The sequence below is a fragment of the Methanorbis furvi genome (assembly GCF_032714615.1).
In the GTDB taxonomy this organism is placed as follows: domain Archaea; phylum Halobacteriota; class Methanomicrobia; order Methanomicrobiales; family Methanocorpusculaceae; genus Methanocorpusculum; species Methanocorpusculum furvi.
On the sequence record NZ_JAWDKA010000006.1, the window covers coordinates 54,795 to 112,465 of the forward strand.

The following is a 57,671-nucleotide window of genomic DNA, read 5'->3' on the forward strand; positions in this document are numbered from 1 at the left end:
ATGCTTCGGGCAGCACTTCGTGCAAACCCTGGCCGTGAGACGCGGTCCCGCCTTTTTGCCGAGCTTGGATGGCTGGAGCACGAGTCTGGTCTCTACGCCGACTCGGTTGATGCCTGCCGGTCTGCACTGAAGATCAATGATCAGTTCCCTGCGGTATGGGCATGCATGGCACGTTCCCTCGTCTGCATGGAAAAGTATGATGATGCACTTCTGGCTGCATCACGTGCGGTTGTGCAGAACCCTGCGAACGAGTCGTACCAGTACTTGCGTTCCGCTCTGCAGATCGTAGCTTCATCGCCGGTGAACCCGGCAGCCGACCGGCTGTTTATCCTGCCGGAACCCGGATTCCTTGAGGCTGCGGCTGCTGAGTACATGATCCAGAAAACATCCTCATGCCCGCCCGGGGTGTGGGATGCCGCAACCCTTGAGGACGTCGCCTCCATGAGGATTTAGTGTGATATGAAACAGGTAGTTGCCCTTCTTCTGATAGCTCTCACACTGGTGGTCGCATTTGCCGCCCTCACCGGAGGAGGTGCTGATGATCCGCTTCCTTCTCCTCCGGTGCCCGGTACAACCCAGCATCGCGAGACCATCGGCGTACTTTTGCCAAACGACTCTGTGGTCGGCGATCAGATCAGAAACGGTATTGATACCGCCTACCTTTTGCAGGACACCGCAACCCGTCCGTCGCTTGTGTATCTGAATGGCACACAAAATGTTCCTTCTGACATGGTGGCTGTCATTACCGCGACCGATGCTCTCAGCGAAGAGTGGGACGCGGCGTTTGAATCGCCTGATATTGTGCATCTGGCGGTTGCGTCCCCGGGTTACGCCGCATCCGCTCCGGAAGGTGTTGTCACGTTCAGTACTCCGCCGTCGTATGAGATTGCCTCACTGAAGTCGCTTCTCCGGCAGCATGATGCAATCGCGGTGCTTGGTCCTGACACTTTGTATACGGCTGCGTATATTCAGGCGCTTGAAGATGCTGTCAGCGGGCATGTTGTTTCCGGAACCTACTCATCACCGTCCGGCGAGCTTGCCAGTCTCCGCTCTCTTCTTGATCAAAAACCAGGTCTTTTGATCATCACCGGCGGATCGGATGTTCCGGCGGTTGTTGCAAAGGCCCGCGAGTTTGGTCTGACCGGTCCAGTTCTGGTTTCTTCGTGGGTAGGGGAGGATGCAGGCACAATGAATGATCCCAGAATGGAAGGGGTCTACACGGCAAAGAGGATCTCTGATATCTCGTCTCATCCGTTTTACAATGTCTACTCTGTCAGATTCGACACTTCTGCATCCGTGTATGCTGCAGAAGGCTATGATGCGATGATGACTTTGTCGCGTCTGGTGCCACAGAGCAACGGGAATACTGTCTACATTTCAGGATGGTACATGGACAAGACCTATGAGGGTGCTGCGGGTTCTTATGAGTTTGATATCAGCGGCTGCGGGAGAATTCTGATGCAGATTGCACAGTTCAGGTCAGGATCTGTGGTTCTGGTTGATACGTATGCGCCTCCGCCGTCAGAGGTGGTGATTGGTGTCTACGGCAATGCTGAGGTGGTCCGAGGGGCAACTGCGGCCGCCGAGTTTATCAATACGGCGAGCCAGATCTCTCTTCCCGGAGCGGCAACGAGCGGTATTTCAGGCATCTATGGTGCGAAGGTTCGCATTCTGCCGCTTGAGTCCGGTTCTCCGGTTCCAAGTGATGTTGTCGCTGTTGTCGGGGATATGGAGGGTGTTGTTACGAACCGGCCCGCGGTCCAGACGGTGTCGGGCGGTGAGTATCGTCCCGGTGACTGGTCGGTGTCCCTTGCACCGGATGAGGAGGAGGGTATTGTTCAGCTGATCGGTATTCTTGATTCAAGAAAGGTATATGGATCACATTCTTCGAACATCACGCTGCTGGCGCCCGAAGGTGTTGTTCTGTCTTCGTCTGCTGCATCCCTGCTGGAGGATCACGGCTACTCTGTTGAGACCGTCTCTTACTCGCTTCCTTTGACCAAGGCCGGGGCTGATGTTCTTTTCTCCGGTCAGAACCGTCCCGGAGAAGTTATTCTGAGTTTCCCTGCCGGTGCAGAGGATCTGACGCTCCTTTTGGATGCGGCCCGCATGTCAAACTCCCTGCCTTCGGTCTGGTATGTGTCAGGTGATGTGATACTTGGGGATCCGAAGGTTGTTCAGAGTGTTCAGGTCTATGATTATCTTGCAGCGTCTGATATCTGGTCCTCGGAGCTTGGCAAGTCAAAACCTCTGGTCAGGGATGTGTCCCTGTTTTACTCGAAGGTTTATCCTGGTCAGTCGATGACCGGTGTTTCGGCAAGATCGTTTGAGGCGGTGGTGATGCTTGCGGATGCGATGAGTGTGTCAGGTTCTACTACGCCGGCGGCGGTTGGTTCGGCGCTGAAGAATCTCCGGTACTCAGTCGATCAGAGTATTTTCTCAGGGTCCGGGATATCCTTTGATGAATCGGGGAATGTCGTTGGTCCTGAGACGATGCTTCTTCAGAGTCAGGGAGGGACGATGAGGGTTGTTCTTGGTGCGGGTGATCTGATCTCTGTGGCAGAGAGACAGATGTAGCCGTATTTTTTTAAAACGCCAATGGCGATTTTTCTTCGTATGTTTTCTGAAAAAAGTAAATGGGTGGTGGTGAACGTGGCCTCGTGTGAAAAAAGAACCGCAAATCCACGCAAATCTCGCTCGCTGACGCTCGCTCCGCAAATCGCGTTTGCTAATCGTCGCTCTCATCCCGCCGGATTCCGGCGGGCTCGTTGCTATCGCAACCGCGACGGCAAACGCTGGCGACGCGATTCGCGCGTCGCCTTGTAAATGGGAGTTGTTTTATCTTATATGTTGATGGCTGAAAAATAATACTCAAAACAACAAAATCTCCTAATTCATTCTGCATCAGTTTTTTTTTCAACAGTGTGGCGGCGCCCGAATGGCGCCGTCCAGCGTTTGCCGTCGCGGTTGCGATAGCAACGAGCCCGCCGGAATCCGGCGGGATGAGAGCGACGATTAGCAAACGCGATTTGCGGAGCGAGCGTCAGCGAGCGAGATTTGCGTGGATTTGCGGTTCTTTTTTCACACGAGGCCACGTTCACCACTTTTCCAATCAACATTTTTCATAATGCGATATAGTAGATCATCCGATTACTTTTTTCAGAAAAATAACCCCCCAAATTTTTTCATGGAGATGCACACAGCGCCACTATCCAAAACTTCGCCAACCCTGCGCTAACCTTTGCGCTAACCTTAACGCATTCATTTTCATCCAAATCGGAATTCAACGTTGTATATCGAAAGTTCGTATAGTGCGTATAGTGAAAACGAAAATTCTCTCTCTCTATCTGAATAGAAATTAGTAGCCCATAGAAATCCAGGCAAAACACACTCCAACTATACGCACTATACGAAATAACAACCAAACACAACAGAATCCAAAAATATGCAAAATACAATGATTTCAACTATACGTAAAACCTCACGCATGCATTGTCTGTAAGTTGTCGCTGACCGACACAGTTTTGCATTATCATTTTGCGCGAGTACAACCATTCATTTTCGTGATGTTCTCGTTTGCTCCGTGATGTTTTTTTTCTGTGAGACTCCGTGTGTTCCGTTTTTCCGTGGCCGACTCGGACGAGCACTGTTCCAAACACATTCTATATCCGGTTGGAGAGGTAAACTACCAGTATGGCAACCCGATACCTCCGTTTTTTGGTTGGCGGCATGCACTGCAGCGCATGCTCCGCCCACCTTGAATCCACCCTGAAGCTTCTTCCCGGTGTGTCTGAGGTAACGGTAAATCTCTCTGACGGAACGGCAAGTGTCAACATTGACACCAATTTCACCACGCCGGAAATGGTGAATGAAGCGGTAATCGGTGCCGGATTTTCCGTAACACCGGTTCCGATATCCTTCATCGTCACACCTCCGAGTGCAGAACTGCTGGAGAAAGGCTCTGTTGCGCTGCGCTCACTTCCGGGAGTTTTAGAGGTCTCAAGTGAGGATGACATCATCACGGTCAGGTATCATCCGCTGCTTGCCGACTCCTCCCAGTTTGTGCCGGTCCTGAAGAAGGCGGGTTTCTCTTCTGTCACCGTAAACAGCGGGTTTGATGATCTGTTCTATATCCCTGAGTCGGAGAAGGACGAACTGTCGGGAATCCGCAACAGAACAATCCTCGGTTTTGTCGGCTCAGCCGTTCTGATGGCGCTGATGTTCTTCGGACACTCACTGTTCGGCGACAACATGTTTGCGATGGACGTGACAATGCTCGTCATCGCAACCCCGATTCTGATTGTTTGTGCGTATCCGATCTTCCGGCAGGGGCTTGCGCAGCTCCGCGGCGGCATGCTCGGCATGGAGGTCATGTACATGCTGGGCATTGCGACATCCTACATCGCAGGTCTTGGAGCGGTCGCAGGAATTCTGCCTTCGCCGGATTTTTTGTTGTTTGAGACCGCGGTGATGCTTACTGCGTTCCTTGGTCTTGGCAGGTATCTTGAGACGCGTGCCAGAGGGCGGACGTCTGATGCTATCATGGCGCTTTTACACCTGCGCCCGCCGGTTGCAACTGTTATTCGCGGCGGAGTCGAACAGGAGGTCAGGGTCGGCGAGCTGGTTGCAGGCGACATGGTTATCGTGAAGACCGGCGGTCAGATTCCGTCCGACGGTATTGTTCTTGAAAATCCGGTCACGGTGAACGAGTCGGCGATCACCGGCGAGTCGGTGCCGGTGATCAAAACTCCCGGAACCGGCGTCATCGGCGGCACGGTTGTTTCGCAGGGTGTACTGACCATGGAAGTGGAAAAAGTCGGTACCGATACGGTTCTTGCAGGCATCATCAGAATGGTCCGCGAGGCGCAGGAAACCAAACCTTCGGTGCAGAGCGTGGCTGATACTGCGGTCCGATATTTTATTCCGTTTGTCCTTCTGGTTGCAGTTGTGGCGTTTGTCTACTGGTACTTCTTCGCCGCAGAGACTCTGCTTGTTGCCCTTTCCAGTTTTATTGCGGTTATTGTGGTTGCATGTCCCTGTGCTCTCGGGCTTGCGACGCCGACCGCGGTCACGGTCGGTATCGGACGTGCGGCAACTCTCGGCATTTTGATCAGAAACGGCGAGGTGCTGGAACGTGCAGGAAAACTGAAGGCAGTCGCTGTGGATAAGACCGGCACGCTGACGCTTGGAACTCCGGCGGTCTCGGGCATTGCGGTTGCCGAAGGAGTCTCTGAGGACGACCTTCTGACGACCGCGTCGGCTCTCGGCCGCAGGTCGCTGCATCCTCTTGACGGGGCTATTGTTTCTGCCGCAGATGCCCGCAGCCTTGCTGATCTTCTGGCGGCACGAATCGAGACCGTTCCGGGAAGAGGAATGACGGCACGGGTGAACCGTCAGGAGATTGTGATGGGATCTACTGAGTTCATGAGTGAGAAGAGCGTCTTGATGGATGAGAGCGTGGCTGCCGCTGCGGAAGTATTCCGTTCGACCGGTGCCTCGGTTGTTTTTGTTGCGGTCGCAGGAAAAATTGCCGGTGCGATCGGTGTGTCTGATACGCTCCGGTCTGATGCGAAGTCTGCGGTCACGGAGTTTGAACGGATGGGTCTTCCGGTGACGATGCTTACCGGCGACAACGCCCGTGCGGCAGATGTTGTGGCAGCGGCTGCCGGAATTTCGCATGTTGAGGCAGGTCTCATGCCTGATGATAAGCGTTCGTTCATTCAGAAGATGCAGGAGAAAGGGACTGCGGTGGTGTTTGTCGGCGACGGTATCAATGATACTCCTGCAATGACACAGGCAGATGTTGGTATTGCGGTCGGCAGCGGAACGGATGCTGCGGTTGCGTCCGGCGGCATTGTGCTGCTGAGAAATGATCTGATCGGTGCGGTTGCCGCGGTGCAGCTTGCGAAGAAAGTGTTCGGCAGAATCCGGATGAATCTGTTCTGGGCGTTTGCCTACAATGCGGTTTTAATCCCGCTTGCAGCAGGTGTTTTGTATCCGTTTACACAGGTGATGTTCCGGCCCGAGTATGCGGCAGCGGCAATGGTGCTGAGCTCGGTGACGGTGGTGAGCCTGTCGCTTCTCCTGCGGAGATACACGCCGCCGGCGTTGTCTCTCGCGGATAACTAAATTTTGTAAATTTTTTTTAATAGGGCTTAAGAAATCGCGAATGTTTGTATTATAAAAAATATTGTTTGGGAGAGTGGCAATTGGGCATGATGAGGTAAAAAAACCGCAAATCCACGCAAATCTCGCTCGCTAACGCTCGCTCCGCAAATCGCGTTTGCTGTTCGTCGCTCTCATCCCGCCGGATTCCGGCGGGCTCGTTGCTATCGCAACCGCGACGGCAAACGCTGGACGGCGCCAGTCGGGCGCCGTCATTGCTGAAAAGTATTGATGCAGATTAATTTGAGATTATCCAGTTCCTCAGGCGGCGCCCGAATGGCGCCGTCCAGCGTTTGCAGCTGTGGTCGCGATAGCGACTCCGTTACTGCCGGTTCCGGCAGACGGAGAGCAGCGGTTTGCAAACGCGATTTGCGGAGCGAGCGTTAGCGAGCGAGATTTGCGTGGATTTGCGGTTCTTTTTTTCATAGTGCCCACTCACCACTTTTCCAATCAACATTTTTCATAATACAAAACATTCACCGCCGCGTAACTCTTATTTGAAAAATCGCCATTGGCGATTTTTTATTCGCGCTATTCGCGTCATTCGCGTTTTTCACACAAGGCAGCACTCAACGGTACTCGGGATCCTGCTCGGCCGGACAGAAATTACACAACGCTGTTGGAAAATCCCTCTCCTTCTCACGAATCGGACAGAGAACTTTGTCGCCGTCACGTCTGATCACCGCCCCTCCCGGAAACGGCATCCCGATTGGATGGCCGTACCCGCCCTCGATCAGCATCACATACCCGTAGACCAGCCGGTAAAACAGCTTGGTCATCGGATGCTCAAGCTGCGGAAACGGATCGTTTGGTGATCTGCTTTTCACAAAGCACTGAACCGGCGTTATATCCCAGTATGTACGCCACAACTCAGGATCTTTAAACGGGTGAGCCGTAAAACAGTTCATCCGGTACTTTGTCATGAACGCATGGTACTGATTCAGCAGATCAGAACTGTAGGGCTGATAGCACCTCCGGTACGGATTTGGGAGTTTTCCCACCTCGCGCTGAATGCCGCCGCCGATGTACTGGAGATCAAAAATGGTGTAGCTGCCAAGAGCAGCACCGATTTTTTCCATTGCCTGCGCTGTTTCCTTTGCCGCGATAAGATCACGGACAGTTTTTTCAATAAAATATCTGGACTCGCTGTCCGAGAAGGACAGCACATTCATCTTCGCACGACTGCTGCTGCACCAAGCAGTGCGAGTACCGGCAGAAGGGCACAGACCGGCGCTTTGGTCGGAGCTGCTGGGACCGTTGATCCTGCCGCCGCCGTGGTAGTGGTTACTGCACCTGCTGTCGACTTGAGATCAGCAACAACATTTGCGGTTGCCAGATTTTTCGGCTTCACATCAACCATCATCGCATAATCGTCGTACCCGTCCTTCTTTACCTGTACATAATGCAGACCAAGCTTCGCGTTGTCGATGGACAAGGATCCGCCGGAGATTTTTCCATAGTAGCTGTTGTCCATGTACACCTCGGCATCCTCGGCATTTGAGCTGACCACGACAATACCGAAGTCCTTGGAGTGTTCTGTCTTCTTGCTGACCGGAACCGTCATGCTGACATCCTGTCCTGCGGGAACATATGCCGAGCCTCTCCATATATCATACGTGTTTCCTGGAATTTCGACGCGGAGATTGATCATTGCGTCACCCGGAACGATTACTGATACCGGAGCGTATCCGACAAACTTTCCTGATACCCAGACATCAGCTCCGTCTGGATCTGAGTTGATGGTCAGTCTTCCTTCATCGCTTTCCATTGCCGCAACCGCTGCCGCTCCAACGGATGCGAGGAGACATATGGATATAAGAATTATGCATATCTGTTTTTTCATACTAACACCTCATCTTCGGATCTATTAAACTCATCGCCCGATTTTTCGGACCGCTGCAAGGAGTCCGAGTACGGCAAATCCGATGAGGGGGCTTGGGGATTTGGTTGGTGCGGGGGGCACTGCTTCTGTTGTTGGGACCACTGTTGCGGCTGTTGCAAGCGGTGTGAGGTCTGCTTCAACGGTTGTTGTGGCAATATTTTTCGGCAGCACTTCAACGAGTTTGGTGTAGGTGGTGTAGCCGGGTTTTTGTACCAGTACCTGATGGAGTCCGAGCCGGATCTCATCTTTGGCGAGCCTTCCGTCCGTGATTACTCCGATGTATCCGTTGTCCAGATACACCTCAGCGCCTTCGGCGTTGGAGGTGACGACCAAGTAGCCGGTGGTGCGGATTTTGTCCTCGGTTTTGTAGAGTTTTGCGGTGTAGGTGATGTGTTCTCCTTTGGGAACATAGACCGATCCCCGCCAGATGTCATAGGATCCGCCGTGCCGCTGAATCATGACCGAGACGGTTGATCCTCCGGGGACTTCGACTGTTGTTGGTGTGTAGCCGACGAACTGATCTGATATTCTGAGATCGGCTCCTCCGGGTATTGAGTCTACTGTGAGTTTGCTGACGGTCTCGTCAGCCATTGCGGTTGGTACGGCAAGCAGGAGTACTAGGAGTGTCAGACTGATCAGATAGAGCTTCATGATGATTAGATCATATCCAGAAATGATAAAAGGATCGCACGTGACAAGGGGGTTGTGTCTTTATTTCTGAGCTGCTCACTGCTCCGCCCACGGAAAAACGGAACGCATGCCTCCGGCCTGCTTACTGCTTCGCAGGAACACACGGAAATTTCACGGAAAAAAACATCACGGAGCAGACGTGAACAGTACGGAAATATTTCTAATACTGATGTTCAAACCACCGAATGAAAATGGGATTGGAATTTGATTTTTCATATCAAATGAATTATTTTCTTGATTCCGTGATTTTTTTCCGTGCCTATTCCGTGTACTCAGTGTGTTCCGTGGGCGGAGCTATGACGAATAATGGGTAGTACAGTGCTGACCTGACCGGATGAGAGTATTAATTACATATCAGCCCAAACATGTCCCTATTTACCATGGAGATTGCATACGCCGTACTGGTGGTACTCGGTCTTGTCGCGTTTGAGACGGTGGCAAGTATCGATAATGCAATCATCAATGCCGATATTTTGTCCACGATGAAGGCATGGGCGCGCCGCTGGTTCCTGACCTGGGGTATTATCATCGCGGTTTTTGGTATCCGCGGTGTTCTGCCGTGGCTTATCATCTGGTTTTCGACACCGTCCCTTGGCCCGATCGGTGCTCTGACGGCAACGTTTTCGGATGATGCAACTGCGTCTGCGGCGATTGAGCAGAGTGCACCGTTTTTGCTTTTGGCCGGAGGAATTTTTATGATATTTTTGTTCCTCCACTGGCTGATGGCGGAGCAGAAAAACTGTATTGTTCCGGGGGAGCGTGCGATGTCAAGGCAGGGTCCGTGGTTTTATGCGGTTGCGGCGATCGTGCTGTTCATTGTGTGTTATACTGCGGCCCAGATCAATGCTCTTCTTGCGGTTGCTGCCGTGGGCGGGTCGGCGATCTTTTTCATTATGCAGGGTTTCCGGCTGTTTGCTGATAAGAAGTCGGCCGAGCTTGAGAGCGGTTCTTCCAATCAGTCTGATATCAGTAAGCTGATGCTTCTTGAGGTGATTGATGCGACGTTTTCGATCGATGGCGTTATCGGTGCGTTTGCGTTTACGATGTCGGTTCCTTTGATTCTGATCGGTAATGGTATTGGTGCTATTATTGTGCGTGAGCTTACGGTTCGCAACATCGATAACATTCGTAAATACGCATATCTGAAAAACGGTGCGATGTACTCGATCTTTACGCTTGGTCTTATCATGTGCAGCGAAGGGTTCGGTATTGAGATTCCGATCTGGATTGCACCGATACTGACGATCGGTATTGTGTCGCTGTTCTTCTGGCTGTCTCTGCAGAGAATCAAGAAGGGCGACTTCGGCGTCTGTGAGGTCCCGAGAGAGCAGTAGATATCTGAAACGCGGAATTGCTTGCCTTTGGTGTTATGTAGAGGAAACGCGAATAGCGCGAATCGCATGCCTGCGGCCTGCTCACCGCTTCGCGGAATGAAAAATCGCCAATGGCGATTTTTGAGAACTAACGTCACAGAATGTTTGACAGATTTTTCTCATTCGAGACACAAATGTAATTTTTTTTGAAAAATCGCCATTGGCGATTTTTTTCATTCGCGCTATTTGTGCTATTCGCGTTTTAAAAAATCAACATGTCCAGTCAAAACATAATTGTACCATACCAGACATACAGATATCCATGACCGGTGTTCTTCCGACCAGCACGCTGCTGCTTCACTTCATCAGCAGGCGTCCGGACGGCGAAGTGTTTGAGGATACCAGCAAGGGTGAACCGGTACTGGTCACGCTCGGCAAAAAACAGATCAATCCTGCATTTGAAGAGGCTTTGCTCGGCAGAGCTGAAGGCGAGACCGTCACCGTCATCCTGCCGCCGGAAAAGGCGTACGGACGATATCACCGGAAACTCGTCGTCACCATGAAGCGGAAAAAGCTCACGCTTGATCATGAGCCGGTCCCGGGTGAGATAATCAGGGTCGAGGTCATGAACAAGCCATGCCTTGTGATGGTTGTCAGCGTGACCGACAAAAGCGTCACGGTTGATGCGAACCATCCGCTTGCCGGCGAGACGATCACCTATGAGATAACCATCGTAAAAATTCTTGAGCCATGACTGAACCAGGGATCATCCATCTGTGCGACTGCATCACCGGCATGAACAGGCTCCCTGCCGGTTCGGTTGACGTTATCGTGACCTCACCCCCCTATAATATCGGCAAACCCTATACGACCTATGACGACACCGTTCCCCGTAATGGGTATCTTCTTTGGATGGAGGATGTTGCCAGGGCTTCTGCAAGAGTTCTCTCTGATGCCGGATCCTTTTACCTGAATGTCGGCGGCAGTCTGAAGGACCCCTGGATTCCGATGGATGTTGCGATGCAGTTTCGGAGAAACGGTTTTGTTCTGCAGAACATGATCCACTGGATCAAATCCATTGCTCTTCCGAAGGCTGACATGGGAAGGTTCTACACTTCAGGCATTCCTGAAAACGGCGTTGCGGTCGGTCACTACAAGCCGATCAACAGTCTCCGGTTTCACAACGACTGCCATGAGTTTATCTTCCACTTCACGAAAACCGGCGAGGTTCCAATCGACCGGCTGGCAACGGGCGTCCCCTATCAGGACAAAAGTAATGTGAAGCGGTGGGTGAAGAAGAAACAGGATCTCCGTGACCGCGGAAACACCTGGTTCATCCCTTACGAAACGATCCGCGAGGAACGTCCCCACCCGGCGGTGTTTCCCGTGCGGTTACCGGAGATGTGCATTCAGGATCATGGCGTTGACCGGTGCGGTCTGGTGATGGATCCGTTCATGGGAATCGGCAGCACAGCTGTTGCCGCGGTGCGGCTTGGTATTCCTTTCATCGGGTTTGAGATCGATGAGGGCTACAAAAAAATCGCCGAGGAACGGATCGCCGCAGAACTTTCGGCACGCTCTCTCTAATTTTTTTTGCGGTGTGATATCACAATAGATTTGGTTGTTTTTCTGGAAAATTGATGTATCGTTTGAGTGGTCTATGTGGCCGCATGAGAAAAGAAAACCGCAAATCCACGTTCACCACTGACCCGTTTACTTTTTTCCAGAACAAATCGGCTAAATATTTTCGTGGTATCACATATTTTTGAAAAAAATGAGGGAGGGGAAATATTGTATTGGTAATCTTTCCGTGCATTTCGGCGCCGCAGGCATTCTCTGTGCATTCAGTGAAGCTCAGTGAAATGTCCGTGTGATCCGTGGTTATTCCAAACGAGAGCCCAACATCCTCCACGAAAGACAAGCCTCAACGACCATCACTCACTCTCACTGAAGTTATCCCTGCAATAACCTCAGGAAGCCGGTAGTACTCATCAGCCGTCATCTCGGCAAACATATCCCGCGGCAGCATACTGCCGAACTTCCATGTTGTGTCCGGCAGCTCAGGCAGTTCGGCTGCGAGTGCAGACAAATCTGTCTCTGAAATTTCCAGCAAAATTCTTGCAACCCTTTCTGCCGCGTCCGCACTGTCCCAGTCAAAGATGCGGATCGCAAACTGATCATAGCGAAGGCTGTGGCGCCCGCCGCCGTCGAGCCGGTTCTTCAGCAGTCGTGCGAGAACCATGTTGGCCCGTGCGCCAAGGAACGTCGCGACCACTACCGACCATCCGGTGACCTCAGGCTCCGCACGCACGTGAACTGTGTCTGGCACGAAGTCATCAGGCAGCATGCGGATGAGGTCGTTGAGCATCTCCTTTTGATCATCCGGCAGCGGAAGAATGGTTGAGCCCCGCTCCAGAATGTGACAGACCGCTCTGCAGACCGTGGGCGAAGCATCCCCCCCGCGGTTAGTGCCGCTTCCGCTCCAGAACGGCCGCTTTGCATCCCCGGGATACGCCGCAGGCTCCACAAGCGCACGTTTGTGGACATCATCGCGGAACAGCAGACGCCAGCTTTTGCCGGTGAAGGAGAATGTTTTTCCCGGCTCACTGCCGACGAACCGCGGATCAAGCGTTCCAACAACCGTCCCGTCCGGAAGAACGGCAAGGTATCCTCCGGCATCATGAATCACCGAGATGAGTGCTATCCAGTTGGACTTGCCAAGCTCCCGCTCGGCACGGGGGCCCGGCGAGAAAAGATCTCCGTCCCTGCTCAGATATTCTCTGTCTGCGAGATACTCCAGAAGCTGAGATATTTTTTCCGAAGGCACCGCTGCAAACGGTGCAAGAGACCGCATCTCTGTCTGAACTGTTTTTCTGCCAATCCCGCCGCACCGGTTTTTCAGAAGAAGAAACAGCTGCTGGATGAGGACATGGTATGCATGCGATGGTGCATGCAGCGGCTCAGTCTCGTGCAGCATCGCAGACTCGATCGCTGCTGCACTGATCAGAAGGTCGCAGGGTTTTTCCAGCACAAAGGTCATCGCCGCAGGTTTCCCGCGCCTGCCGGTGCGGCCCAGCCGCTGCAGAAATGAAGCGACGGTTTTCGGCGGCCCGTACTGCACGACGAGGTCGAGGTCGCCGATATCGATCCCAAGCTCCATCGTGCTCGTGCAGATAACACAGGTTCCGCCGCTTTGATCAAACGCGGCTTCGGCAGCCGCACGGTCGTCTGCTGAGACCGAGGAGTGATGGATATGCACGTTTGGCACCAGCTCTGCAAGCGGTGCCATCAGCCGCTCGGCAAAACTCCTGCTGTCCACAAACACGAGCGCTTTTTTTCCCCGGACGGCTGATGCGACAGCCCTTACCTGTCGGAAAAAGTCCTCCTCCACCACGAACGTGAACTGTTTCGGCTGTTTGGGGGATGGTATCTGTACCAGCTGCTGTTTTCTTGCAGGTCCCGACATCCATGCGAGCAGCTCCTTTGGGTTGCCCACCGTTGCCGAAAGCCCGATTCGCTGGACATGGTTTTTGGAAAACTCAAGCCTGTCTAAAAGGCAGCGGAGGTGAACGCCGCGGTCGGTTTCCATGAATGCGTGAATCTCATCGATTATCACAAACCGCACCGCAGAAAATGCGGACCGCGAGTCCGGGTCGCCGAGCAGCACTTCGAGGGACTCTGGGGTTGTGAGAAGAATGTTCGGCAGGTCGCCTTCGCCGGAAAACTTCCACCGGTCGCGTGCTGCAACATCTCCGTGCTGCGAGGCGACCATGAGGCCTGCCCGTTCGCACATCAGCCGGATTCTATCCTCCTGATCATTGATGAGCGCTTTGAGGGGCGAGATGTAGATCAGTCCCAGGCCCTTTGATCCTGATTTGAGCAGGGCATCGATTGCCGGAATGAATGCGGACTCGGTTTTTCCTCCTGCGGTCGGCGCAAGCACCACGACGTCTGCGCCGCAAGCTACGGCGCGGCAGGTCTCCTCCTGCACGGGTCTGAGGTCGCTCCAGCCAAGTCCTGAGAGAAGCACCTCCTGCAGGGTCGGATGAAAGGACTCAAACAGTGTCATCAGTTCTGAATACCTGTGTCAGCTCTTCGCGGAACTTTTCCGCAGACATTGCTCCTGCCCGCATCCGGACGGCTGTTCCGTCACGGATGTACATGACGAGCGGGATGTTGGTGATGTGCAGCTGGGTTGCGATGCCGTGGTTGCGGTCTGTGTCGCATTTGCAGAACTGAACCTCCGGGAACTCGGTTGACATCTCTTCAAAGATCGGCCCGAAGTACCGGCAGGGCCCGCACCATTCCGCCCAGAAGTCGATCACGACTTTTGGTCTCTGCAATGTCACCTGATTGAAGTTGTATTCCGTGAGATGCACTATCGGCCATCCCTCCGGCGGCGGGACCGCTACTGCGAGTTCCTCGAGACGCTTTTTTCTCAGCTGTTCCAGTTCGGGATCGTCCATACAGAAAATATGGGCAGATTATCTTAATGAGTGTATGCCAAGATATTTCTGCGTCGCATGCCTTCGTCGTAGCTCCGTCCACGAGGCGTATGCCTTCATCATAGCTCCGCCCACGGAACACACTGAGTACACGGAATAGGCACGGAAAAAAATCACGGAGCAGACGTGAACAGCACGGAACTCTTACTCAAAAAAATATTTTCGAACTCTCACGAAATAATTTTTGAAATTTTTTTCAAAAATATTTTATGAACGTGGACGGCCACAGAATTTCACCGAAAAAAACATCACGGAACTCTCACTCAAAAAAATATTTTCAGACTCTCACGAAATAATTTTTGAAATTTTTTTCAGAAATATTTTGTGAAAGCGGACGGCCACTGAATTTCACCGAAAAAAAACATCACGTAACTCTCACTCAAAAAAATATTTTCGAACTCTCGCAAAATAATTTTTGAAACTTTTTTTTAAATTTCCGTGATGTTCACGTCTGCTCCGTGATGTTTTTCTGTGAAATTTCCGTGTGTTCAGTGTGTTCCGTGGGCGGAGCTATGACGAAGACATGCGAATCGTGGGCGACTCATAAAAAACAGAAACCTATTTATCTGCACACGGCGGATATGTTATCCCAAGCATTAGAAGCGAGGTGGGGTAGTCAGGAGATCCCGACGGGCTCATAACCCGTAGACCGATGGTTCAAATCCATTCCTCGCTACTGTTTTTCTTTGATCGTTTTCATACACAACACAATGCACTTAGTCTTACCCGTCCAACAGTTCTGGTAATGACAGCATCCAAAATACTTCTTCTCATCATCGACGGCGTGGGTGACCGTCCATGCGAATGTCTGGATGGAAAAACACCGCTCGAGGCTGCCCGCATTCCCAACCTCGACGAACTTGCCGCAACCGGCATCTGCGGTATCATGGACCCGGTCGCCCCGGGAATCCGTGCAGGCTCAGACACCTCCCACTTAAGCATCCTCGGCTATCCTCCCCAGCAATACTATACCGGCCGCGGACCTCTGGAGGCGGCAGGCTGCGGCATTCAGATGGAGCCGGGCATGATCGGGTTCCGTGCCAATTATGCGACTCTTGACGATGCGGGCAATGTGATTGACCGCCGCGCCGGAAGAATTGCCGACACCACCGAGATATCTGCAGCAGTCCGCGACGGTGTTGACCTCAGCAAATACGGAGTCACCATCGAGTTCGAGCCGGGCACCGGCCACCGTGCGGCTCTTGCCCTTCGCGGCAAAGGCCTCTCGGCTGACGTCTCCAGCAACGACCCCAAAATCACCGGCATTCCGCCCAAGACCATTCATTCCGAAGGCTCTGACACTGATTCGGCATTGTTCACCGCCGAGGTCTGCAACGAGTTCTGCCGTCAGGCAGAAAACATTCTGAAGAATCATCCGGTCAACCTTGCCCGCAAAGCCGCAGGCAAAAATCCGGCGAACACCATCCTCATCCGGGGAAGCGGGGTCATGGGCGTCTACGAACCGTTCGAGGAACGTCACGGACTCTCCGGCAGTGTCGTTGCCGCAGCCGCCCTTATTGCCGGCATCGGCAGTTCGGTTGGTCTCAAACGTGTTCCGGTGAATCCTGACACTTCGCTTGATGAACAGGTCAGACTCGTTCTTAACGAGTTTGCAACGCAGGACTTTGTTCTCTTCAATATCAAAAACGCAGACGAGTACGGTCATGACGGCAAGGCTGCCGAAAAGAAGGACTTCCTTGAAAAGATCGACAAGGAACTTCGGCCGTTCATGGAGATGCCGGGGCTGATGATCGCCGTCTGCGGTGACCACTCAACACCGTGCACCATTAAAGAGCACAGCGCCGACCCTGTCCCGCTGATCATCCGCGGCGACGGCACGAGAGTCGACCGCGTCACCGCGTACGATGAAATTTCCTGCGCGGCCGGCGCTCTGTGCCGGATTTCGGGCGGTGATCTCATGCCGATCCTTCTTGATCTCATTGACAAAACCCATAAGTACGGCGCATAACGATATTACTTATAAGACAGGGTGAAGCAATGGCAGAAGGAAAAAAACGAATCATCGTCGCAGAACCCATTCCCGAAGCGGAGCTTTCCCAGGATGATGCAATACCTGCGGTAGAAATTGAGGAACAACCTGAGTGCGTCCCTGAAACGGAGACCGGATCAGCGTACCGCGAGGAGTCTGCGGTTGCGGCGATTGCGACCGCCGAGCTGTTTAAGAAGTGTATTCTGCCGGATAAAACCGAGCTGCAGGAGCGCATCCTCAAAACGAAGAACGATATTCTCGTGGGCGATCACTGCGACATTGACTACGGTCTTTACGGCAACGACATCGTCATCTGCGAGTTCTGTAAGCTGACCGGTGATGTTGTTGCCGAAGGGGATCTTCGAATTGATAACTTCTGCGAGATCAGCGGAACGGTCATCTGCAACGGCGATGCGTATCTCGGAGAGGGGGTAAAGGTTCACGGCAAGCTGACGGTCGGCGGGAATCTTGATATCGGCGATAATGTTTTCATCGAAAAGGAGTTCAAGGCGTTCGGCGACATCAGCATCAGAAATCCGATGCCGGTGATTCTTTATCTTCTGCTGTATGTGATGACGATGCTGCATCTTGACAACGAGGCCGAGGTGGAGAAGACGGTGAATGCGATGATCTCGGAAGCGAACAGTGAGCCGCTTGTGCTTCCGCCGCGGACGACGATGGATCTCCGTTACTTCTCGGTCTCAACCCCGATGGAGGTTGGTTCAAGCTCCCGTCTGCATGGAAACATTAAGGCGAAGTCTCTTGTTCTGCACAATGATGTGACGCTGTTCGGCGGTGTTCATGCGGTCCGCCGCGTGAAGGTCGGCGAGCGGACTGCGGTTCACGGTGATGTGATCGGCCATTCGGTTCGGATTGAGCGGGGTGCTGATATTCTTGGCGATGTTTCAGGCGAGAAGGTCTGGCTGCATGAGGATGCTCTGGTGAGCGGGATTATTCGTTCGCCCGGGGGTCTGACGATCGGACGGTTTGAGGAGAAGAAGGGATGAGTGCCATTTCTGCAATGCTGGAGCTGGATTCTCTCCGGTTTTTAGAGCCTGATTATGCGTCGCTGGTGAATAATGGTGAGCCGGGCGTTCTGATCTGTGAGGCGGAGCTGGAGTCTGGCGGCGCACGGATGCTGATTGATGATCTGGAGAATCCGGTGCTGTTTGCTGTTTGTGCTGAGGATGAGTGGGTTGGGACGAGCTGGTGTTTCCGGAGTCCTACCGAGCAGGAGTTTGCGCTGTTTTCTGCGGCTGATGGTGATATTTATCAGGAGCCGCGATCTGCGATTGATGATGCGCTGCGTGCACATTTTTCCGAGATTCTTCTTGCGGAGGTTGCTCCTGCCCGTGAGGATCTGCCGGGTGACCGGATTGAGAAGGTTCGCGATCTGCTGCATGAGGTCTGGGGGAATTCTGCTCCGGGGCTTTGTCTTGATGCGTGCGCGGGTTCGGGTATTGGTTCGATGATTGTTCGTGAGATGGGCGGTGTTCCGCTTGCGTATGATAATGATCCTGCACTGCTTGCGCTGGGTCTTTCGTCCGGCCGCCTGACGCCGGAAGGGACGGTCTGTATTGACGGGACGGTTGCGTCGGCATATCTGCCGGACGCGGACCGGGGTCTTGGAATTATGTTCGGCCAGATGTATGTGTATACGCAGGATCTGTGGCGGCCGATTGTTGAGGAGCTTGCAGGGATTACTGCGGAGACGCTTATCACGGTTGCAACTGAGGAGGAGGCGCAGTGGGTGAAGGGTTGGGCGCATGAGGTTGATCACGATCTTGAGATATGGGAGAATGAGCGCGATCCGATTTATGATCGCTGGGTCTGCTTCGGGTGAACTGGTTTATTTTCCAATAATTTTTTCTTCCCCGCTTCACCCAACAGCAAACTAATAACTCCTCTCTCTTCCTATAATATATACCATATCGGAGACGAACAAAAGGAATTAACCATGGTTTTCAGAGTATTCGTTGAGAAAAAACCGGCTCTTGCCAATGAAGCAAACGCAGTTCTTGGCGAGCTGCGCACACTGCTCGGCATGCAAAACATCACAACGCTTCGGATCATCAACCGTTACGACGCCGACAACATCGACCGCGACCTCTTCGAATACGCCAAACACACCGTCTTCTCCGAACCCCAGCTTGACATCGTCTCTGACGCCGTCCCCCTCCGGAACAGTGAACGAATCTTCGCCGTCGAGTTCCTCCCCGGTCAGTTCGACCAGCGTGCCGACAGCGCAGCCCAGTGTATCCAGCTGATATCCCAAAAAGAACGCGCAATCATCAAAACCGCACGCATCTATGTCATCGGCGGAAACATCAGCGACGACGACCTCGCCGCCATCAAAAAATACGTCATCAACCCGATCGAAAGCCGTGAAGCATCCCTCGAACTCCCTGCAACCCTTGGACTTGTTTGCGCAGCCCCGGAGAAAGTCTCCGTCATGACCGGTTTCTGCAGTCTCGACGCCGCAGGCCTTGCTGACTTCGTCAAATCATTCGGCCTTGCCATGGACGCAGGCGACATCGCCTTTTGCCAGCAGTACTTCAGAACCGCAGGCCGCGACCCGACCATCACCGAAATTAAGATGATCGACACCTACTGGTCAGACCACTGCCGCCACACCACCTTCCTGACAACCCTCGACTCCGTAACAACAGAAAGCCCGCTCCTCCAAAAAGCCTTCGACGACTACCTTTCCGTGCGCAAAAAAATCAACCGCACCAAACCGGTCAACCTCATGGACATCGGCACCATCGCCGTAAAATATCTGCGTTCCGAAGGTAAGCTCGAAAAGCTTGACGAGTCCGAAGAGGTCAACGCCTGCACCGTCAAAATAACCGTCACCGTTGACGGCAAAGACGAAGACTGGCTGCTCTTATTCAAAAACGAAACCCACAACCACCCGACCGAGATCGAACCGTTCGGTGGTGCCGCAACCTGCATCGGCGGCGCAATCCGCGATCCGCTCTCCGGCAGAGCATACGTATACGCGGCCATGCGTCTGACCGGTGCTGGAAACCCGCTTGCGCCGGTTGACCAGACCCTCCCAGGCAAACTCCCCCAGAGAAAAATCGTCACCACCGCGGCAGCCGGCTACAGCTCCTACGGCAACCAGATTGGTCTGGCAACCGGCATGGTGGACGAACTCTACCACCCCGGCTACGTCGCAAAACGCATGGAGGTCGGAGCCGTCATCGGTGCAGCGCCGGCCGCAAACGTCCGCCGCGAGTCCCCTGTTCCGGGCGACAAAATAATTCTCCTCGGCGGCCGGACCGGCAGGGACGGCTGCGGCGGTGCGACCGGCTCCTCCAAATCCCACACAGCCGAGTCCCTCGAATCCTGCGGTGCCGAGGTGCAGAAAGGAAACGCTCCTGAGGAACGAAAAATCCAGCGTCTGTTCAGAAACCCTGCCGCATCCACACTCATCAAACGCTGCAATGACTTTGGTGCAGGCGGCGTCTCGGTTGCGATCGGCGAACTCGCTGACGGCGTCTCGATCAATCTCAACGCGGTTCCGAAAAAGTACGACGGCCTTGACGGCACCGAGCTTGCCATCAGCGAGTCGCAGGAACGAATGGCTGTCGTCGTCGCAGCAGCTGATGCTGAAAAGTTCATCGCGCTTTCCCATGCGGAAAATCTTGAGGCAACAGTCGTTGCCGAGGTGACTGCTGAGCCGCGTGTCGTAATGACATGGAACGATGACGTGATCGTTGATATCTCCCGCGAGTTCCTGAACTCAAACGGCGTGGAAAAACACATCTCTGCTGATCTCGCCGTGCCGGAACCATTCACAAAGCCGTTTTCAGGAACATTCACCGAAAACTACTCCACACTTGTGGGGGACTTAAACATCTGTTCCAAACGCGGACTCTCCGAGCGGTTCGACTCAACCATTGGTGCCGGTGCTGTTCTGATGCCGTTCGGTGGAAAGTATCAGCAGACGCCGGTGCAGGCAATGGTCACAAAGATTTCCGTTGAACGCGGCGACACCGATGACTGTTCCTTAATGGCATGGGGTTACAACCCTGCAATTGCAGAGAAGAGTCCGTATCACAGCGCGTACCTCGCGGTCGTCGAGAGCGTTGCAAAGCTTGTTGCAACCGGCGCTGAGTTCTCTGATGTCTACCTGTCGTTTCAGGAGTATTTTGAACGACTGGGTCTCGATTCGAAACGCTGGGGCAAACCGGCCTCTGCCCTGCTCGGCGCACTCTCGGCTCAGATGGGTCTTGGCATCGGGGCTATCGGCGGCAAGGACTCGATGAGCGGCTCGTTTGAGCAGCTCAATGTCCCGCCGACCCTGATATCGTTCGCGGTGACAACAGAAAAAATCCAAAACATCATCTCAAACGAGTTCAAAGGTCCCGGCCACCGCGTGGTCCTTCTCTCTCCTGCATACGATGCAGAGAGTTTGCCAACAACAGACTCGCTTCTGGAAATATTCTCTCGTGCAACTGAGCTGATGCGAAATGGTTCGGTCCTCTCCTGCTGGACACCGGTTACCGGCGGCATTGCCGAAGGAGTTTTCAAGATGGCTCTTGGCAACAACATCGGCTTTTCGTACGCTGACAGTGTGCCCCTCGCCGACCTCTTCTCCTACCGCTACGGCTCGTTCATTCTCGAGCTTGACGAAGGCACGGACGCGGTTGGCACGCTTCTCGGCATGACAACTGACGTGCCGGAACTCCGGCTCGGCAGCGAAACTATTTCGCTCACAAACCTCCGGCAGGTGTATGAGGCAAAGCTTGAGTCGGTGTTCCCCTGCAACATCTCTCAAGAGTCTGCAGCGATTCCAAAGATCACCTTCCGCGACCGAAACACCGCAAAGCCGCGTGTCCGTGTTGCAAATCCCCGCGTTCTCATTCCGGTGTTTCCGGGAACGAACTGTGAGTATGACAGCGCAAAGGCTGTCGCACGTGCCGGTGCTGTTCCTGAGGTCATCGTCATCAACAACATGACCGCAGAAGACACCGCAAACTCTGTCGACGCTGTGGCAGAAGCCATCCGCAGATCGCATGCGATCTTTATTCCGGGCGGCTTTTCCGGCGGCGACGAGCCGGACGGCTCGGGCAAGTTCATCACCGCATTTTTCCGCAACGAAAAAATCAAGGATGCGGTGCATGATCTGCTGAAGAACCGCGATGGTCTGATCTGCGGTATCTGCAACGGGTTCCAGGCACTGATCAAGCTGGGTCTTGTTCCGTACGGCGAGATCGTTGACGTGGATGAAAACTCACCGACGCTCACCTTCAACACCATCGGCCGCCACCAGTCAAGGATTGTGCGCACACGTGTCGCCTCGGTGAAGTCACCGTGGCTGTCGCACGTGAACGTGGACGACGTGTTCGCGGTCCCGATCTCACACGGCGAGGGACGTTTCCTCGCAGGCGCAGACGTCGTCGAAGCACTCATCGCAAACGGTCAGGTGGCAACGCAGTATGTCGACCTCGATAACCAGTCGACATCTGACATCCACTTCAACCCGAACAACTCCTTCATGGCAATTGAAGCAATCACCTCACCGGATGGCCGCGTGCTCGGTAAAATGGGGCACTCGGAACGTGTGGGCGAGGGACTGTACCGCAATGTCCCTGATAAGTTCATGATGCAGCTGTTTGAGTCGCTGGTTGCCTACTATCGGTGATATTTTTTGGTGTGATACACACCAGTATTTTTTTCCTTAAGTTTCATCCAACAGACAATTCAGAAAAATAATGTGAAGATATTTTTTTGAAGATTTTGAAAAACGAATGGACCCGAGGAGATTCGAACTCCTGACCTTCTCCGTGTGAAGGAGACGTCATACCACTAGACCACGAGTCCAAAGAAAAACCCACAAAAAGGGAGTGCACCGACCGGGATTCGAACCCGGGCTATTGGCTTGGAAGGCCAAAGTCATGCCTCTAGACCATCAGTGCCTTGCGTTATATAGGTGTATATTTGAAGTAATTAAATCTGCCGGATTTTTCTCTCAAAGGAAAAATCGGTGTTGCCTATTAGTTCTTGACCTCCCACGAAAAAATGGAACACGCAGAAAATTTCACGGAAAAAAAAACATCACGGAGCAGACGTGGACATCACAGAAATATCGTTTCAAATCTGAGTTCCGTGATGTTCACGTCTACTCCGTGATATTTTTTCGGTGAAACTCCGTGTGTTCCGTTTTTCCGTGGGCTGAAATGCGATCAGCGTCGAACAGTGTTTATCGATAAACCCATTTATGGGCAAAACCGGAAAAATCAGGGATTAGTATCCCTGCATCTCCATCTTAACCTTCTCAAGATTTGCAATACGCTTCTCAAGAGGCGGGTGCGTAGAGAACAGCTCCATCACCGACTCGCCGGAGATTGCCGGAATAATATAGAATGAATTCTCTGCAGAAATCTCGCGCTTCTTGTCCGGCGGGATCGTCTCCATCTTACCGGAGATCTTTTTCAGCGCACGAATCAGTGCATCCGGATCGCGGGTGATATAGGCACTGCCGCGGTCTGCGGAGAACTCACGGTACCGGGAAATTGCCATCGTAACCATTGTTCCAACAATATACACGATAACAATCACTACCATTGCAACAATGAAGACAATAATGCCGCCGCCGTTCTCGCTGTCGCGGTTGCTGCTCAGAAGTGCCATGATAAAGGCATTGTTGATGATCATCGCTGCGATTGAAACCAGGAAACTTCCAATCGTCATCGTCAGCATGTCGCGGTTTTTCACGTGCGCCAGTTCATGGGCAAGCACAGCCTCCAGTTCCTCATCGGTCAGAATGCCTCTGATCGCCTGGGTCACGGCAACAACCGCATGCTTCGGGCTTCTGCCGGTTGCAAATGCGTTCGGCACCGGCGAGGGCATAATTGCCACGCGCGGCATCGGAAGGTCCGCCTCATCAGCGAGTTTTTTTACCATCGCATACAGCTTCGGCTCCTCATCCTCGGTGACAACCTTGGCCTTCGTTGACATCAGCACCAGCTTGTCGGAAAGGAAGTACTGGACGAGCGCCATAACTCCTGCCATTCCGATGATCATATACAGGTAGTACGAGCCGAACATGCCGGTTCCGGCAAGCCACCAGCCGATCACGGAGAACAGTACCACGTAGATAAGGCCTATAACAGCCCATGCCAGAATCTGACGGGCAATGAGACCATAGTCACGCTTCCATATCATTGTATCTAAGTAATAGAACGCTCGGGATAATATGTTTCGTGTCTTCGCAATACGAAAGGCTTTTCATTTTTGTTCATGACGCGCCAATACGAAATCTAAAGATGTATCGAAATGATACAATAGTTCACCAATCATGTTCGAAGACGAAGTCACAGAGACCGAAGAAGAGATCATGACAGAGGAACTGACTGATCTGGCGTTCGGAATGTTTACCATCTTCATGGAGCGGCAACTGGAAAAGGAGGATACCTGTCTCTACCGTGAGGTGGAGGCAGGTGCGGATCTGATCGACCGCTGTGCATCCTGTCTAACTATCTTTGAAGACACTTATCCCCCGCTGGTTTCTGCACTGTCTGCTCTTGGAACAGCCGCAGACATTGCCGCACTCTATATCGCAGGCGAAGGCATCGTTCCAACCAGAACCACCCGGTCCTACTGGATACAACAGGACCGCCCCGGTGTTGCTACCGGCGTTTCGGGTGCGGAGGAAGCAGGTAAGTGGCTGATATTTTTACCGCCCGAAGAAATTGATGCCGCATGGCAGAAGGTTCGCAACGCAACCGTTCTTGGAACTCTTGGCATTGGTGCAAAGGTCAGCACCGCAAAGGAGAATGATGACTCGTACGACGAACGCAAAGTCATCTATGTGTTCACCGCAGACTGGTCTGACGAAGCGGATGTGATGCGGGTGCGCGAAGAGCTTAAGCAGCTCGGCTTTGTTGACCGAATCGGCTACAAGCGCAATCTTGACACCTATGCGGGCGAGTATCGGGAGAAGGGAAAGCGCGTGGCCTACTACTCGGTCTAAACTTTTTTTTGTATAGAACTCACTTGAAGTAACCACGATTCACAGGCATGCGAATCGTGGTTACTCCAAGCAAAGCCACATGCATCAGAATCACATCACGTAACTCTTCTTTACAAAAAAACATTTTCAAAACAGACTGAAGGAAAAATTGAACGGTGACGGAAAAACCGCACCGAAAATATTGAAGATTATGCCTTGCGTTCCTTGTTCTTCGGGCGAAGGGACGTTGAGCCGCACTTGCGGCAGGTGGTTGCGCGGAAAGCGTTACGTGCATTGCATTTCATGCAAACTTGTACATTAAGAAGTCTTGCCTCTGCTTCTGGGAATCTCATCTATGAATAACCCCGTTATATTGAGTTCTATAATGTGGGTGCTGAGTCATATTAACCATTACGCTCATCGCGAGGTTATGTACCACTCACGAAACGCCGCAAGAGCACGGGCGCGGTGGGACAGGCTGTTCTTTTCCTCCATCGACATCTCGGCAAGCGTGCTCACGCCCACCGCAAATATCGGATCATAGCCAAACCCTTCCGTCCCGCGTTCGGCAGTCGTTATCTCTCCTTCAACGGTTCCGGAAAATACGCGGACACCGCTCTCGTCCGCATAAGCAACCGCGGTCGCAAAACGTGCACGTCTGTCGGCAACCCCGTTCATCAGCCGGAGAACACCTGCATTACGAATCGTATCCTGCACATATGCCGCATAAGGGCCGGGAAACCCGGACAGCGCATCAATGAAGAGTCCGGTATCATCCACGATTAACGGCACGTTCAGCGCCGCATATGCCTGCTCTGCCTTCGCGCGTGCAATCTCCTCCACCGTGTCGGCCTGAGGCTCAATGCAGGTGAAGTCGACATGCGTCACTTCAGCAATGCCTGCGAAGAATGCCGCAACCTCGGCTGCCTTGTTTTTGTTTCCGGTAACAACCGTGATCACAGATACCGCCCCCTCAGCTCAATCTCAACCTCGCGTTCGATCACCGCATCCGCATCGGCAAATGCCGAGCGGTATCCGTCACAGAACGCCTGCTTCAGGGGTTTTGGCGAAGCCGTCGTGCTCTCCAGCGTCTGGAACAGCACATGCAGATCTACACCGCGCGGCTCAATCTCATCCGTCATCTGGGCAAGACCGAAGTCGATCAGATACACGCGTCCATTCTGCCAGATCATATTCGAGGTTGTCAGATCCCCGTGCACGATGCCTGTCTTGTGCAGTTTGCCAACCGAGACTCCGGCTGCGAATGCGTACGCATCGTTGATAACATACTTCAGCACATCGCCGTCCAGTTTTTCCATCACAATCGTATGCTCCGTAACATCGCGGATCACCGGCACCGGCACGCCTCCCCTGCGCGCTGCAGCAATACAGCGCGCTTCGGCACGTGTCCGCTCCGCAATCAGCGCCGCATCCAGCTGAGGCACGCGGTATCCCTTTGACAGCCGCGTCTTCACCGCGTCGGTTCCGGTCAGGTCCACGGCGGCTTCTGCTCCGCGCTCCGCAGTCTCGGACTGACCAGGGGCAAACAGCTCGCCCGCATCGCTCCGCCAGGTCACCTCAACCTGATCGGACCGAAATCCAGGATTCACCACAGAGTCTGCAACAGAGATCGTGGAGCCTGCCTCCAGCATGATTTTTCCGGTGTAGGCGATCATCGCACCGTTATCGCCCATGTAGACCCGCGGCGGTGCCATGAAGCGTGCGCCGCGCTCCTCGCACATGAGCCTGAGCATCTCCTGAAGGCGGCTGTTTGCACCAACACCGCCGACGAGAATTACCTCATCCTTTCCGGTGTGGGCGAGCGCACGTTCCGTGACCTCGACACACATCGCAAACGCAGTCTCCTGAAAACTGAAGCACACATCCTCCATCGACTCGCCGCGTGCGGTTGCCTCCTTTGCCGCGCTCATCAGACCGGAGAAGGCCAGATCCATTCCTTTCACTGTATAGGGAAGCGGAATGTAGCTTCCTTTCTTCGCCATCTCCTCGATGATCGGCCCTCCCGGATGCGGGAGATCATGACTGCGGGCAAACTTGTCCAGAGCGTTCCCTAATCCGATGTCCAGTGTTTCACCAAAAATTCGGTAGCGTCCGTTCAAAAACCCGAGCACCTGCGTGTTTGCACCTGATGCATAGAGCACAATCGGGTCGGAAAACTTCGTGTACCAGCGTCCGATCTCCACATGAGCAACACAATGGTTCACGCCGATTAACGGAACGCCGAATTTCAGCGCAAGAGACCGTGCCGCAGTCGCTGCTGTCCGCAGTGACGGACCAAGACCCGGCCCGATCGAGAACGCGACCGCATCGATATCATCTCCGGCTTTTTCGAGAACTTTTCCAATCACATCAGCAGCGACCGCCGCATGATGCTGGGCAGCTTCGCGCGGATGAATTCCTCCGTGCGGAGGTACGTACGGCGAGGATTCAAGACAGACCAGATCCTCATCAAAAACAGCGGCACTGAAGTTCCATGCTGTTCCTTCAATGCCAAGAACCCTTGTTTCGGGCATAATAATGTATTTTATTGCTTAAACTCAGTATATCCGCATTTACCGCAGGCGAAACGGTCAGAGTGTTCGCCCATAAAGACTCCCGGACCGCAGCGCGGGCAGTGGCGGTGAGCGGTGGTTGCCTTTCCCTGTCCATCAACGGAGTAAAGTTCACTGCGTTTCTGGGATTCCTTTGCTGCCTTCTTCTTTGCTGCCATGATATTACTCCTCCTTTTCTGCCTTTGGCTTTCCGCGGGCAATCAGGAATGCACGCTCAGTTGCATTCAGTGCGTCAACAGAGTCATAGATGCGTGCAACGCCGGTAACGGCTTTGGTTCCGAAGCGTCCCTTCAGGGAAGAGAGGATCAGACTTTCGACCGGGGTATTCTGCATTGCTGCGATTTTTGCTCCGATATCTGCACGGGCTGGGGTTGCGCCGTCATATACTGCGGTAAACGCAACCTCATTACGGCTTAAAAGCTCGTTTCTGGTATTTGAGGTGATCTTAATCTCCATCGATATCCCACAATTATTGGAATGCAGGATATTTAATACTGGTGCATTCTTAGGCGTAGCACCTCTATTCATGAGCCGCCCACGGAAAACACCGAACACACGGAAATTATCAACATCACGGAGCAGACGTGAACAACACGGAATAGATTATTTAGTATTCTGTGATGTTCACGTCTGCTCCGTGATGTTTTTTTTTCTGTGGAATTCGGTGTGTTCAGTGTTTTCCGTGGGCGACACAGAATTAAAAATGAACAAGTGGCCCAGTTCAACAACGAACAAAACAGGACAAAAGATAATCCGCACGCTGCCGCAGCTCAGGCGTCACTGAACAGAGAACCACACCTTCGTTTGGCTGGCCGTAGATCACCAGTGCATCATCAGGCAGAAGCCCGATCAGCGGGAGAACCGCAAGATCCTCTTCTCCATCCACCATAATCACGCATGGCGTCGATGTGACCGCCTCTGCAAGCGTTTCCACCAGCTCATCGGTGATCGTTCCGGCAGGATTTTTCACATGCAGAATATGCTGGGAGATCTCAGGCATCTCAAGATACGGGGACCGCATCGTCAGACCATCGATAACCCCTACAGCAGGAATAATTCCGCGCGACAGCGCCGAATGTGTCACCACATCACCAACCGTACACAGCATTCTGCCGGAGATCATCGGAACAATATCAGAAAATTCGGGAAAAAGGGTTCCAAAAGGCTGCTTGAACAGCCCTCGGTGTTCCGACGGGAGAACAAGCATTATCTGACCTTAAGGGCGTAACGGCCGTTGTAGTCGATATTCATCTTTTTCGCAACATCCGAATGGCGGGAATCGATGATAACCAGATACCCGAACCACTCGGTTGTCAGTGCATTACCCTGACACTCCGGACACTGGACCTTATCGGCCTCAAGCACCTTGTGACAGTTCCGGCATGCCTGCAGCATCTTCTTCGACGTCCGCTTCGGTGCCATTACTTCCGCTCCTTCTCAGCCTGCTCGCGGTTGCGCTCATCCTCAATCCATGCAAGCGTTCCAAGACCCGGCTGACGCATGGTAAGACCGATCTTCGACTCACGCGGCTCGCGTTCGTTCAGCGACAGAGCAACCACGCGTGCGCGCACCGTGTCGCCGACCGCAAGTGTCCTGCCGGTGTCCTTACAGACAAGCCGGGAGTTCTTCTCATCATAATCGATGTACTCATCAGTTATCTGACTCATGTGCAGCATCGCATCAATCGGGCCCAGGGAGATGAACGCACCAAAGCTCGTCGTCTCCACGACAACGCCTTCGATAACTTCCTGCAGCGACAGACGAAGCGTCACTGCCTCAAAGTCCACATCATAATACACACCGCCGTCGCTGTAGATGATCTCACCATCGCCAACACGGTCTACACCGGTCACCGCGATGAAGATACCCATCTCCTTGTCAACGCTTCCCTCGAACTGCTCCTGCAGAACATCAAGAATAACGGTGTTCAGATCCTCGCCCATGCGCTCCGGCGGAACTCTGACCTTATCGTTTAATTTCAGCTTATAATACATATCCTTAGCTCCTCGTCGAAATCATTTTCCTATCAGCTCAAGCCTTGTCCGCGACCGGAGTACAACAACCGGAATGCGGAGACTGAGCAGGCGGTCTCTTAACTTTCTATCATTGGTCACTACAACAGCATTAAACATCTCTGCTGTCCGGATCACTTTGTCATCCACCGGGACATCCTCATCGATTGGGGGAAGAACCGTGCAGCGTCCGGCAACGGTTAGACCGAACCGTGCCGCCGCCGCATTTTTCCCGCACCCCTGTGTCAGACCGCGCAGCTCGTACACCACCTCGGCAGGTACGATGACATCACATCCCCCAAGCAGTTCGCGCAGACCTTCAAAAAGGTCCACGCCAAACTGGGCAGGCATCATCAGAGCATTGGTATCCAGAACGACCGTTACTCGGTCAGGATGCCCATACCGATCAGACGCCATCTGCCACCAACCTGCCGGCTGATTGCAATCCGGGAACCGAGTTCCGCACAGACCGGGCGTTTGAGGATAACCTCTGCCTGATTTTTCTTTGCAGCCATGACGATACCGACCGTAACGGCGGTGCCGACAGACAACATCAGCGGCTCTTTCAGCCGCAGCGGCTCAATGTTCTGTTCTGATGCAGAACCTACCACGCGGTCCATTAAGGTCATGTCAAACTTCAGTTTGTCCCAGACCGGCGGAAGGGATCCGATCGCTCCGGCAACCTGTCCGACAAGTGTGTCGCTTTTGGTGATCGCCGGATCAAGTTTCGTACCAATTGCCGAAAGACCGCCCGGGGTTGCCACGGCAACTTTGTGGGAGGCCTTGTTCGTGGAGGTAATCTTGGTTGTAATCGGCTCCCATTTTGCCTTGTTCTCAGACATGTACTGTCTGCCCGGACGGATTTCAATATCGTCCCCTTCACGGAACTCACCGCGGATCAAAGACCCGCCGATGACACCGCCCTTGATGTCGCGCCAAGAACTTCCCGGACGGTTGACATCAAAGGACCGCGCGATCAGCATGATCGGCGGAACATCAGCATCACGTTCTGTGTCCGGGATGATGGTGTTCAGCGCATCGATTAAGACACCGAAGTTGATCTTTTTCTGGGCTGAGACCGGAATGATCGGTGCGTTTTCTGCAACCGTTCCCTTCACAAACGCTTTGATCTGTTTGTAGTTTTCAATTGCCTGCTTCTGGGGCACCACGTCAATCTTATTCTGAACGATGATGATGTTGGTGATGCCGGTCAGTTCAAGCGCCATCAGATGCTCTTTTGTCTGCGGCTGCGGACACGGCTCGTTTGCGGCAATGACCAGCATTGCGCCGTCCATGATTGCAGAGCCTGAAAGCATGGTTGCCATCAGGGTTTCGTGGCCGGGTGCGTCTACAAAGGAGACGGACCGGACCGGTTCAAGTTTTCCGCCGCAAATTTGGCATGTATCAGTATTCGACCAGGACTCCGGGCCCTGGCATTTCGGGCATTTGTAAAACGTCGCGTCAGCGTAACCGAGACGGATGGAGATACCGCGCTTCAGCTCTTCACTGTGGCGGTCTGTCCATGAGCCGGTAAGCTGGCTGACCAGGGTGGTCTTCCCGTGGTCAACGTGGCCTACCACGCCGATATTTACGTTTGGTATTGTAGGATCATGCAAAGAAACCAAAACCTCCTCAACCTTATATAATCGACTTCCGAACAGATATATTTGTGTGATAAACCGTCTTTGCATTATTATTGCCGGGTCGCCTGCGAAACGCATGTTCGCGACCCGCGATTCCCATTTCTCATTTTTATTTTGCACATATCCGGGCCAATTCGAAGACTCTCACACGTCAAAAATTTCTGCAGATAAATCTGTCATATCGGTGAACATAATTCTTAGCAGACTTCGTATGACAAATCTTCCCGCAACATAAGATTACGTAAGAAGAATAAAATATGAACAGACAGATATGATAATATATTATGGTTGGAGACTCGGAGCTTTCACGCATAGGAATATCCCTTCCACAGAATTTACTGGATAAATTCGACGGAATCATCGGACTTCGCGGTTACTCCTCACGATCGGAAGGCATCCGCGATGCAATCCGCAGCTATATCACGTATTATGAATGGATGTCTGATGTAAAAGGTGAACGTCAGGGCGTGATCACCATGGTTTATGATCATGATCACCGCGGCCTGATGCAGACGATTACAGAGATCCAGCACGAACACCGTGACACCATTCAGTCCACCCTGCATGCGCATGTGAATGACGAGCGCTGTCTTGAGGTTATTCTTGTCCGTGGTGACGGTGTGAAACTCAAGGAGGTCGCAGAAAAACTGATGGCTCTCAAAGGTGTTGAGTCGGTAAAGCTGACAACAATTCCGGTCAATTAATTTTTTTCAAAAAAGAGGAAAAACACACGGGCCAAAGGCCCGGAGTTTTGTTTATCCTCCGCCTTCGCAACTCTGGTCGGTGTTTTGCCAGGCGCTTTCATTCATCTCGCGGAACTTTTCCTGTTCCTGTTCGAGATCCTTTCTGAAATCCCTGTTTTCGGTTTCTTTATGGACAACATCACTGATTGCAGTGAGCTGGTCGATACGGTAGTAGAGTCCGGTACTGTCAAGCTCGGCAAATGCGGATCCGTTCTCCTCAGTCAGAGCAACAATTTTCCCGACGGTTCCTGTCCTTCCGTATCGCACCGTCTGCCCGATCGCAAGCGTGCTCATAATAGTATGTTGGATACTTGCTGGGTATAAAGATGTGGTTACGGGAGGCTTTGCACCTTTATTCATGAGCCATACAGGAATTCAGGTCTAAAACAACTCTGCGAATTAAAAAAAGATTTAGTTGATGGAGAGGCCGTTCATCACAGCCTCTTCAGAGACCTCAAAGGTCTTGCCGGTACCAACAATCGTATAGGGCCCGGTAGTCTTTACATCGTATGTGCTGCCTGAGGTGGAGTATGGGACAATGAACTGGCCGTCCACACTCTCCTGACGATAGGTGAAGGTCCTTCCATTGTTGGTGACAACGTTCACCTCAATGATGCCGTCTCCTTTAATCACTGCGCTGGGCACATACTCAAAGCTCTTGACCCATGCGTTGCCGCCTTCAATCGGCTGGTTTGCCGCCTGACCATTGGTCATCACATAGGTTGGGGACTCATGCACGAGGCGGAAGTGCTGGAGTGCAGGAATGGTCACACTCGGGAGATATCCCTTTGTGACACTTGACGGATTTGCAACAACATAGGCATGCTTTGTTGTCGATGCCGAAAGGGAGTTGTACTGATCAGCCGCCGCCCATGCATCCGATGCATTGGCGAATGCTTTCATGTTGGTGATGACCGGATAGCCGTAACCAGCCGAAGAATCGGTCTCAATATATGCCACGTCTCCAGGGCTCGTCATCGATCCGTCAAAGTTCTGCAGCCTAACAGTCAGCGTGTTATAGTACTCGGGCGTGTATGCCTGCACATAGGAGAGCTGGCCGTTGCTGTTCTGCAGCAACGTGTAGAAGTACGGGCTCAGCTGTGCAACCGAGTCGTTCCAGATTGCCATTGCACCGAACTTGCCGCCTGCCATCTGGTAGTCGGTCATGACATAGCGGGTGCCAAGGTGATCCAGTTTTTCCATGACAGCCGACTCGTTGGTGCTCGTCAGCACTGCTGCAGCACCGTACTCTCCGGCTACTCCTGCCTGGAAAGGATTGCTGTTCGGGATGCGTTTTGCGATGGTAGTGATATAGTGGCCATAGTCCCACCAGGACATAACACCATAGGACTCTTCAGGATACACAAAACCGTCTTTTTCATAGATGGTGAGATAGTCAACACCGGTCTCCGGAGTTCCATTCAGCATCCAGGTTGTTTCTGAGATCCAGTCTTTTTCGGTTCCGCCGTACTTGCCGTAATTTGAGCCGGTCTGTACTGCAGCTGCGGCAGAGGTTGCCACAAATCCTATGGCGATGACTGCTACAATTGCAAAAATACCGACTTTGATCCAGTCAGGTCCTGCTGCTGCTTTTGCCGCAGTTTTTTTGCCTTTCTTTGCCGGAGTTTCATCCGAGGTTTTGGATTCCTGCTTTCCGACTATCTTGAGAAGATCCTTTTGCGCAAAATCAATTGCCCATCCGACTGCGACTGCTGCAAGAAGTGCGATGTTTGCCGCGACATAATACTCCCACCGGACATGCTGGATGGTTGCAAGTATCATGAGGGCTGACCAGATGAGAACAAACAATGCTCCCGGCTCCTCGTGTTTCCAGACCTGGTAGAGGAGATAGATAAATCCACCTGCTGCAAGCAGGATGCCCCAGTTGTAGGAGTTGAATGCTCCTTCCATGGACCAGGATGCCATTTCGGCGATGGTGGACTGGGCTGCTCCCTGAGAGAAGAACATATTAAGGGAACCCACTGCCGAACTGAAGAGAGTCGGAAGGGCAACTGCCACGATGCCAACTCCAATGATAACGATGCCGGCGAGGGCTGCCGGGAAGTAATACCATGGCTGTTTTTTCTTTGTCAGTATCTTCGATATCGCATAGAGGACGATCGTTCCAATGATCAGGCCGATATGAGCAAAAAGTACTCCAAGCGAGTATGATACAAAACCAAAGCCGGTATCCTGTATTCCGTAGATCAGCATGCCGATTACAACAATAGCAAATGTGATCACATTCAGAACAAGTAAATACTCTGTTGGCTTCCCGGCACGATGGTCAAGGATGAACTGAATCAGGGTGAAGAGTGCAACAAACAGACCGAACACGACCATAGTTGACATGGTCAGGAGACTGAGCAGGTAGGCAATGCCACAGATGATTCCATATAGCACCGGAATTTTCAGGGTTGCATACTCTTTAAAATTGATTTTGTGCTCCTTCAGAGCATAGAGGGATACCACATACAGGAGGCAGAAGAATGTTGAAAACAATGTTTCTGCAATATGGTGATCCAGGTGTCCGTAGAGAGATCTGGACAGATACTGACCACCGATCACGGCAATAAACAAGGCTGAGATAAGACCAGTTTTCCAGTTGCCGATTCTGGCGCCAAACCAGTACATAACCGGAACCATTGCAGCACCCATCAGGGCTGGGACCCATCCGGCCGCATCAATTATTTCTGGGCGAGTTGCTGCTCCTGCAACTGCTGCGACTGCTGCTGCAATCCAGGTGAACAGAGGACCCCAGACAATATCCTGACCGGTCGGGTACAACGTCATCGCTTCAAAATGAATGAATCCGAAGTTGTTTGCAAGTGCTGCTTCGATAAGCCGGAGATTGTACCAGGCATCCGGTCCTGCAATCATATCGCCGGTTCCGGCCAGATCCGGAAACGGCAGTATGCGTATCCAGAAGGCCAGTACCGTAAGGATAAGTACTACTCCTCCAAGGATTCCATAACGATATCGACGATCGTTCCAAAAGCTCATATCCATACGTATCACTGGGGATGAATTATATCTATAATCTGAGTGTCTCATTAGATAAAGTAGTTGGGGAAAGCGGAACAATCATTTCATCCAACCTGCAATAACAATAGAATATATGATAGCTGTACCATCTCTCATCCTGATAATATGCGGACTTGGCATCGGATGTGCTGCAGTATATCCTTACCTCTCTTATCTTTTGAAAATCAGAACACTACCCTCTGTTTCTGCTCCGGAGATCATCTCCTATCCGTCGATCAGTGTTGTGATCAATGCTTATAAAGAGGGTAATCTCGTTAAAACACGTATTGAGGACGTTTTTCAGTCCCAGTATCCTAAAGACCGGCTTACTTTGTATGTGGTCAATGACGGAGCAGACCCTGCAACAAGTGCTGCCGCAAAAGAGTCTCTGCTGCACAGCCCGATTAAATCACAGTTGATCGAACCGAAATCGCGCCTTGGAAAGATACGATGTCAGAATATGATGCTTTCAGCAGTTGAGGATGATATCATTGTATTCACTGATGCGGATATCACTACAAAACCAGATGCTCTTGCAAAACTTGTGGCATATCTTCAGGACCCTGAAGTTGGTGCTGTGTGTGCTGATCTGATTCCGGTTGGTTCAACCCGGAGTGTTACCGGTTCGGAGGGTGCTTACCGTTCTGTTTACGGAAAAATGTGCGAGTACGACAGTACAATCGACTCAACATACAACTTCAACGGTCCGCTGATTGCTTTCAAAAAATCTGCCGTACCACAGATTGAAGAGGCTACCGGTGCTGATGATGCAAATCTTGCACTAACCTGTATTGCAAATGGATACCGGGCAATATATGCTGCTGATGCAGTGGCGTACGAGCTGCAGCCGGTGTCATTTCGTGAACAGTATCATCAGAAAATTCGTCGTGCTGATGGTCTGATACACAGTACCTGTCATTTTCAGTCATCATATAGTGATAAGAGAAAACTGTTCTGGAAGCAGATTTTTCCTCTCCGCAAATGGATGCTGCTGTACTCACCGCTGTTGTTTGTGGCCTCTGCAGTACTTCTTTGTGCAGGTTTTTTCCTCTGGTCAGTACTCTACGGTCTGGCAGTTGTACTGCTTGTTATTATAGTGCTGATCTTCTCTGTGATAAAACCGGATAATCTCCTGAGCAGTTTTGTCCTCAATCAGTTTTATCTGTTGATAGGGCTTCTCAGGCGGAAAAACATTCAGTTATGGGATCGGGTTGAAAAATAGTTACGTCCCGTACGGACACCAGTGCTCCAGCCCGAGCAGTCCGGCAACACCTGACCACTCAGGTCCGAGAAACAGCATCTCCTTACCAAGAACACGCGCCTCATCAATCTCGGCCAGCCCCTCATCAGTCAGAAGGGCATCGCCGGTCACAACCACCAGCTCAGCCTCTTCGGCGAACAATGCCTGACGAATACCTGGAATATCATCGCCGATAACATACACAAGCTTTCCTGCGCAGCGGCTGACGAGTTCCTCCAGACAGTCATCGAAGTTCACCGTTGGGCACGGCCCGAGCTTTCGCGTGATCATCAGAAACCCCGCAGCAGCAGTCAGTGCGCCGGCAGCCGCCGCCCGCGTTTTCTCTGACTTCAGCGGCGCATCATACAGATGGGCAAGCATCATTCGCGCCGAAAACGGTTCGGTTGAACTGATCTCAGCAACCCGCCCGCCGTACTCAACACCAAGACAACTGCCGCGGCAAAACCGGCAGACGTGATGCTTCGGCAGCGGAGCATACTGTAAATCTCCATCCTCGCATCCTGCGCCTGCAGAAACCTCCTGCAGGCGTGAAACTGCATCATGTAAAATCATTCCTCATCCTCCAGCAGCACAACCCGCGCAGGAGCCGCGTCAGCTCCTCGGATTTTCAGCGGCAGAGCAAACATGTGATACATTCCGTCGGGAACCTGGGCCAGGTCCAGCAGCTCAATAATTGCGATACCTGCTGCGAGCAGAATGCGGTGAACCGCACCGCTGCCGATTGACGGCGTATCGCAGCCGACAACCTTTACTCCGGAGGAGATCAGATACTCTGCCTCCTTCTCGGAAAGCTCAGGATAATTTTCGTCCGCGTCATGATATCCTGAGCGGAACAGAACAGCAGAACTCGTGTGGGAAAACAGAGCGCCGAACGAAACAACCTCGGCGATCGTAATCAATGAACTAAGTGGCAGTTCATCAATGGTTGTGCCCGCAGGAAAGTAATGCGCTGGTGCATCGATGTGGGTTCCGGTATGTGTGCCGAGCGAGAGAGCTGAGATCGTTGATTCTCCCGATTTTTGCGCAGTTCGCACAAACTCGGGATCGCCGGGGTACACATACATCCCGGGAGCAAGCGCCCGGGTCACATCATAAATTTTCATCTTAGAATCCATGATCTGCAGAGTCGATCGCATCGTCGATCTGCTTCTGCAGTGCGTCCGGGAGTCCCTCGATGCGCACATCAAGGAATCCGCGGATGATCGTTGCCGTTGCCTCTTCTTCTGAAAGACCGCGCGCCATCAGGTACTCGATCTCATCGCGGGCGATTTTGCCGACCGCTGCTTCGTGAGAGAGTTCCACATCCGTAACACGGCCGTCGATCTCAGGGATCGCATGCATAATGCCGTCTTTTAGGATAAGGCCGCGACACTCAATGTGTCCCTTCGTCTGCGGCACATGGGCAATGATTGCACCGCGCGAGATGATCGTTCCGCCGTTTGTGATGGCGCGGGTGATCAGCTCTGCACTCGTTTCGGGTGCCTCGAGAACTGCGCGCGATCCTGAGTCGATGTGCGAGCCCGGGCCCGCCACAATCACGCCTGAGAATCTGGCGACCGCTCCTTTACCGCGGAGATAGGCGGTCGGGTACATCTGCACCATCTTTGTCGGCTTCATGCAGACATAGTTTGAGATGAAGGTTCCGCCTTCTTCCACGATCGATGCGGTCCGCGGGAACACCTCGATCTGTTCGCCCCAGGTGTGAATCATCGTTGAGGTGACTTTTGCGTCCTTGCCGACATAGATCTCATTGATACCGTAGTGAGCTCCTTCTTTGGTTGCAAACGAACTCGCGCAGCCTGCAATCAAGTGAACCTCAGCTCCCTCTTCGGCGATTACAATATTGTGCACTGCCTGAATGGAGTCTCCCTGAAGGAACATGCAGCTCTGGAGAGGGAAGGTGGTCTTTGCTCCTTTGCGGGCGATGATGACGTAGCCTCTCTGCGGATGGTCGGCGACATATTGGGTATACTGGTCTTTGTCCTTTGGAACAATTTTCCAGCAGTATTCCGACAACCACGAGTATTTTTCGAGGGCTTTGTCGATCATCATGACTTCAACGCCTTCTGCGTTGGAGCCTGCGTGCAGAACATGGTCGTTGACCAGAAGGAAACTTCCTGCCCGTCCTTCGAGTGAATCGGTCTGGATTCCGGTGAGTGCGAGGCGTTCCTTATCTTCTTTGCTGATGGCGTCAAAGCCGTTCATTTCTGGCATGCGATACACTCCTTGTAGCCGGATGTCTTGACACTCCGGAGAATTTCCCGCGGGTTTCCGCTACACCGCATCTGTCCGTCGATTAAGACATGGCCGACGTCAGCCTCAATGTAGTCGAGGATGTAGCCGGTATGGGTGATGATAAGGCCGGATTTGGTGCGGTTGATCATGTGCTGGTCTTTTTCGAGGAGGGTTGCTGCGGCGTTGCCGAGCAGCTCCATGTTTTCGACGTCGACACCGCTTTCGGGTTCGTCGAGCATGACAAAGGACGGGTTCTGGACCATGAGCTGGAGGACTTCGCTGCGTTTGATCTCGCCGCCGGAGAATCCTGCGTTGACGTCGCGGTCAAGGAACTTGGTCATGTGCATCCGCTCTGCAAGTTCGGGGATATGTTCTTCGCCTATCTTGGTGGTCGCGGTGAGGAACTTGCCGAGCTTTAAGCCGGAGATGGTGGGCGGCCGCTGGAACATGATGCCCATTCCAAGCTCTGCCCGTTCGTGGACTGCCTTGTCGGTGACGTCAACGCCGTTGAAGAGTATTTTGCCGCTGGTGACCCGGGAGCTGCCAAATCCCATTATTGTGCGCAGAAGGGTGGTTTTTCCCGAGCCGTTCGGGCCAAGGAGGACATGGGTTTCGCCGTCGTTAATCTTCAGACTAACGCCGTGAAGGACTTCGCGTCCGCCAACTTCCACATGAAGATTGCTGATCTCAAGCATGGAAAATCTATTTTATTGTTGGGTGCGGTGGGTTGTAAAGATACGGGTTTGGGGTGTTTGTTTGTAATGTCTGAAAAGTGATTTTCGTTTTTTGGGTCCTTTTTGGATGTGGCTTCGTTTGAGGCAACCACGGAATGCACGGAGTACACGGAGCTTCACGGAAAATATGATAATGCACGGAGAACGCCTGCGGCGCCGGAATGCACTGAAGAGCTAAGGAAGTCGTCATTTCCAAACGATAACAGACACACATACTCATATTCTTACTTTTTCCGTGCATTCCGTGGTTATTTCAAACGAGGCCACATGCGAAAACGGGCACTTTCAGTACGCGCGGTCCGGGGTTTATATTCTCTCATTCTGATGTTTGATCATGACAAGTACAGCATTAGTTTCAATGGCAGAACGTGCAGCACAGTACACAGCAATTCAGCGCAAAAACCAGCTTTCCAAGCTCTGCTGGTATGCTGCGGGAACGCCTGGCAACATGATCTCTTCGCTTCGCGACCCGAGCTATCTTATTGCATAAACTGCCGGATGTCGGAGAGTCCCGGAATGATTCAGGCACTGGAACAGACATTCACGCAGGCACTGTCGCTGAGAACTGCGGCAGCAGGCCGGCGAAACAGTAAGGCAGAGGTATGGGAGACAGAAACACCAAACGGCTCCTGCCTTGCTGTTGAGTCAGTACATCCGATGCCGGATGTTTTTCTCGCTGAAGAGGCTCTCCGTGAGCGGCTGATGCAGGAGCTCAGCCTTGTCCGCGGTATCGGACCGGAACGGGAGCGAATGTGCAGACGCCGCGGCATTCAGACGCTGGACGATCTGCGGCGCACCAACTGGAAGGCCGAGGCGAACGAAATTAAAGAAATCATCAGAAACGGTTCGCCCAAAGAGATCATCCGGTTGTTTACGAACAAAGGCCGCGGTGCAGATCCCCTCCTCACCGGATTTGGTGCGGTTGTTCCGCGGGATGATCTTCTCTTCTTCGACATCGAGACGCTCGGCATGGTGCACTCGCCGATAATTCTCTTCGGCTGCGGTATCTGCGACGGAGAAAACCTCCGCGTCACCCAGTATCTGCTGCGAAACATCGGCGAAGAACTGCCGGCCCTCGAAGTTGTTGCAGACACCATGCGAAACCATCCGGTGCTCGTCACTTACAACGGCAGATCTTTCGATCTTCCGTTCACCAACAACCGTCTCGCCTACTACGGCGAACGCGAGTGCAGACCAAACCTTCATTTCGACCTCCTTCACCCCTCACGGAGATTGTTCAGAGCCGACCTGCCTGACTGCTGTCTTGGCACGGTTGAGGAGTATGTGCTCGGCTGCGGCAGAGAGGACGACCTCCCCGGCTACCTCGTGCCGGTTTACTATCAGAGATATCTGCGGACCGGTAATCCCGACCCGCTCAAAGAAATTGTTGATCACAACAGAAGCGATGTCACAAGCCTTGCCCTGCTGCTCGCAAAACAGACGGAGATAATGTATGGAAATTCCTGAGATGCATACACGGGTGTTTGAAGCCCGACCCGCCGCATACAAAACCCCGGCGACACAGATGTCGCCCGCGGTTGCAGGATATCTGGCGAACCGCGGAATCTCGCTCTACACCCATCAGGCTGATGCGTATGACGCAGTCACCGCCGGAAAAAATATCATCCTCACAACACCCACGGCGTCAGGAAAAACCCTTGCCTACGCGTTGCCGGTCTTTGAAAAGCTGATGCAGAATCGTGATGCGACCGCGCTTTTCATCTACCCGACGAAAGCTCTGACCCGCGACCAGCTTGCAGTCTTCGATAAACTCGACAAAGATCTCGGCGCAAAAACACGGCCTGCGATCTATGATGGTGACACGCCCCGCGAAGCCAGAGGCAGGATCAGATCAAGCTCCCGAATAATTCTCACCAACATGTACGAGCTGCACCAGATTCTCGCGTGGAGAACGCAGTGGGGCGATTTCTGGACGAATCTTGGCGCGGTCGTCATCGACGAAGCTCACCGTTACCGCGGGGTCTTCGGCTCCCATATCGCCCTCCTCCTCAGAAGGCTTCGGCGCATCTGCAGCTACTATGACGCTCGTCCGCAGTTTGTCTTATCGTCGGCAACCATCGGAGGAGCCGAAACGTTTGCAGAAACTCTCACCGGCCTTCCGGCAGTTGAGATAGCCAATGACGGATCACCTCGTGCGAAGCAGACGTTCCGGCTCTACAATCCTTCAGCATCCGGCAAGAGCAGCATTACCGCGACCGCTGATCTCATCCGCGATCAGGTGCAGAGCGGCATGCAGACACTCTGCTTCACCAAATCCCGCAACATGGCTGAGATTACTGCCATGAGATGCCGCGAGGATATGCCAAACACCGGCATCTCCTCCTATCGCGGCGGATACCGCCCGAATGAACGGCGAAACATCGAGAAAAATCTGAAAGAAGGCGATCTCTCAGGTGTCATCAGCACGAATGCCCTTGAGCTCGGCATCGATGTCGGCGGTCTTGACTCGGTGATCATCAGCGGATTTCCGGGAACCATGATGTCGGTCCGTCAGCAGGCAGGTCGGGCAGGCCGCGCCGGAAAGGACGCGCTCATCACCTTTGTTGCCCAGCAGAATCCACTCGACCAGTATTTTATGCGTCACCCGGACGCCTTCTTTGACGCACCGTGCGAACAGCCGATTCTGGATCTGGAGAATCCTTACGTCCTGCGTGACCATCTTCTCTGTGCAGCGGCCGAGCTCCCGTACCGCACCGAACGCGATGCTGCATACTTCGGCGAGACCGCCGCAGATATTCTTCCGGCCCTCAAAGACGAACATCTCATCGCCAGCACTCCCAAAGGTTTTGTCTACTGCGGCACCGAACCTCCTGCGCAGAAGGTCTCGCTCTCCGGCAAAAGTTCCGGCACATGGACGGTTGTTTTCAAAAACACGGTGCTCGAAACAATGGATGAGTACCAGATGTTTCGCGAGGCATATCCCGGAGCCGTCATCTTTCATCAGGGCGAGCGGTACGTTGTGGAAGAGACCGACCGCAAAAATCTCGTCATCCGCGTGAAAAAATCCCAGGACAACTACCGCACGCGTTCGCTTCACACAACCGATATCCGCATCCTCTCGCGCGAAAAAACCTGCAAACACGGCAGCCTTTTCGTTCACTACGGCTCGGTCCTCGTCTCAACCCAGATGCTCGGCTACTCGGTCCTTGAGTACGATCAGATTGTGGCAACTCATCCTCTGGAGACTCCTGCGATGGAGTTCACCACCAAAGCCTGCTGGATCACCCCTGATGCCGAAGGCGTCATCACGCCTGCCGAAATTGCCGGAGCTCTGCATGGTGCAGAACATGCCCTGATTGCCGCAATGCCGGTCCATGTCCTCTGCGACCGCTCGGATATCGGCGGCGTGTCAACACCCTTCCACCCTGATGCAGGAGACGCAGCGATCTTCATCTATGATGGAGTCCCTGGCGGCGTCGGTCTCGCAGAAAAAGCCGCCGCCATTTTTCCTGAGATCATCCGGCTCGCCCGCGACATGGTGGCAGGCTGCTCGTGTGAAACCGGCTGCCCGTCCTGCATCCATTCACCGAAATGCGGAAACAACAACCAGCCGCTGAGCAAAGCAGGCACGGTCGCTCTCCTCTCCTCGCTTGTTTCCGGGCTGTAGTTCAGTCAACGGAATTTCACGAAAAAATATCATGGAAATGAATTTTTTCTGACTTCGTGAAATTTTACGTGCCCTGTTTTTTTTGTGAAAGACTCGGGGTTAAAAAAATGCAGCGCACCGAAAACCCATGGATATATATGGGTGAAATGTAAATGCTAACTAAGGTATAACCATGAAAATCGAGTATATTGGTGTCTCGTCCGCCGCATTTGTTCTTGGCGGTATCTTCGCTGTCCTTGGTGCTATTGGCGGATTCCTTGAAGGAATCGGTAAAATGATCGGACTTTCGTTTAGTATCGGTGTCATCCCGGGACTTGGTGTGGGTCTTCTGGAAACTCTCATGCTGATCATTCTTTACGCCATCCTCGGCCTCTTTATCGGTCTCATCGTCGGCGCAATCTCTGCCTGGGCGTTTAACCACTCCTCCAGACTCTTTGGCGGCATCGAGATCAAAATTAAGGAATAATTTTTCCTTGACAATCTTTTTTTTTGAAAATATTTTGAAACGCGAATTCTGAAACGTGATTTTTGAAACGCGAATAGCACGAATAGCGCGAATAAAAAAATCGCCAAAGGCGATTTTAGAAATTTATTAAAATTATTTTTCAGTAGGAGTTACGTGGTGTACTGTTGAGTGATGAAGTGTTGTCTCGTGAAAAAACCGCCACGGATTCACACGGATTCCAAATTTGCCAATCGTCATTATCTTGCGTTCGGTCGGGACTTCGGCTAATCGCCTCCGTCCTTTTCGACCTCACTGGATAATGACTGGCAAATTTTTTCGGTTTTTTGTTGAGTGGTACATGTGGCTTTGTTTGGAGAAAAATCAATTACAGATTCACACATATTGTATTTTCGGAAAAAAATGTGAGTGAGTACGATGAGAAAAACAACACTCACCACTCCAACAAAAAACCGAAAAAATTTGCCAGCTGTTATCCAGTGAGGTCGAAAAGGACGGAGGCGATTAGCCGGAGTCCCGACCGAACGCAAGATAACAGCGATTGGCAAATTAAACATCTGTGTAAATCCGTGGCGGTTTTTTTTACATGAGACCACGTTCATCAGTTACCCGTTTACAATTTTCAGAAAAAAAGGAACTGAGATATTTTTGCAATATCACACCGCGTAAGTCCTATTTCAGATAAATCCATTCGCTTTGGGAATGCGGAAAATTTCTTTTTTTTGAAAAATCGCCATTGGCGATTTTTTATTCGCGTTATTCGCGTTTCAAAAAAAATATTATTCCACAATCTTCGACGAAACCGTCATGAACACCGGGCCGCGGAGATCCAGCTTTCTCTTATTATCCGTAATATACCGCATCGCATACTCCTCGATTTTGAGATTCACGTCACTCGGGTGCTTGGACATCTTCACCTGCACACTCGTCTCCTCGCCGAGGCGGGCAGCCTCTTCGATACGGGCGACTGCAAGATTTGCCACCGCATACAGGAACGAAATTCCGGTCGGGATACCTTCAGCCCGTACATCCGCGAACTTCTCATTATCCGGCACGCCAAGAATCGCACCATTGCGCACAAACACCTCATTCAGCGCCGCAGGACCAAGAAGATTCGAGTTTTCTTCCAGCTCGCTTACGGTGATCTCAACCTTCTTGTCGTACAGCTCGCCGGTCCATGCCGAAAATTCGCACGGAGACTTCACTGCTGCGTTTGGTGTGGCTGCCGCAATAATTGCAGTGACCGCGCGGCGGCCTTCAATCGTTTTTGGCTCCTCGCGAAGACCAACCGCCTTCGCAAGCTCCGTATCCGAGTACACCGGCGGGAACAGCTGCGCAAACGAAAGCCTGCGCACATCCTCGGCCTCAGTCAGCACCATCGCCAGCCGCTCAACACCCATACCAAGATTCATCACCGGCACACCGACCCCGTACTCGGCAAGAGCCGCGGGCGAGTAAATACCAAACGTCGCCACCTCAACCCAGCCGTGAACCGGATGCTTGCCGTAAACCTCGGTCTGTGTTTCCGGCATATAATACTTCGACCGCTTCTCATCAGGCTGGAACCGGAACTCCGTAAACCCGAACGCCGAAAGGAGAGCTTCTGCGACCGCCTTACCTTCATCAACCGTCACATCCTCGCCCGCAACAATACAGGACGCAGAGTGATACGTCCGCAGATGCGTTGCGTCCTCCTCCTGCTCGCGGCGGAAACAGCGGTCAACCGAAAACATCCGGATCGGCATCGGCCGCTTGTCCCACATCTGGGCAAGCGACAAAAACCAGCCGCTCGTCATGTGCGAGCGCAGCGTCGTCCGCGACGACTCGGGCGCGAGTTCCTTGAACTCAGGGAACACCGAATCCAGAATGTGGACGACCACACCGTCGTCCACTTTCAGCGCGACTGACATCTCGTGCGTCAGATCATCGCCGTCGAACTTGCCCTTCTTGTAACCGTGCAGACACTTCATCAGCTTCTCTTCAGTTGCCGTGTCAACAGGCGTTCCGGTAATTGCCGCGATTGCATCAAGCCGCTCGCGGGAAATCCCCACGTTTGGTCTTGGCAGACCGCCGACATAATAGACGCGGTCGAGAACCGCGGCGGCTTCCGGACCGAACTGGCGGTACACATCCTGCTCGTCGATGAATACCGGAACCATCGCCTCATCAAAACCCATCGAGAGATAGGCCGCACGAAGGCGTGCGATGGTGTCAAAGATCGGGTGAACTTTTGCTCTGCGGTATGCGTAGCGCGGATACACTCCCGCGGCCGCGGGCGGCGTGATAACTGAGGGGCCGGCGTGCCAGGCTCCTTCAAAGTCGGTCTTTCTGCGCTGTCTGAACTCTTCAATATCGAATTTCATGGTTTTCTCACAAGACATACCACCCGGCTGGGTGCGTTTTCGTCCAGTATCTGGTACTCTGCATGCTCTGCAACGCGGGCCGCAAAGGATCGGATTTCGTCCATTTGTGGCACGGCAGTTTCTGGTAATCTGGTTCGACTGTATCCAAGATACATGTATCCCTTGATCTCGACGAAGTTGGGCGCGGCATCCTTGATGAGTGCGGCGATGCCGCAGGCAGCGCCGCTGCCGTCATTGTATCCTTTGACGAGCGTGGTGCGAACCGCGGTCCGCACGCCTTCCTCCTCCTTCTGCCTGAGCATGCCGAGGGATCTCTGAATGTTTCCCCACATTATTGTGGGATCTCCTGCGGGCCGGCAGAGCTCGGCGTAGCTGTTGGCGTCTGCTGCGTCAAGCGAGAGGTAGAGCTGGCTGGGCCGGACTTTTTGAATCATTTCCGGAACGGTGCCGTTTGAGACAAGGAAAACGCTGTTGCCTGCCTCGCGAAGCAGATCGATCAGTTCGGGGAGACGGGAGTAGAGCGTCGGCTCACCGGAAAGGGATATCGCGTACTGATTCGGGTGGCTGGTGGCCGTTTCCCAGCGGTCAGGATCGCTCCATGGCTTGTCGCCGGAGAGTCCTTTTCTCTGGACGCGGGGGATGGCGTCGATGATTTCTTTGGGGTCGAGTTCGACCTCTTCGGTGATTTCGTGCTCCATGCTTCGCCAGCAGAAGAGGCATCGCTGGTTGCAGCGAAGGGTTGGTGTCATCTGGACGCACCGCCAGCTCTCGATTCCGTAGAACTGATGTTTGTAACACTGCTCTCCGCCGCGAAGCGCGCGTTTACACCACATGCAGGGTTTGACGGCTGCCGAAGATCCTGCGGCGATGAAGTTGTAACCCTGCCGGTGAAGGGAATCTTTGGGAGTTTTGGGGGGTGAGATGGTTCTGGGCATGATTAGTCGGCGGTGAGTTTGCGGGTAAGCTCAGCGTTGCTTTCGATGGTATGCTCGGCACGACCTTCGAGGTACTCGAGTTCGGCGAGTCTGTGCGAGATTCTGCCGATCATGTCAGGAAGAAGGGACTGGTCAGGGTCCTCAAGAAGGGCTTCTGCTTCGCGGATGTCTTTGGAGAGGTCGGCGGTTCCGCTGAGGATGAGGGCTTTCTGAATTTCTTTGAGGGTGAGGTAACTGTCGCCGATATGAAATTTGAGGAAGGGTTTTTGTTCGGCGGAGATTTCTTCTTCGAGTTCTTCGAGGCTGAAGATGGAGGATTCGAGTCTGGTTTCAACGTCGCAGAGCTGTCTCTGGCGGAAGATGAGTTCGTCGGTATCAGTTCGGAGTTTTTCGACCCACTGGTCGGGACGGACGAGCCGCGCACCACAGAGTGCGCATTTTTTGCCGGACTGGGGGTTGAGGGTGCCGCATTCGGTACAGGGGACTGCGGTGATGTAGTGACGGCAGGATTTTTCAATAATATCTGAGCGGTCGGTTCGGTGTTTCCAGGCAAAGGTGTCGATCTCTTCGAGAAGGGGAAGGGGGAGACGAAGGGAGATGAGTTTTTTTTCGGGTTTTCCACCGAGAGGTTCTGATGTCATGATGGTATGCTACTCGGTACTATGTATGACAGTAAATACATTTAATACTTATGGAATACAAATGTATTACAGGAAATCAAATGAACATCAACTCCGAATATCAGGATGTGGACCTTGCATCTTTTGCGGGTCCGATTTGCCCGGCAGAGTCTTCTGCTGAGGTTTGTATCGTTGAGAGCGATCCCCTTGCTCTTCCGAAGAACACGCTGCGGCTCGGCGAGCTGCGCGCGGACATTTTCTATGCTGATGATCTTGGACGCTGCCGCGTGCGGTCTCTGTCGTTTTCGCAGTATCTGTGCGAGCTGTTCCGGCCGGTTACGGTTGGCGGCAAGCTGTTTGTGTATGATGCGGAGACTGGTCTGTATGCGGAGAATGCGCGAACAGTTGAGTCTGAGATTCAGCGGCTGGTGGACGCGTCCGGCTATACCGGGCCGGTGCGGGATATGAAGTCTGATCTTCTGTCGCGCGTTACTGATTTTCGGGTGCGGAGTGTGAGTCCGTTCGATCAGGTGATGGGGATTCCTGCGGCTGATTGTGTGGTTGAGTTTGGAGAGGATGGATGCGTAAGTAAGGTTCCCTACGGGCCGAGTCTGTTTGTGCGGAGCCGGGCTGCGACCAGCTTTGCGGACGCGCCCGCAGATTTTCCTGAAGGGGAGAAGTTTTTTGCTGAGATTTCGTGCGGCGACCCGGACTGGGTGCGGGATGTGTTCAAAATTCTCGGGTACTGTCTGCTGCTCGGGAATCCCTCTCAGAAGTTTTTTGTGTTTCACGGCTCGGGCGGGAACGGGAAAGGGGTTCTGATTGAGTGGGTGATGCGTGCGCTCGGGGAGCTTGCGGGACGAGTATCTGCCCGGGAGCTGTTTGTGAACTCTTCTTCGCAGCGTGAGACAAGTCTTGCGAGTCATGTGCATCGGCGGCTGCTGGTGGTGAGTGAGGCTGGTGGCGGCGTGCTGAATGATGATCTGGTGAAGCGGCTGACGGGAGATGCGAATGTGGTGCTGAATGCGATTTACCGGGGCGAGGCTGAGTATCGGGTGAACGGGACGCTGGTGTTTGTGACAAATTCGCTGCCGATGTTTTCTACCGGCGGGCGGGGGATGATGCGGCGGGAGGTGTGCGTTCCGTTTGATCTGGATGTTCCTGTGGAGATGCAGGATGAGGGGCTGCTTGAGCGGCTGGCAACTCCTGAGGGGAACCGCTGGCTGTTTGCGAAGCTGGTTGCGGGCGCTCAGGAGTATGTGGACGCGGAGAGTAAGGCAGGGTTCTGGGCGTCTCTGTGTCCGAGGATTACGGGGGATTCGCGAACTGTGATTGCGGGTCAGGATAGTCTCGGGGAGTTTGTGCGGGTGTGTCTGGTTCCAGAGGAGGGGGCACGGACTCCGGGGCGTGTGGTGTTTGAGCGCTGGTATTCGTGGGAGTTCGGGGATGAGCAGGGGATGCATGAGTCACGGGGCGGGCGTGGTCTGCGGAGGAATGTGAGTGCGTCTGAGCTGTATTCCGGGCTTCGGCTGCGAGGGGTCGAGGTGCAGAGGCGGATGCGGGTTTCCGGGAGGCTGGAGAGTAATGTTCTGGTTGGCTGGCGTCTGCGTGATGAGTGAGTTTGTTGCCGGATGGTGCGGCAACATTTTTTTCTTTTGTGCGGGGTTTGTTTTTTGTTTGGTGATGTTTTTGGGTTTTGTTTTTTTGTGTTGCCGATGGTTGAGTATTGTTGGTTCTGGTTATGGTTTGGTTGATAGGAGAGTACTGTTTTTGCGGCAACATCGGCAACATTTTTGGTGATTTCTGTTTTGTTGGAGTTGTTTTTGGTTTGGTGTGATTTTTGCGGGTTTGTTTTGTTGCCGGATGGTGTTCTTTTGTTTTGTGTGGTATTCCTTAGGTATTTCTTTTGTGTTTTTGCGGATATTTTTTTATTTTTTGGATATTTTTTGGTCTGTTTGGATATGTTGATATAGGTGGGGGTGCTAATGTTATGGTTATCTCCCGGGGGCGATGGATAGTTTTACCGATTTGTTTCGGCCTCGCTCCCGCGGGTGTGTGCTGATATTATGCGATTTATTTGTTTCGATATGGATAGTTCTACGGCTGGAACGAAGCTCAGGCGTAGGGTTGTGCTGACTGTTTTGATGCTTGTTTTCTGCTGTGTGCTGATGGCGGGAGCTGTGAGTGCGGGGGATACGGATTACTGGGTTAGTCCGGATGGTAAGGGTGGTGGTGAAACTGAAAGTGATCCTACGAATCTTCAAGATGCCCTGACGACGATTTATAATGCTGCATCTGCATCTTCTGTGACGTACACTATACACATGTCAGGGGGTGAGTACAACTTCAGGACTAGCGGATTGAATTACATCATGATAAATCAAACCAAGTATCAGAATCTGATTCTTGTTGGTGATGGGCCAGGCACAGTAGATGTGCGAAGTCAGATCTTTATTAATGGTGGATCCAACAAAAATTTTGGACCGGAAACCTTAGCTTTCAAAAATATTACCTTCAATCTCTCTGCCCCTGAGTACGGAAAAACGATTTCAAGTGATAGCAAGAATGGTAGTGTGGTCCTGAGCAACCTGTCTGGTTCGATTGTTTTCGGTGCTACTGGTGGCACTGATGCGACGCGCTATGGACACAACGTCCTCGTTGAAAATTGTACTTTTCTGGGTAACCACACAGTAGGGCAGGATACCAAAAATCTAACATACGGTATTCTGTCGCTCTCAGGCTCTGGACCTAAGAATGTCACCGTTATTTCTTCAACGTTTACGGGAGGATTCACTGGTATTTCTTTCTACGGTGAAGGTCTGACCGTTATATCCTCTGAGATTTCCGGGACGGGGGAAGGAGGCATTAATATTGCAGAAAATCAAGGGATAAATGTCATTATTTCTGATTCGAATATTAGCTCAAGAGAATACGCGGTTCGTACATCCAAAAATATCACGATCGACAACAGTACTCTTTCCTCCTCTCTTGATAAAAGTGGTACAGTATTTTTGCGTAATACTGGTGGTGATGTGTTGATTCGAGATAGTATCCTGCTCGGTTCTACATTGATCTACTTTGACCCTGTTAAGACTCCGTTGTATAAACCCACCTCATTCGCTGCTCCAAATAATTTCTGGGGAACAGCGGGGGGAGTTGCAAAAAATCCTACCGGGGATGGTATCTTTGGTGGCAATGCAGCCTCATATCCAGACAGAACATCTGTACTTCCTTACTATACTGCTCTGAATAATGATGGGACGATTAATAAGAGCAGCCTGAGTACAACGATACCTCTGACTCCGGGCACAACTCTTCCGGGCGTTGCGTGGACCGATAATGGCAACGGTAGCTGGAATCTGACTCTTAGTGATGCTGCCTCTGGTACTGCCGGCTCACCAAAAAATTATCAGATTACAACGTCATTCATCTTTGATCGAATCTCAATCGACGCAAAATACGTCCGCATTGACGGTGCCAATGTTCCGCTTACGCTGAAAACAACAATAGCTGATTCGTACAATGTTCCGTTTTTGGTTTCGAAAGAAAATGTAGTTCTTGAAAATCTCAATATCACTGCAGTTACCCCTAATGGAAAACTCAATACCTGGGGTATTGTTCAGTTTGGTGCCAACGCCAAAAATGGTATTCTGAAAAACAGTATTATTGATGCCAGTGCGGTTACGGAGACAGACGGAACTGCAGTGGTGAATCTTTATGCAGAGAACACTACCGTGGAAAGCTGTGTCCTTTATGCAGCTAACTCTGTGAACAGCAGCAGTCAGTGTATTTTTGTACACAAAGATGAATGCAAGGTGATAAACAACAGACTGTACCCAGGAAAATCACTTGCTGAACCAAAGACAAAGACGGTAGATGGTTCAATATATTATAGGACTACTTCAAGCAGTGCCGGAGTTCGGTTGATTCATGGGGTAACTGATACCCTCATCACAGACAATTTAATCGTTAGTGATCATGGTGCATCTGACGCTACCCGGAACAGTGGAATTTCATTCGATGGCACGAGTGGTTCTACGATTACCCTTACGGTCACGAACAACACCTTTGACCTTTCAACCAAAGTAAAGACAGTGAATACGAATTACAAAGGCTTGAACGGCATGACGCTCGTCGGCGGAGGATATGGAACCGTCTTCTATCTGAACCCGGACACAGCACCCACTATCATTCTGAAGATGGACAACAACACAGTGAAAGGCGCTGCATATCTTGTTGATGCAGACAATGAATCCAGCATTCAGTCCATTACTCTGAAAGGTACGATTTACAATAATGACTTCTCTGGTATAGGCACCGGTAAAGATATTATTGTCAATAACTCCAATAAAGAAAATTTCCTTGTCTATACGGATTTGAAATTTAATATCACGCCGACAGATGGTAAGAACATCAAAGGTGGAAATTATCTTTCAGGCAACTGGTGGGGAACATGGTCCTCTGTCAAAAAGAGCACCACCGGCTACCTGACCTATGCCAACGCCGCTGAGGCAAAAGCCGCAGGGCTTCCGGTCGCTGACCTTGCCCCACTCGTCAGCGTGGGAACTCCGACCGGAACAATCAAGATCACCGGCAATTTGTCCGTTGAAAACAAAAACAGCGCTCCCACACTCCTTACTGCCACGTTCAGCGACGGAACTCTGGCAACCAATGCGGTATGGACTGTCGAACCTACAGGCGTTATCACACTGTCCGGAACTTCCGGATCTTCTGTGTCCTACACTCCGCTAAAAGTCGGCAATGCCACGGTAACGGCAACTGCCGATGTGGGTGGTAGTCAGGTCACGACGTCTGTTATCATCACAGTGTACGAAAAGGCAGAGCCGCATATTCCGATCGCAGAACCAACGAAGAAAGAGAATGGCGAGACTGTTATAACATCCCTTGCTGGCGGCAGTCCGATTGAAGTTCCTGCAGGCAATCCAAACATCGCTGTTATCGAGGATACGTCCTCCGGTACAACGATGATAGTGTTCTTCAAGGAACCCCAAACAACAGGGACTCATGCCTCTGTGGAAGGAAATGTAACCGAAGTTGTCGTTGCCTACAAGGAATCTCAGGCTGTTCCTCCGGCATCTGGAGACAAAATGCCGACCAGTGTGAAGTATCAGCTGAACCTGAGTCTGGAGAATGTAACCACCATACTGCCAACAATTAACCCTGCCTTTAACACCACAGTCGCAGGAAAAATTCCTGCAGGATACGCTGCCGCTGCCATGATCACTGCTGAAGGCGATCTGGACCAGATCAATTACAATCTCAGCAAGTCCGGATATACCATTGAAGTAACCTTCATCGTTCCAAAATCCTGGATTGATCAGATGGGCGGCAGTAAGAGTCCGAAGATCAAAGGATATCACATCAAAGGAGATTTGGTTGAGGAAGTTCCTCTTGGCGATATCAGTCCAACCGATGACGGAAACTACTTCCGTGTCACGTTGAAAGGAAAATCCTTCTCGAACTATGTTATGGCCGGATCTACTGCAAGTCCAGGTCCGAACCCGGGACCCCAGCCTGTTCCCTCATCCAGCTCCTCTGACGGCAACATGGAGGACGCCTTCCGCGTCCTCTTCGACACAAATGGCGGCAGCTTCGTACAGCCGGCAACCGGCCTCTCCTATGGTGACCGTGTGCCGGAACCGGGCACGCCAACGAAGGACGGTTATGTCTTTGGCGGCTGGTACAAGGATGAGGCGATGAACATTCTCTGGATCTTCAAAGAAGATGCTCTTCCGGGCGACATGACGTTGTATGCGAAATGGATCTCGGGCAGCACTGTCACAGCCACTTCCCCGAAGAGTGACTCAGCCACACAGCCGGTCGCCGCAGCAATGCAGCAGCAGACCACCTCTTCAACGCAGAGCACAGCGTCGTCTCCGACAACACCTGCCGGCATTTCGCCGACTATGACACAGGCACCCGCTCCGGTACTTGGTATGCTGGTCGGTCTGCTTGCGGCGGGAATCTTCCTCAGAAGGAGAGAGTGAGTACTCTCATCATCCGCTGCGTTCGAGCCGCAGGCGAGTGAATCCGAGCCGGTTTGATTCTGTGGGCTGCTCCGCCCGTTTCGGGCGGGAGCTGCCCACATTAGAATCGAAGCGGGGCGGATGACTCAGGCACCCGCTCCGGTACTTGGTATGCTGGTCGGTCTGCTTGCGGCGGGAATCTTCCTCAGAAGAAGAGAGTGAGTACTCTCATCATCCGCTGCGTTCGACCTTCATGCGAGTGTGACCCTGTTTACCGGGGAAACCGGGCATGATGCAGGAGCGGCATGCGAGTAAGAAAATAAATTATTTTTTTTTCAAAGAGTTTTTTTGATGTATTTTGATGGTATAATTACGGCTTCAGATTTTCCGATTTTTTGTTTGTTTTTGGTTTGCGGGATTTGGTTAGGGTTGTTTTGTGGCTGCGGGTGTTCTGAGCAGTTCGGGTTTTATTTTGTGCGGTATTCCCTAGGTATTTCCTTTATGTTTTTTGTATATTTTTTATTTTTTCATTATTTTTTGTTCTGTTCGGATATGTTGATATAGGTGGGAGTGCTAATGTTATGGTTATCTCTCGGGGGCGTGGGATAGTTATTTCTGGCTGATCTGCTTTTCCGATGTGTGCTGATATTATGCGACTTACGAGTTTAGATACGGATAGTTCTACGGCTGGAACGAAGTTCAGGCGTAGGGTCGGGCTGACGATTTTGGTATTGATTTGCAGCTGTGTGCTTATGGCGGGAGCTGTGAGTGCGGCGGAACCAATTGATGGTGTTGCGTATGTGGAAAATTCTTTGGTGACTGATCCTGGGAACAATTATACTACGCTGAATGATGCTGTGAAGGCTGCCAATGCGGCGACCTCCGAAATCACGAAGATTGTTCTCAAAGCTGGGGATCATTATTCCGGTGGCGTCCAAACTATCGACTCTAATTTGGTGGCTGAGCAGATAGAGATAAAACGCAAAGATCTGATAATCACTGGTGAAGGAGCTATTGGTGCGGACGATTTCTATCCTTCGGTGCTTTATTGCCATAATGAGACTGAGGCTAATTCGATGGCTCGTGGGCTGGACATAGCTTCTGGTGCGACCGATGTGACTCTCAAAAATTTCAGTATTGTTGTGAGTGATAAATCACTGTATGGAGCAGTTATTGCGGCGTATGCAAACGATTTTGTTATGGAAAATTGTACGGTTGACCTGAAAGGAAATATTGGTGAGAGCAAATACATTTTCGATGCAGCCTCTTTGAATGCTGGTGGAACCCACATCATTCGAAACAACATTTTCCGCTCCGAGACAACCAAGACGGCGTGGACCGTTTATGCTGGTAACTACAAAGTTCAACGTACTGGTTTGCTCACTTTTACCAATAATACCATTATCGGTAATTTCACCTATGGTCTCAATCAGATTGTCGGAAATTATATCATCACTAACAATAACTTTTCCCTTGATTCAGGTAGTTTCGCTGGTATCAGAATTGTGGTGACTGACAATGAGAGCACGGGTGCTGTGTACTCGTACAGAAATATCACCAACAATATCTTCGGAGCTAATCTGCCAACAGCCGTCCATATTTATCCGATGAATATTACTAAGACAGAGCCAAAAGTCTTCATACCTGTCACGATGTACGATAATATGATCCCTTCCATCACTGGAAATCAGATTAAGAACACGTCAGGTTACATTGTTGATATCAGCCTCGTGAGATTCGCGGACTATTTTGCGGAATTAACATCGATACCTCAGATATCAACAAATACGAATATCCACTCGGGTGGTGGGGTTCCAATCATATTATCCGCAGACAAAACACATCGTTATCTCGCCCCTGCCGACGGCACAACCATGCCGCTGGTTCCGGGTGTTAATCTGTCTGGTGTAACGTGGACTGGTGACGACACAAGCGGATACACGCTTACGATCAGCAAAGACGGCACGTATAAGCTGATGAGTGATGTTACGCTTACTGAGATGTCGGTGATCCAAAATGTGGTCACACTCGATCTGAACGGACACACTATGTCTACTATTTCGGATATGCACAGCGGAGCCAATGGATCTAAGGACAACACCGCACTGCTTCAGAATTTGGGAACACTGATAATTACTGACAGTAGTTCCGGCAAACCCGGAAAACTGGAGGTGATGGCGATAAACAATGCGGCTTGGAACTCTGCGTCCGCTGTTATCTCGAATGGAGGAACACTCACCATTGCGGGAGGAAACATTGTGCATAAGGGAGGGACAGATATGTCCTATGCCATCGACAGCCTATCTGGAAGTTCTAACGTGAATCTCACAGTGAATGGCGGGACTCTCAGATCTGAAAAATATGTTACCATCCGTGCGTTTGCAAACTCACCTGCTGTATGGTCCAATATCACGATAACTGGAGGAGAACTCATCGGAGCAAAACGGGTTGTCTGTATTCAGGAGCCGAGCAGTACAGTGGATAGTTTAAGTTATCTGAATATCACCGGCGGAACCTTCAAGCTTGATAATACCAGCGATACAGCAGTTCCGCAGCAGGGAATTGTTGTCTTTGAGCACTATAAAAATGGTACCGGACTTTTCGCTGATATTTCCGGCGGAACCTTTGAGGCCGATCCGATTTGGGGTATGATCACCTTCGGTGATGATAGTCCTAAAGGGGGTGACGGTAAAAATACGACAGTACGCGTCACTGGCGGAACGTTCACATATGGTGGGTCTAAAAAAGCAGTCTACAATGTAACTGGTGCATCCAATACACCTGACAAGACAAGTAATGTAAGAATCCTCATGGGCGGATTCTACTTACAGGACGTGACTGAGTTCTGTGCCCCTGGCTACGCTACATCCACAATCCAGATGAATGGGAAGGGCTACTATGCTGTAGTCAAAGGTGTCGCCCCAAGTATCGCCAAGGACACTGTAACAACAACCGGCGACGGTCAAGCCACTGTAAAATTATCCGAGAATGAGGGAACCTATGATTCTACAACCAACACAGCGAGCCTGTCTGCCGGTCAGGGAGTAACGTTGAATATCACCTTCGACGGAACTCAAACCGGTGATATTTCGAGTGGTATATCCGGTCCCGTTGCGTCGATGGAAGTGGTCTATAAGGATTTAGAGCTGGATACTGGCAAGACCGTAACTGTAGATGTTCCTCTGACATCTAACGATCCGGCAAAAATTACTCAGATACTTCCAACACTCATCTCACCACCAGAAAGCACGATAACCAATGTGGACAACTCGCTCAAAGGTCAGTATACCAACATTGTACTCTATGCACTCGTTGAGGCTTCTTCAAGCAATATGGCGGCTTTCAACGCTGCAATTCCCAGTGGCGGCATGACCCTTACCTTCAAAATTCCCGCATCAGTACTTGGTGAGAGTCCCACATTCCTCATTGCACACTTTGGTGAAAATGGCGTATTGAAGGAAGTACTTACACCCTCCAGCGCAGTAAAAGAAGGAGATGTATGGGTAGTCACAGTAATCGGACATAATTTCTCCGGATACGGAGTGTTTACCGGTAATAAAATATCCAATCAGGGCGGCAGTGGCATACCAGTCAATCCACCAGTTTACAGTTCCTCTGACGGCAACATGGAGAACGCCTTCCGTGTCCTCTTCGACACAAATGGCGGCAGCTTCGTACAGCCGGCAACCGGTCTCTCCTATGGTGACCGTGTGCCGGAACCGGGCACGCCAACGAAGGACGGTTACGTCTTTGGCGGCTGGTACAAGGATGAAGCGCTGAACATTCTCTGGATCTTTAAGGAGGACGCTCTTCCGGGCGACATGACGTTGTATGCGAAGTGGATCTCAGGCAGCACTGTCACAGCAAGTTCCCCGAAGAGTGACTCGGCCATGCAGCCAGTTGCCGCAGCAATGCAGCAGCAGACCACCTCTGCGACCGCGGCTGTTTCATCCGCGGCGACAACTTCGCCTGCCGGCATTTCGCCGACTATGACCCAGGCTCCTGCACCTGTTGTTGGTATGCTGGTTGGTCTGCTTGCGGCGGGAATCTTCCTCAGAAGAAAAATCTAAATCTATTTTTTTTTTGAAAAAAGTAAGTGAGTCAATGGTGAGTGCGGCCTCGTGTGAAAAGAAAACCGCAAATCCACGCAAATGCGGTTTCTTTTTCTCATCATGCCCACTCACCACTAACCCGCTTACATTTTTCAGAAAAAAATCGACTAAATCTTTTTGTGAGAGTACACACAATGTGAAACTCCTATTTTTTTCAAAAAAAGAAAATTACATGTTTTCCAGAAACTTCTTCAAAGCACTCCAGTCACGAACAGTGAGAATGCCTGCGGCAGTCTGCTTCTCATGATGATTCAGTTCCTTTGAGTTGTGAATACCATCGGAAAGCTTCGCAATCCGCACCTCAAGAACATCATTATCACCCTCTTTCAAAATCGCAGCAACCTGCTCAAGATATGCCACAATCTCTGCCTTCTTAGCTGCACTTGTTGTCATACGTTATAATCATCCCTCATGCAATATACACGCTTTGGTCGTAGCACATTCACAGATCAACCTCCACGTATTTTCTCACCGATATCAGATAAAATGCAAAAATTACCGGCACAGAAACCAAAATCGGCACCCAGCAAAACGATTCCAGCATTCCAAGAAATTCCGACAGATTTCCATGCAGCGCCAGAACATAAAACATCAGAGAGAACAGCGGCCCGTTAGTCAGAAGAACAAGCATCACCAAAAATATCCACGTAGCTGACCTCTCCCCAAAATAATAAATTCCGGCAAGAGCGGCCGAACAACAGATCAGAGCAGCTCCCGAAAAAATCAAAATCCCGGCAAACGGACTCGTGAAAATATCTCCCCAAATCTCAAAACCAAAAACCATCATGGCCATGGCAAGAGCTGTTGCAAAAACTGCCGCAGCAGCAGTC

47 protein-coding genes and 3 tRNA genes (2 of these 50 cut by a window edge) are annotated in these 57,671 nt (G+C 52.0%); 21 read left to right on the forward strand and 29 right to left on the reverse strand.

The window, feature by feature from the left end; genetic code table 11:
- From McpAg1_RS06320 to McpAg1_RS06330, 3 genes are all read left to right on the forward strand, one after another.
- Nucleotides 1–453, forward strand: the 3' portion of a protein-coding gene (locus tag McpAg1_RS06320; protein ID WP_338094455.1) for a tetratricopeptide repeat protein. The gene continues 1,707 nt to the left of window position 1, outside the view; 453 of the gene's 2,160 nt are visible here — the last part of the coding sequence; its start codon lies beyond the left edge, outside the window; the stop codon is at nt 451–453.
- A gap of 6 nt (nt 454–459) precedes the next feature.
- A complete protein-coding gene (locus McpAg1_RS06325; RefSeq protein ID WP_338094456.1) occupies nt 460–2,577 on the forward strand; it encodes a type 1 periplasmic-binding domain-containing protein in 2,118 nt (705 codons plus the stop codon).
- 1,116 nt (nt 2,578–3,693) lie between these two features.
- The gene (locus McpAg1_RS06330) at nt 3,694–6,129 is read left to right on the forward strand and encodes a heavy metal translocating P-type ATPase (RefSeq protein ID WP_338094457.1); all 2,436 of its coding nucleotides are present in this window, start codon (nt 3,694–3,696) and stop codon (nt 6,127–6,129) included.
- 605 nt (nt 6,130–6,734) lie between these two features.
- On the opposite strand, the gene McpAg1_RS06335 is transcribed toward McpAg1_RS06330, so the two are convergent.
- The 3 genes from McpAg1_RS06335 to McpAg1_RS06345 are packed head-to-tail and all read right to left on the reverse strand — an operon-like array spanning nt 6,735 to nt 8,698.
- Nucleotides 6,735–7,337, reverse strand: a complete 603-nt coding sequence (locus tag McpAg1_RS06335) for a DUF2115 family protein (RefSeq protein WP_338094458.1) — start codon at nt 7,335–7,337, stop codon at nt 6,735–6,737.
- Nucleotides 7,334–8,008, reverse strand: coding sequence for a PEGA domain-containing protein (locus McpAg1_RS06340; RefSeq protein WP_338094459.1), 675 nt, complete (start codon nt 8,006–8,008; stop codon nt 7,334–7,336). Before McpAg1_RS06340 ends, McpAg1_RS06335 begins: the two co-directional genes overlap by 4 nt.
- 30 nt (nt 8,009–8,038) lie before the next feature.
- Nucleotides 8,039–8,698, reverse strand: a complete 660-nt coding sequence (locus McpAg1_RS06345; RefSeq protein ID WP_338094460.1) for a PEGA domain-containing protein — start codon at nt 8,696–8,698, stop codon at nt 8,039–8,041.
- A 419-nt stretch (nt 8,699–9,117) separates the two neighbouring features.
- On the opposite strand from McpAg1_RS06345, the gene McpAg1_RS06350 reads away from it, so the two are divergent.
- From McpAg1_RS06350 to McpAg1_RS06360, 3 genes are all read left to right on the forward strand, one after another.
- Nucleotides 9,118–10,071, forward strand: coding sequence for a DUF475 domain-containing protein (locus McpAg1_RS06350; RefSeq protein WP_338094461.1), 954 nt, complete (start codon nt 9,118–9,120; stop codon nt 10,069–10,071).
- A gap of 301 nt (nt 10,072–10,372) precedes the next feature.
- Entirely contained in the window at nt 10,373–10,804 is a 432-nt protein-coding gene (locus McpAg1_RS06355) for an FKBP-type peptidyl-prolyl cis-trans isomerase (protein WP_338094462.1), read from the forward strand.
- The gene (locus McpAg1_RS06360) at nt 10,801–11,637 is read left to right on the forward strand and encodes a DNA-methyltransferase (protein WP_338094463.1); all 837 of its coding nucleotides are present in this window, start codon (nt 10,801–10,803) and stop codon (nt 11,635–11,637) included. The genes McpAg1_RS06355 and McpAg1_RS06360 overlap by 4 nt, the downstream gene beginning before the upstream one ends.
- 337 nt (nt 11,638–11,974) lie before the next feature.
- On the opposite strand, the gene McpAg1_RS06365 is transcribed toward McpAg1_RS06360, so the two are convergent.
- Both McpAg1_RS06365 and McpAg1_RS06370 read right to left on the reverse strand, forming a co-directional pair.
- On the reverse strand, nt 11,975–14,119 hold the full coding sequence (locus tag McpAg1_RS06365; RefSeq protein WP_338094464.1) for a DEAD/DEAH box helicase: 2,145 nt from the start codon (nt 14,117–14,119) through the stop codon (nt 11,975–11,977).
- Complete coding sequence (locus tag McpAg1_RS06370; protein WP_338094465.1) at nt 14,106–14,516, reverse strand: thioredoxin family protein; 411 nt, start codon at nt 14,514–14,516, stop codon at nt 14,106–14,108. The genes McpAg1_RS06365 and McpAg1_RS06370 overlap by 14 nt, the downstream gene beginning before the upstream one ends.
- A 640-nt stretch (nt 14,517–15,156) precedes the next feature.
- Between McpAg1_RS06370 and McpAg1_RS06375 the strand changes: the two genes are divergently transcribed.
- The 5 genes from McpAg1_RS06375 (at nt 15,157) to McpAg1_RS06395 (ending at nt 22,198) form a co-directional block, all read left to right on the forward strand.
- Nucleotides 15,157–15,231, forward strand: a tRNA-Met gene (locus McpAg1_RS06375).
- A 69-nt stretch (nt 15,232–15,300) separates the two neighbouring features.
- The gene (gene apgM, locus McpAg1_RS06380; protein ID WP_338094466.1) at nt 15,301–16,524 is read left to right on the forward strand and encodes a 2,3-bisphosphoglycerate-independent phosphoglycerate mutase; all 1,224 of its coding nucleotides are present in this window, start codon (nt 15,301–15,303) and stop codon (nt 16,522–16,524) included.
- 29 nt (nt 16,525–16,553) lie between these two features.
- Nucleotides 16,554–17,552, forward strand: coding sequence for an acyltransferase (locus McpAg1_RS06385; RefSeq protein WP_338094467.1), 999 nt, complete (start codon nt 16,554–16,556; stop codon nt 17,550–17,552).
- Nucleotides 17,549–18,388 carry a hypothetical protein gene (locus McpAg1_RS06390; RefSeq protein ID WP_338094468.1) on the forward strand — a complete coding sequence of 280 codons (840 nt, stop codon included), beginning with the start codon at nt 17,549–17,551 and terminating at the stop codon, nt 18,386–18,388. Before McpAg1_RS06385 ends, McpAg1_RS06390 begins: the two co-directional genes overlap by 4 nt.
- A gap of 114 nt (nt 18,389–18,502) precedes the next feature.
- Nucleotides 18,503–22,198 carry a phosphoribosylformylglycinamidine synthase gene (locus tag McpAg1_RS06395; protein WP_338094469.1) on the forward strand — a complete coding sequence of 1,232 codons (3,696 nt, stop codon included), beginning with the start codon at nt 18,503–18,505 and terminating at the stop codon, nt 22,196–22,198.
- Nucleotides 22,199–22,305: 107 nt separating this feature from the next.
- Here McpAg1_RS06395 and McpAg1_RS06400 read toward each other — a convergent pair.
- The 3 genes from McpAg1_RS06400 to htpX form a co-directional block, all read right to left on the reverse strand.
- Nucleotides 22,306–22,377: transfer RNA gene (locus McpAg1_RS06400), tRNA-Val, on the reverse strand.
- A gap of 24 nt (nt 22,378–22,401) precedes the next feature.
- Nucleotides 22,402–22,472: transfer RNA gene (locus McpAg1_RS06405), tRNA-Gly, on the reverse strand.
- Between the two features lie 328 nt (nt 22,473–22,800).
- Nucleotides 22,801–23,721, reverse strand: coding sequence for a zinc metalloprotease HtpX (gene htpX / locus McpAg1_RS06410; protein ID WP_338094470.1), 921 nt, complete (start codon nt 23,719–23,721; stop codon nt 22,801–22,803).
- 133 nt (nt 23,722–23,854) lie between these two features.
- On the opposite strand from htpX, the gene McpAg1_RS06415 reads away from it, so the two are divergent.
- Nucleotides 23,855–24,529 carry a putative phosphothreonine lyase domain-containing protein gene (locus McpAg1_RS06415; protein ID WP_338094471.1) on the forward strand — a complete coding sequence of 225 codons (675 nt, stop codon included), beginning with the start codon at nt 23,855–23,857 and terminating at the stop codon, nt 24,527–24,529.
- 188 nt (nt 24,530–24,717) lie between these two features.
- Here McpAg1_RS06415 and McpAg1_RS06420 read toward each other — a convergent pair whose 3' ends face one another.
- The 10 genes from McpAg1_RS06420 to McpAg1_RS06465 form a co-directional block, all read right to left on the reverse strand.
- On the reverse strand, nt 24,718–24,861 hold the full coding sequence (locus McpAg1_RS06420) for a 50S ribosomal protein L40e (protein WP_338094472.1): 144 nt from the start codon (nt 24,859–24,861) through the stop codon (nt 24,718–24,720).
- Between the two features lie 64 nt (nt 24,862–24,925).
- Nucleotides 24,926–25,468, reverse strand: coding sequence for an RdgB/HAM1 family non-canonical purine NTP pyrophosphatase (rdgB, locus tag McpAg1_RS06425; RefSeq protein WP_338094473.1), 543 nt, complete (start codon nt 25,466–25,468; stop codon nt 24,926–24,928).
- Nucleotides 25,465–27,042 carry a bifunctional N(6)-L-threonylcarbamoyladenine synthase/serine/threonine protein kinase gene (locus McpAg1_RS06430; RefSeq protein ID WP_338094474.1) on the reverse strand — a complete coding sequence of 526 codons (1,578 nt, stop codon included), beginning with the start codon at nt 27,040–27,042 and terminating at the stop codon, nt 25,465–25,467. Before McpAg1_RS06430 ends, rdgB begins: the two co-directional genes overlap by 4 nt.
- Before the next feature lie 11 nt (nt 27,043–27,053).
- Nucleotides 27,054–27,239, reverse strand: a complete 186-nt coding sequence (locus McpAg1_RS06435) for a 30S ribosomal protein S27ae (RefSeq protein ID WP_338094475.1) — start codon at nt 27,237–27,239, stop codon at nt 27,054–27,056.
- A 4-nt stretch (nt 27,240–27,243) separates the two neighbouring features.
- Nucleotides 27,244–27,537, reverse strand: a complete 294-nt coding sequence (locus McpAg1_RS06440; protein WP_338094476.1) for a 30S ribosomal protein S24e — start codon at nt 27,535–27,537, stop codon at nt 27,244–27,246.
- A 265-nt stretch (nt 27,538–27,802) separates the two neighbouring features.
- The gene (locus McpAg1_RS06445; protein ID WP_338094477.1) at nt 27,803–28,288 is read right to left on the reverse strand and encodes a GTP-dependent dephospho-CoA kinase family protein; all 486 of its coding nucleotides are present in this window, start codon (nt 28,286–28,288) and stop codon (nt 27,803–27,805) included.
- The gene (gene spt4, locus McpAg1_RS06450; RefSeq protein ID WP_338094478.1) at nt 28,288–28,503 is read right to left on the reverse strand and encodes a transcription elongation factor subunit Spt4; all 216 of its coding nucleotides are present in this window, start codon (nt 28,501–28,503) and stop codon (nt 28,288–28,290) included. Before spt4 ends, McpAg1_RS06445 begins: the two co-directional genes overlap by 1 nt.
- Nucleotides 28,503–29,075 (reverse strand): DNA-directed RNA polymerase, encoded by a 573-nt coding sequence (locus tag McpAg1_RS06455; RefSeq protein ID WP_338094479.1) that lies wholly within the window; start codon nt 29,073–29,075, stop codon nt 28,503–28,505. The genes spt4 and McpAg1_RS06455 overlap by 1 nt, the downstream gene beginning before the upstream one ends.
- Before the next feature lie 21 nt (nt 29,076–29,096).
- Nucleotides 29,097–29,510: a type II toxin-antitoxin system VapC family toxin gene (locus tag McpAg1_RS06460; protein WP_338094480.1), complete on the reverse strand. Its 414-nt coding sequence runs from the start codon at nt 29,508–29,510 to the stop codon at nt 29,097–29,099.
- Entirely contained in the window at nt 29,474–30,709 is a 1,236-nt protein-coding gene (locus tag McpAg1_RS06465; protein ID WP_338094481.1) for a translation initiation factor IF-2 subunit gamma, read from the reverse strand. The genes McpAg1_RS06460 and McpAg1_RS06465 overlap by 37 nt, the downstream gene beginning before the upstream one ends.
- A 311-nt stretch (nt 30,710–31,020) precedes the next feature.
- Between McpAg1_RS06465 and nikR the strand changes: the two genes are divergently transcribed.
- Entirely contained in the window at nt 31,021–31,440 is a 420-nt protein-coding gene (gene nikR, locus McpAg1_RS06470; RefSeq protein WP_338094482.1) for a nickel-responsive transcriptional regulator NikR, read from the forward strand.
- Between the two features lie 51 nt (nt 31,441–31,491).
- Here the strand turns inward: nikR and McpAg1_RS06475 are convergent, their stop codons facing one another.
- On the reverse strand, nt 31,492–31,773 hold the full coding sequence (locus McpAg1_RS06475) for a DUF2098 domain-containing protein (RefSeq protein WP_338094483.1): 282 nt from the start codon (nt 31,771–31,773) through the stop codon (nt 31,492–31,494).
- Between the two features lie 117 nt (nt 31,774–31,890).
- Nucleotides 31,891–34,482 (reverse strand): oligosaccharyl transferase, archaeosortase A system-associated, encoded by a 2,592-nt coding sequence (locus McpAg1_RS06480; RefSeq protein ID WP_338094484.1) that lies wholly within the window; start codon nt 34,480–34,482, stop codon nt 31,891–31,893.
- 115 nt (nt 34,483–34,597) lie between these two features.
- Between McpAg1_RS06480 and McpAg1_RS06485 the strand changes: the two genes are divergently transcribed.
- Nucleotides 34,598–35,725, forward strand: coding sequence for a glycosyltransferase (locus McpAg1_RS06485; RefSeq protein ID WP_338094485.1), 1,128 nt, complete (start codon nt 34,598–34,600; stop codon nt 35,723–35,725).
- On the opposite strand, the gene McpAg1_RS06490 is transcribed toward McpAg1_RS06485, so the two are convergent.
- Genes McpAg1_RS06490 through McpAg1_RS06505 form a run of 4 tightly spaced genes read right to left on the reverse strand, consistent with a single transcriptional unit; the run spans nt 35,726 to nt 38,694 of the window.
- On the reverse strand, nt 35,726–36,316 hold the full coding sequence (locus tag McpAg1_RS06490) for a hypothetical protein (protein ID WP_338094486.1): 591 nt from the start codon (nt 36,314–36,316) through the stop codon (nt 35,726–35,728).
- The gene (locus tag McpAg1_RS06495; RefSeq protein WP_338094487.1) at nt 36,313–36,879 is read right to left on the reverse strand and encodes a cyclase family protein; all 567 of its coding nucleotides are present in this window, start codon (nt 36,877–36,879) and stop codon (nt 36,313–36,315) included. The genes McpAg1_RS06490 and McpAg1_RS06495 overlap by 4 nt, the downstream gene beginning before the upstream one ends.
- Entirely contained in the window at nt 36,869–37,978 is a 1,110-nt protein-coding gene (locus McpAg1_RS06500; protein WP_338094488.1) for a SufB/SufD family protein, read from the reverse strand. The genes McpAg1_RS06495 and McpAg1_RS06500 overlap by 11 nt, the downstream gene beginning before the upstream one ends.
- Entirely contained in the window at nt 37,966–38,694 is a 729-nt protein-coding gene (locus McpAg1_RS06505; RefSeq protein ID WP_338094489.1) for an ABC transporter ATP-binding protein, read from the reverse strand. Before McpAg1_RS06505 ends, McpAg1_RS06500 begins: the two co-directional genes overlap by 13 nt.
- Nucleotides 38,695–39,067: 373 nt before the next feature.
- Between McpAg1_RS06505 and McpAg1_RS06510 the strand changes: the two genes are divergently transcribed.
- From McpAg1_RS06510 to McpAg1_RS06525, 4 genes are all read left to right on the forward strand, one after another.
- Nucleotides 39,068–39,223, forward strand: a complete 156-nt coding sequence (locus McpAg1_RS06510) for a hypothetical protein (protein ID WP_338094490.1) — start codon at nt 39,068–39,070, stop codon at nt 39,221–39,223.
- Nucleotides 39,224–39,249: 26 nt separating this feature from the next.
- Nucleotides 39,250–40,200, forward strand: coding sequence for a ribonuclease H-like domain-containing protein (locus McpAg1_RS06515; RefSeq protein WP_338094491.1), 951 nt, complete (start codon nt 39,250–39,252; stop codon nt 40,198–40,200).
- On the forward strand, nt 40,187–42,361 hold the full coding sequence (locus McpAg1_RS06520; protein WP_338094492.1) for a DEAD/DEAH box helicase: 2,175 nt from the start codon (nt 40,187–40,189) through the stop codon (nt 42,359–42,361). The genes McpAg1_RS06515 and McpAg1_RS06520 overlap by 14 nt, the downstream gene beginning before the upstream one ends.
- Nucleotides 42,362–42,533: 172 nt before the next feature.
- Nucleotides 42,534–42,827, forward strand: a complete 294-nt coding sequence (locus tag McpAg1_RS06525; RefSeq protein WP_338094493.1) for a hypothetical protein — start codon at nt 42,534–42,536, stop codon at nt 42,825–42,827.
- Between the two features lie 776 nt (nt 42,828–43,603).
- Here McpAg1_RS06525 and sepS read toward each other — a convergent pair.
- From sepS to McpAg1_RS06540, 3 genes are read right to left on the reverse strand one after another with little or no spacing between them, the layout of a single operon-like run.
- Nucleotides 43,604–45,187: an O-phosphoserine--tRNA ligase gene (gene sepS / locus McpAg1_RS06530; protein WP_338094494.1), complete on the reverse strand. Its 1,584-nt coding sequence runs from the start codon at nt 45,185–45,187 to the stop codon at nt 43,604–43,606.
- The gene (gene twy1 / locus McpAg1_RS06535) at nt 45,184–46,122 is read right to left on the reverse strand and encodes a 4-demethylwyosine synthase TYW1 (RefSeq protein WP_338094495.1); all 939 of its coding nucleotides are present in this window, start codon (nt 46,120–46,122) and stop codon (nt 45,184–45,186) included. The genes sepS and twy1 overlap by 4 nt, the downstream gene beginning before the upstream one ends.
- A gap of 2 nt (nt 46,123–46,124) precedes the next feature.
- Entirely contained in the window at nt 46,125–46,763 is a 639-nt protein-coding gene (locus McpAg1_RS06540; RefSeq protein ID WP_338094496.1) for a hypothetical protein, read from the reverse strand.
- A gap of 80 nt (nt 46,764–46,843) precedes the next feature.
- Between McpAg1_RS06540 and McpAg1_RS06545 the strand changes: the two genes are divergently transcribed.
- The 3 genes from McpAg1_RS06545 to McpAg1_RS06555 all read left to right on the forward strand — a co-directional run bounded on the left by McpAg1_RS06545 (nt 46,844) and on the right by McpAg1_RS06555 (nt 56,799).
- On the forward strand, nt 46,844–48,361 hold the full coding sequence (locus tag McpAg1_RS06545; RefSeq protein WP_338094497.1) for a DUF5906 domain-containing protein: 1,518 nt from the start codon (nt 46,844–46,846) through the stop codon (nt 48,359–48,361).
- A 1,413-nt stretch (nt 48,362–49,774) separates the two neighbouring features.
- A complete protein-coding gene (locus McpAg1_RS06550) occupies nt 49,775–52,750 on the forward strand; it encodes an InlB B-repeat-containing protein (RefSeq protein ID WP_338094498.1) in 2,976 nt (991 codons plus the stop codon).
- Nucleotides 52,751–53,481: 731 nt separating this feature from the next.
- Complete coding sequence (locus tag McpAg1_RS06555) at nt 53,482–56,799, forward strand: InlB B-repeat-containing protein (RefSeq protein ID WP_338094499.1); 3,318 nt, start codon at nt 53,482–53,484, stop codon at nt 56,797–56,799.
- Between the two features lie 210 nt (nt 56,800–57,009).
- On the opposite strand, the gene McpAg1_RS06560 is transcribed toward McpAg1_RS06555, so the two are convergent.
- On the reverse strand, nt 57,010–57,234 hold the full coding sequence (locus tag McpAg1_RS06560) for a hypothetical protein (protein ID WP_338094500.1): 225 nt from the start codon (nt 57,232–57,234) through the stop codon (nt 57,010–57,012).
- Nucleotides 57,235–57,283: 49 nt separating this feature from the next.
- Nucleotides 57,284–57,671, reverse strand: partial view of an ABC-2 transporter permease gene (locus McpAg1_RS06565; RefSeq protein WP_338094501.1) — the 3' portion only. 272 nt of this gene lie beyond the right edge of the window; 388 of the gene's 660 nt are visible here — the last part of the coding sequence; its start codon lies off the right edge, out of view; the stop codon is at nt 57,284–57,286.

What these genes read in the sequence shown, in the direction of transcription:
- McpAg1_RS06325 (WP_338094456.1), top strand. Translation starts at nt 460, where the DNA reads ATGAAACAGGTAGTTGCCCTTCTTCTGATAGCTCTCACACTGGTGGTC.
- McpAg1_RS06330 (WP_338094457.1), top strand. Translation starts at nt 3,694, where the DNA reads ATGGCAACCCGATACCTCCGTTTTTTGGTTGGCGGCATGCACTGCAGC.
- McpAg1_RS06335 (WP_338094458.1), bottom strand. Translation starts at nt 7,337, where the DNA reads ATGAATGTGCTGTCCTTCTCGGACAGCGAGTCCAGATATTTTATTGAA.
- McpAg1_RS06340 (WP_338094459.1), bottom strand. Translation starts at nt 8,008, where the DNA reads ATGAAAAAACAGATATGCATAATTCTTATATCCATATGTCTCCTCGCA.
- McpAg1_RS06345 (WP_338094460.1), bottom strand. Translation starts at nt 8,698, where the DNA reads ATGAAGCTCTATCTGATCAGTCTGACACTCCTAGTACTCCTGCTTGCC.
- McpAg1_RS06350 (WP_338094461.1), top strand. Translation starts at nt 9,118, where the DNA reads ATGGAGATTGCATACGCCGTACTGGTGGTACTCGGTCTTGTCGCGTTT.
- McpAg1_RS06355 (WP_338094462.1), top strand. Translation starts at nt 10,373, where the DNA reads ATGACCGGTGTTCTTCCGACCAGCACGCTGCTGCTTCACTTCATCAGC.
- McpAg1_RS06360 (WP_338094463.1), top strand. Translation starts at nt 10,801, where the DNA reads ATGACTGAACCAGGGATCATCCATCTGTGCGACTGCATCACCGGCATG.
- McpAg1_RS06365 (WP_338094464.1), bottom strand. Translation starts at nt 14,119, where the DNA reads ATGACACTGTTTGAGTCCTTTCATCCGACCCTGCAGGAGGTGCTTCTC.
- McpAg1_RS06370 (WP_338094465.1), bottom strand. Translation starts at nt 14,516, where the DNA reads ATGGACGATCCCGAACTGGAACAGCTGAGAAAAAAGCGTCTCGAGGAA.
- apgM (WP_338094466.1), top strand. Translation starts at nt 15,301, where the DNA reads ATGACAGCATCCAAAATACTTCTTCTCATCATCGACGGCGTGGGTGAC.
- McpAg1_RS06385 (WP_338094467.1), top strand. Translation starts at nt 16,554, where the DNA reads ATGGCAGAAGGAAAAAAACGAATCATCGTCGCAGAACCCATTCCCGAA.
- McpAg1_RS06390 (WP_338094468.1), top strand. Translation starts at nt 17,549, where the DNA reads ATGAGTGCCATTTCTGCAATGCTGGAGCTGGATTCTCTCCGGTTTTTA.
- McpAg1_RS06395 (WP_338094469.1), top strand. Translation starts at nt 18,503, where the DNA reads ATGGTTTTCAGAGTATTCGTTGAGAAAAAACCGGCTCTTGCCAATGAA.
- htpX (WP_338094470.1), bottom strand. Translation starts at nt 23,721, where the DNA reads ATGATATGGAAGCGTGACTATGGTCTCATTGCCCGTCAGATTCTGGCA.
- McpAg1_RS06415 (WP_338094471.1), top strand. Translation starts at nt 23,855, where the DNA reads ATGTTCGAAGACGAAGTCACAGAGACCGAAGAAGAGATCATGACAGAG.
- McpAg1_RS06420 (WP_338094472.1), bottom strand. Translation starts at nt 24,861, where the DNA reads ATGAGATTCCCAGAAGCAGAGGCAAGACTTCTTAATGTACAAGTTTGC.
- McpAg1_RS06430 (WP_338094474.1), bottom strand. Translation starts at nt 27,042, where the DNA reads ATGCCCGAAACAAGGGTTCTTGGCATTGAAGGAACAGCATGGAACTTC.
- McpAg1_RS06435 (WP_338094475.1), bottom strand. Translation starts at nt 27,239, where the DNA reads ATGGCAGCAAAGAAGAAGGCAGCAAAGGAATCCCAGAAACGCAGTGAA.
- McpAg1_RS06440 (WP_338094476.1), bottom strand. Translation starts at nt 27,537, where the DNA reads ATGGAGATTAAGATCACCTCAAATACCAGAAACGAGCTTTTAAGCCGT.
- McpAg1_RS06445 (WP_338094477.1), bottom strand. Translation starts at nt 28,288, where the DNA reads ATGCTTGTTCTCCCGTCGGAACACCGAGGGCTGTTCAAGCAGCCTTTT.
- spt4 (WP_338094478.1), bottom strand. Translation starts at nt 28,503, where the DNA reads ATGGCACCGAAGCGGACGTCGAAGAAGATGCTGCAGGCATGCCGGAAC.
- McpAg1_RS06455 (WP_338094479.1), bottom strand. Translation starts at nt 29,075, where the DNA reads ATGTATTATAAGCTGAAATTAAACGATAAGGTCAGAGTTCCGCCGGAG.
- McpAg1_RS06460 (WP_338094480.1), bottom strand. Translation starts at nt 29,510, where the DNA reads ATGGCGTCTGATCGGTATGGGCATCCTGACCGAGTAACGGTCGTTCTG.
- nikR (WP_338094482.1), top strand. Translation starts at nt 31,021, where the DNA reads ATGGTTGGAGACTCGGAGCTTTCACGCATAGGAATATCCCTTCCACAG.
- McpAg1_RS06475 (WP_338094483.1), bottom strand. Translation starts at nt 31,773, where the DNA reads ATGAGCACGCTTGCGATCGGGCAGACGGTGCGATACGGAAGGACAGGA.
- McpAg1_RS06480 (WP_338094484.1), bottom strand. Translation starts at nt 34,482, where the DNA reads ATGAGCTTTTGGAACGATCGTCGATATCGTTATGGAATCCTTGGAGGA.
- McpAg1_RS06485 (WP_338094485.1), top strand. Translation starts at nt 34,598, where the DNA reads ATGATAGCTGTACCATCTCTCATCCTGATAATATGCGGACTTGGCATC.
- McpAg1_RS06490 (WP_338094486.1), bottom strand. Translation starts at nt 36,316, where the DNA reads ATGATTTTACATGATGCAGTTTCACGCCTGCAGGAGGTTTCTGCAGGC.
- McpAg1_RS06495 (WP_338094487.1), bottom strand. Translation starts at nt 36,879, where the DNA reads ATGGATTCTAAGATGAAAATTTATGATGTGACCCGGGCGCTTGCTCCC.
- McpAg1_RS06500 (WP_338094488.1), bottom strand. Translation starts at nt 37,978, where the DNA reads ATGCCAGAAATGAACGGCTTTGACGCCATCAGCAAAGAAGATAAGGAA.
- McpAg1_RS06505 (WP_338094489.1), bottom strand. Translation starts at nt 38,694, where the DNA reads ATGCTTGAGATCAGCAATCTTCATGTGGAAGTTGGCGGACGCGAAGTC.
- McpAg1_RS06510 (WP_338094490.1), top strand. Translation starts at nt 39,068, where the DNA reads ATGACAAGTACAGCATTAGTTTCAATGGCAGAACGTGCAGCACAGTAC.
- McpAg1_RS06515 (WP_338094491.1), top strand. Translation starts at nt 39,250, where the DNA reads ATGATTCAGGCACTGGAACAGACATTCACGCAGGCACTGTCGCTGAGA.
- McpAg1_RS06520 (WP_338094492.1), top strand. Translation starts at nt 40,187, where the DNA reads ATGGAAATTCCTGAGATGCATACACGGGTGTTTGAAGCCCGACCCGCC.
- McpAg1_RS06525 (WP_338094493.1), top strand. Translation starts at nt 42,534, where the DNA reads ATGAAAATCGAGTATATTGGTGTCTCGTCCGCCGCATTTGTTCTTGGC.
- sepS (WP_338094494.1), bottom strand. Translation starts at nt 45,187, where the DNA reads ATGAAATTCGATATTGAAGAGTTCAGACAGCGCAGAAAGACCGACTTT.
- twy1 (WP_338094495.1), bottom strand. Translation starts at nt 46,122, where the DNA reads ATGCCCAGAACCATCTCACCCCCCAAAACTCCCAAAGATTCCCTTCAC.
- McpAg1_RS06540 (WP_338094496.1), bottom strand. Translation starts at nt 46,763, where the DNA reads ATGACATCAGAACCTCTCGGTGGAAAACCCGAAAAAAAACTCATCTCC.
- McpAg1_RS06545 (WP_338094497.1), top strand. Translation starts at nt 46,844, where the DNA reads ATGAACATCAACTCCGAATATCAGGATGTGGACCTTGCATCTTTTGCG.
- McpAg1_RS06555 (WP_338094499.1), top strand. Translation starts at nt 53,482, where the DNA reads ATGGCGGGAGCTGTGAGTGCGGCGGAACCAATTGATGGTGTTGCGTAT.
- McpAg1_RS06560 (WP_338094500.1), bottom strand. Translation starts at nt 57,234, where the DNA reads ATGACAACAAGTGCAGCTAAGAAGGCAGAGATTGTGGCATATCTTGAG.